Origin of the sequence: Actinoplanes sp. DH11, from assembly GCF_020873875.1 — a bacterium.
GTDB lineage: Bacteria > Actinomycetota > Actinomycetes > Mycobacteriales > Micromonosporaceae > Actinoplanes.
Genome location: NZ_JAHWGU010000045.1, coordinates 1 through 56,290 on the forward strand (window position 1 = coordinate 1; position 56,290 = coordinate 56,290).

At 71.4% G+C, this 56,290-nt stretch carries 57 protein-coding genes (1 of these 57 cut by a window edge); 39 read left to right on the plus strand and 18 right to left on the minus strand.

From position 1 onward, the window contains the following. Positions 1–147: 147 nt before the first annotated feature. Together LPA41_RS38405 and LPA41_RS38410 are read right to left on the minus strand one after the other, a co-directional pair. On the minus strand, positions 148–1,140 hold the full coding sequence (locus tag LPA41_RS38405; protein WP_229076402.1) for a LysR family transcriptional regulator: 993 nt from the start codon (positions 1,138–1,140) through the stop codon (positions 148–150). 126 nt (positions 1,141–1,266) lie between these two features. Continuing rightward, a complete protein-coding gene (locus tag LPA41_RS38410) occupies positions 1,267–1,854 on the minus strand; it encodes a hemerythrin domain-containing protein (RefSeq protein ID WP_308036666.1) in 588 nt (195 codons plus the stop codon). A gap of 94 nt (positions 1,855–1,948) precedes the next feature. Here LPA41_RS38410 and LPA41_RS38415 point away from each other — a divergent pair, with 94 nt between their 5' ends. Together LPA41_RS38415 and LPA41_RS38420 are read left to right on the plus strand one after the other, a co-directional pair. Continuing rightward, positions 1,949–3,256, plus strand: a complete 1,308-nt coding sequence (locus tag LPA41_RS38415) for a M20/M25/M40 family metallo-hydrolase (protein ID WP_229076405.1) — start codon at positions 1,949–1,951, stop codon at positions 3,254–3,256. A 22-nt stretch (positions 3,257–3,278) separates the two neighbouring features. After that, positions 3,279–3,947: a hypothetical protein gene (locus tag LPA41_RS38420; RefSeq protein ID WP_229076408.1), complete on the plus strand. Its 669-nt coding sequence runs from the start codon at positions 3,279–3,281 to the stop codon at positions 3,945–3,947. Between the two features lie 985 nt (positions 3,948–4,932). Here LPA41_RS38420 and LPA41_RS38425 read toward each other — a convergent pair. Both LPA41_RS38425 and LPA41_RS38430 read right to left on the minus strand, forming a co-directional pair. Next, the gene (locus LPA41_RS38425) at positions 4,933–5,124 is read right to left on the minus strand and encodes a DUF5703 family protein (RefSeq protein WP_229076410.1); all 192 of its coding nucleotides are present in this window, start codon (positions 5,122–5,124) and stop codon (positions 4,933–4,935) included. Between the two features lie 33 nt (positions 5,125–5,157). After that, positions 5,158–6,147 (minus strand): aldo/keto reductase, encoded by a 990-nt coding sequence (locus tag LPA41_RS38430; RefSeq protein ID WP_229076412.1) that lies wholly within the window; start codon positions 6,145–6,147, stop codon positions 5,158–5,160. A 114-nt stretch (positions 6,148–6,261) separates the two neighbouring features. Between LPA41_RS38430 and LPA41_RS38435 the strand changes: the two genes are divergently transcribed. The 6 genes from LPA41_RS38435 to LPA41_RS38460 all read left to right on the plus strand — a co-directional run bounded on the left by LPA41_RS38435 (position 6,262) and on the right by LPA41_RS38460 (position 11,433). After that, positions 6,262–7,302 (plus strand): LLM class F420-dependent oxidoreductase, encoded by a 1,041-nt coding sequence (locus tag LPA41_RS38435; RefSeq protein WP_229076467.1) that lies wholly within the window; start codon positions 6,262–6,264, stop codon positions 7,300–7,302. Further along, a complete protein-coding gene (locus tag LPA41_RS38440; protein WP_229076413.1) occupies positions 7,302–7,979 on the plus strand; it encodes a histidine phosphatase family protein in 678 nt (225 codons plus the stop codon). Before LPA41_RS38435 ends, LPA41_RS38440 begins: the two co-directional genes overlap by 1 nt. A 109-nt stretch (positions 7,980–8,088) precedes the next feature. After that, the gene (locus LPA41_RS38445; RefSeq protein ID WP_229076415.1) at positions 8,089–8,688 is read left to right on the plus strand and encodes a DUF3090 domain-containing protein; all 600 of its coding nucleotides are present in this window, start codon (positions 8,089–8,091) and stop codon (positions 8,686–8,688) included. Further along, positions 8,685–9,500: an SCO1664 family protein gene (locus LPA41_RS38450; RefSeq protein WP_229076417.1), complete on the plus strand. Its 816-nt coding sequence runs from the start codon at positions 8,685–8,687 to the stop codon at positions 9,498–9,500. The genes LPA41_RS38445 and LPA41_RS38450 overlap by 4 nt, the downstream gene beginning before the upstream one ends. Before the next feature lie 104 nt (positions 9,501–9,604). After that, positions 9,605–10,849, plus strand: coding sequence for a cysteine--1-D-myo-inosityl 2-amino-2-deoxy-alpha-D-glucopyranoside ligase (gene mshC, locus LPA41_RS38455; protein ID WP_229076418.1), 1,245 nt, complete (start codon positions 9,605–9,607; stop codon positions 10,847–10,849). A gap of 260 nt (positions 10,850–11,109) precedes the next feature. Continuing rightward, positions 11,110–11,433, plus strand: coding sequence for a hypothetical protein (locus LPA41_RS38460; RefSeq protein ID WP_229076420.1), 324 nt, complete (start codon positions 11,110–11,112; stop codon positions 11,431–11,433). A 129-nt stretch (positions 11,434–11,562) separates the two neighbouring features. Here LPA41_RS38460 and LPA41_RS38465 read toward each other — a convergent pair whose 3' ends face one another. Both LPA41_RS38465 and LPA41_RS38470 read right to left on the minus strand, forming a co-directional pair. Continuing rightward, the gene (locus LPA41_RS38465; protein WP_229076422.1) at positions 11,563–12,270 is read right to left on the minus strand and encodes a response regulator transcription factor; all 708 of its coding nucleotides are present in this window, start codon (positions 12,268–12,270) and stop codon (positions 11,563–11,565) included. A 96-nt stretch (positions 12,271–12,366) separates the two neighbouring features. Continuing rightward, positions 12,367–13,515 (minus strand): sensor histidine kinase, encoded by a 1,149-nt coding sequence (locus LPA41_RS38470; RefSeq protein ID WP_229076423.1) that lies wholly within the window; start codon positions 13,513–13,515, stop codon positions 12,367–12,369. A 109-nt stretch (positions 13,516–13,624) separates the two neighbouring features. Between LPA41_RS38470 and LPA41_RS38475 the strand changes: the two genes are divergently transcribed. Then, entirely contained in the window at positions 13,625–14,914 is a 1,290-nt protein-coding gene (locus LPA41_RS38475; RefSeq protein WP_229076425.1) for an alpha/beta fold hydrolase, read from the plus strand. A gap of 23 nt (positions 14,915–14,937) precedes the next feature. On the opposite strand, the gene LPA41_RS38480 is transcribed toward LPA41_RS38475, so the two are convergent. Then, positions 14,938–15,729 carry a GntR family transcriptional regulator gene (locus LPA41_RS38480; RefSeq protein WP_229076426.1) on the minus strand — a complete coding sequence of 264 codons (792 nt, stop codon included), beginning with the start codon at positions 15,727–15,729 and terminating at the stop codon, positions 14,938–14,940. A 320-nt stretch (positions 15,730–16,049) separates the two neighbouring features. Between LPA41_RS38480 and LPA41_RS38485 the strand changes: the two genes are divergently transcribed. The 4 genes from LPA41_RS38485 (at position 16,050) to LPA41_RS38500 (ending at position 18,186) form a co-directional block, all read left to right on the plus strand. Beyond that, positions 16,050–16,496, plus strand: coding sequence for a DUF6232 family protein (locus LPA41_RS38485; protein WP_229076427.1), 447 nt, complete (start codon positions 16,050–16,052; stop codon positions 16,494–16,496). Between the two features lie 130 nt (positions 16,497–16,626). Continuing rightward, positions 16,627–17,523 (plus strand): helix-turn-helix transcriptional regulator, encoded by an 897-nt coding sequence (locus LPA41_RS38490; protein WP_229076428.1) that lies wholly within the window; start codon positions 16,627–16,629, stop codon positions 17,521–17,523. A 202-nt stretch (positions 17,524–17,725) separates the two neighbouring features. Further along, positions 17,726–17,911 carry a DUF397 domain-containing protein gene (locus tag LPA41_RS38495; protein ID WP_229076429.1) on the plus strand — a complete coding sequence of 62 codons (186 nt, stop codon included), beginning with the start codon at positions 17,726–17,728 and terminating at the stop codon, positions 17,909–17,911. Positions 17,912–17,997: 86 nt separating this feature from the next. After that, entirely contained in the window at positions 17,998–18,186 is a 189-nt protein-coding gene (locus LPA41_RS38500; protein ID WP_229076430.1) for a DUF397 domain-containing protein, read from the plus strand. A 4-nt stretch (positions 18,187–18,190) separates the two neighbouring features. Here the strand turns inward: LPA41_RS38500 and LPA41_RS38505 are convergent, their stop codons facing one another. Then, positions 18,191–19,060 (minus strand): PAC2 family protein, encoded by an 870-nt coding sequence (locus LPA41_RS38505; RefSeq protein WP_229076431.1) that lies wholly within the window; start codon positions 19,058–19,060, stop codon positions 18,191–18,193. A gap of 116 nt (positions 19,061–19,176) precedes the next feature. Between LPA41_RS38505 and LPA41_RS38510 the strand changes: the two genes are divergently transcribed. Continuing rightward, positions 19,177–19,731 (plus strand): hypothetical protein, encoded by a 555-nt coding sequence (locus LPA41_RS38510; RefSeq protein WP_229076432.1) that lies wholly within the window; start codon positions 19,177–19,179, stop codon positions 19,729–19,731. Positions 19,732–21,060: 1,329 nt separating this feature from the next. On the opposite strand, the gene LPA41_RS38515 is transcribed toward LPA41_RS38510, so the two are convergent. Both LPA41_RS38515 and LPA41_RS38520 read right to left on the minus strand, forming a co-directional pair. Next, positions 21,061–23,598 (minus strand): ABC transporter permease, encoded by a 2,538-nt coding sequence (locus tag LPA41_RS38515; RefSeq protein ID WP_229076433.1) that lies wholly within the window; start codon positions 23,596–23,598, stop codon positions 21,061–21,063. Beyond that, on the minus strand, positions 23,598–24,365 hold the full coding sequence (locus LPA41_RS38520) for an ABC transporter ATP-binding protein (RefSeq protein WP_229076434.1): 768 nt from the start codon (positions 24,363–24,365) through the stop codon (positions 23,598–23,600). Before LPA41_RS38520 ends, LPA41_RS38515 begins: the two co-directional genes overlap by 1 nt. A gap of 203 nt (positions 24,366–24,568) precedes the next feature. Between LPA41_RS38520 and LPA41_RS38525 the strand changes: the two genes are divergently transcribed. Together LPA41_RS38525 and LPA41_RS38530 are read left to right on the plus strand one after the other, a co-directional pair. After that, positions 24,569–25,255 carry a neutral zinc metallopeptidase gene (locus LPA41_RS38525; RefSeq protein WP_229076435.1) on the plus strand — a complete coding sequence of 229 codons (687 nt, stop codon included), beginning with the start codon at positions 24,569–24,571 and terminating at the stop codon, positions 25,253–25,255. A 68-nt stretch (positions 25,256–25,323) separates the two neighbouring features. Then, complete coding sequence (locus LPA41_RS38530; RefSeq protein ID WP_229076436.1) at positions 25,324–25,971, plus strand: HAD family phosphatase; 648 nt, start codon at positions 25,324–25,326, stop codon at positions 25,969–25,971. A gap of 144 nt (positions 25,972–26,115) precedes the next feature. Here the strand turns inward: LPA41_RS38530 and LPA41_RS38535 are convergent, their stop codons facing one another. Together LPA41_RS38535 and LPA41_RS38540 are read right to left on the minus strand one after the other, a co-directional pair. Next, complete coding sequence (locus LPA41_RS38535; protein WP_229076468.1) at positions 26,116–26,784, minus strand: response regulator transcription factor; 669 nt, start codon at positions 26,782–26,784, stop codon at positions 26,116–26,118. A 211-nt stretch (positions 26,785–26,995) separates the two neighbouring features. Further along, entirely contained in the window at positions 26,996–28,060 is a 1,065-nt protein-coding gene (locus LPA41_RS38540; protein WP_229076437.1) for a PD-(D/E)XK nuclease family protein, read from the minus strand. Between the two features lie 77 nt (positions 28,061–28,137). Here LPA41_RS38540 and LPA41_RS38545 point away from each other — a divergent pair, with 77 nt between their 5' ends. From LPA41_RS38545 to LPA41_RS38555, 3 genes are all read left to right on the plus strand, one after another. Continuing rightward, positions 28,138–29,307 carry a M50 family metallopeptidase gene (locus tag LPA41_RS38545; protein ID WP_229076438.1) on the plus strand — a complete coding sequence of 390 codons (1,170 nt, stop codon included), beginning with the start codon at positions 28,138–28,140 and terminating at the stop codon, positions 29,305–29,307. A 10-nt stretch (positions 29,308–29,317) separates the two neighbouring features. After that, complete coding sequence (locus tag LPA41_RS38550; protein WP_229076439.1) at positions 29,318–30,256, plus strand: tRNA (adenine-N1)-methyltransferase; 939 nt, start codon at positions 29,318–29,320, stop codon at positions 30,254–30,256. Positions 30,257–30,328: 72 nt separating this feature from the next. Continuing rightward, complete coding sequence (locus tag LPA41_RS38555; protein WP_229076440.1) at positions 30,329–30,919, plus strand: hypothetical protein; 591 nt, start codon at positions 30,329–30,331, stop codon at positions 30,917–30,919. Positions 30,920–31,027: 108 nt separating this feature from the next. On the opposite strand, the gene LPA41_RS38560 is transcribed toward LPA41_RS38555, so the two are convergent. Then, on the minus strand, positions 31,028–31,321 hold the full coding sequence (locus tag LPA41_RS38560) for a ferredoxin (protein WP_229076441.1): 294 nt from the start codon (positions 31,319–31,321) through the stop codon (positions 31,028–31,030). A gap of 239 nt (positions 31,322–31,560) precedes the next feature. Between LPA41_RS38560 and arc the strand changes: the two genes are divergently transcribed. From arc to LPA41_RS38610, 10 genes are all read left to right on the plus strand, one after another. Next, the gene (gene arc / locus LPA41_RS38565) at positions 31,561–33,342 is read left to right on the plus strand and encodes a proteasome ATPase (protein WP_229076442.1); all 1,782 of its coding nucleotides are present in this window, start codon (positions 31,561–31,563) and stop codon (positions 33,340–33,342) included. A 60-nt stretch (positions 33,343–33,402) separates the two neighbouring features. Next, positions 33,403–34,593, plus strand: coding sequence for an acyltransferase (locus LPA41_RS38570; protein WP_229076443.1), 1,191 nt, complete (start codon positions 33,403–33,405; stop codon positions 34,591–34,593). A gap of 47 nt (positions 34,594–34,640) precedes the next feature. Then, on the plus strand, positions 34,641–36,158 hold the full coding sequence (gene dop / locus LPA41_RS38575; protein ID WP_374238271.1) for a depupylase/deamidase Dop: 1,518 nt from the start codon (positions 34,641–34,643) through the stop codon (positions 36,156–36,158). Between the two features lie 80 nt (positions 36,159–36,238). Next, entirely contained in the window at positions 36,239–36,454 is a 216-nt protein-coding gene (locus LPA41_RS38580; protein WP_229076444.1) for a ubiquitin-like protein Pup, read from the plus strand. An 83-nt stretch (positions 36,455–36,537) separates the two neighbouring features. Continuing rightward, a complete protein-coding gene (locus LPA41_RS38585; RefSeq protein WP_229076470.1) occupies positions 36,538–36,840 on the plus strand; it encodes an endonuclease VII domain-containing protein in 303 nt (100 codons plus the stop codon). Beyond that, positions 36,759–37,598 (plus strand): proteasome subunit beta, encoded by an 840-nt coding sequence (prcB, locus tag LPA41_RS38590; protein ID WP_229076445.1) that lies wholly within the window; start codon positions 36,759–36,761, stop codon positions 37,596–37,598. The genes LPA41_RS38585 and prcB overlap by 82 nt, the downstream gene beginning before the upstream one ends. Before the next feature lie 45 nt (positions 37,599–37,643). After that, positions 37,644–38,522 carry a proteasome subunit alpha gene (prcA, locus tag LPA41_RS38595; RefSeq protein ID WP_229076446.1) on the plus strand — a complete coding sequence of 293 codons (879 nt, stop codon included), beginning with the start codon at positions 37,644–37,646 and terminating at the stop codon, positions 38,520–38,522. Between the two features lie 178 nt (positions 38,523–38,700). Then, on the plus strand, positions 38,701–40,059 hold the full coding sequence (gene pafA, locus LPA41_RS38600; protein ID WP_229076447.1) for a Pup--protein ligase: 1,359 nt from the start codon (positions 38,701–38,703) through the stop codon (positions 40,057–40,059). Positions 40,060–40,123: 64 nt separating this feature from the next. Next, entirely contained in the window at positions 40,124–40,342 is a 219-nt protein-coding gene (locus LPA41_RS38605; protein WP_229076448.1) for a hypothetical protein, read from the plus strand. 128 nt (positions 40,343–40,470) lie between these two features. Then, positions 40,471–41,937: a GGDEF domain-containing protein gene (locus LPA41_RS38610; protein ID WP_229076449.1), complete on the plus strand. Its 1,467-nt coding sequence runs from the start codon at positions 40,471–40,473 to the stop codon at positions 41,935–41,937. 27 nt (positions 41,938–41,964) lie between these two features. Here the strand turns inward: LPA41_RS38610 and LPA41_RS38615 are convergent, their stop codons facing one another. Both LPA41_RS38615 and LPA41_RS38620 read right to left on the minus strand, forming a co-directional pair. Further along, a complete protein-coding gene (locus LPA41_RS38615; protein WP_229076450.1) occupies positions 41,965–43,047 on the minus strand; it encodes a DUF3866 family protein in 1,083 nt (360 codons plus the stop codon). A 45-nt stretch (positions 43,048–43,092) separates the two neighbouring features. Then, positions 43,093–44,052: a cation diffusion facilitator family transporter gene (locus LPA41_RS38620; protein ID WP_229076451.1), complete on the minus strand. Its 960-nt coding sequence runs from the start codon at positions 44,050–44,052 to the stop codon at positions 43,093–43,095. A 68-nt stretch (positions 44,053–44,120) separates the two neighbouring features. Between LPA41_RS38620 and LPA41_RS38625 the strand changes: the two genes are divergently transcribed. The 7 genes from LPA41_RS38625 (at position 44,121) to LPA41_RS38655 (ending at position 49,885) form a co-directional block, all read left to right on the plus strand. Then, positions 44,121–45,104, plus strand: a complete 984-nt coding sequence (locus tag LPA41_RS38625; RefSeq protein WP_229076452.1) for a YafY family protein — start codon at positions 44,121–44,123, stop codon at positions 45,102–45,104. Next, complete coding sequence (locus LPA41_RS38630) at positions 45,101–46,087, plus strand: YafY family protein (protein WP_229076453.1); 987 nt, start codon at positions 45,101–45,103, stop codon at positions 46,085–46,087. Before LPA41_RS38625 ends, LPA41_RS38630 begins: the two co-directional genes overlap by 4 nt. Positions 46,088–46,102: 15 nt before the next feature. Further along, on the plus strand, positions 46,103–46,345 hold the full coding sequence (locus tag LPA41_RS38635) for a hypothetical protein (protein WP_229076471.1): 243 nt from the start codon (positions 46,103–46,105) through the stop codon (positions 46,343–46,345). Positions 46,346–46,480: 135 nt separating this feature from the next. Continuing rightward, the gene (gene tatA / locus LPA41_RS38640; RefSeq protein WP_229076454.1) at positions 46,481–46,849 is read left to right on the plus strand and encodes a Sec-independent protein translocase subunit TatA; all 369 of its coding nucleotides are present in this window, start codon (positions 46,481–46,483) and stop codon (positions 46,847–46,849) included. Between the two features lie 21 nt (positions 46,850–46,870). Continuing rightward, positions 46,871–47,833, plus strand: a complete 963-nt coding sequence (tatC, locus tag LPA41_RS38645) for a twin-arginine translocase subunit TatC (RefSeq protein WP_374238272.1) — start codon at positions 46,871–46,873, stop codon at positions 47,831–47,833. Between the two features lie 760 nt (positions 47,834–48,593). After that, positions 48,594–49,493, plus strand: coding sequence for a diacylglycerol kinase family protein (locus LPA41_RS38650; protein ID WP_229076455.1), 900 nt, complete (start codon positions 48,594–48,596; stop codon positions 49,491–49,493). A 41-nt stretch (positions 49,494–49,534) separates the two neighbouring features. Beyond that, positions 49,535–49,885, plus strand: coding sequence for a hypothetical protein (locus LPA41_RS38655; RefSeq protein WP_229076456.1), 351 nt, complete (start codon positions 49,535–49,537; stop codon positions 49,883–49,885). Between the two features lie 24 nt (positions 49,886–49,909). Here the strand turns inward: LPA41_RS38655 and LPA41_RS38660 are convergent, their stop codons facing one another. Continuing rightward, complete coding sequence (locus LPA41_RS38660; protein WP_229076457.1) at positions 49,910–50,635, minus strand: HAD family hydrolase; 726 nt, start codon at positions 50,633–50,635, stop codon at positions 49,910–49,912. 86 nt (positions 50,636–50,721) lie between these two features. Here LPA41_RS38660 and LPA41_RS38665 point away from each other — a divergent pair, with 86 nt between their 5' ends. The 3 genes from LPA41_RS38665 (at position 50,722) to LPA41_RS38675 (ending at position 54,942) form a co-directional block, all read left to right on the plus strand. Then, positions 50,722–53,478, plus strand: a complete 2,757-nt coding sequence (locus LPA41_RS38665; RefSeq protein ID WP_229076458.1) for an RNA helicase — start codon at positions 50,722–50,724, stop codon at positions 53,476–53,478. Between the two features lie 301 nt (positions 53,479–53,779). Then, the gene (locus tag LPA41_RS38670) at positions 53,780–54,562 is read left to right on the plus strand and encodes an ATP-binding protein (RefSeq protein WP_229076459.1); all 783 of its coding nucleotides are present in this window, start codon (positions 53,780–53,782) and stop codon (positions 54,560–54,562) included. Further along, the gene (locus LPA41_RS38675; RefSeq protein ID WP_229076460.1) at positions 54,562–54,942 is read left to right on the plus strand and encodes an STAS domain-containing protein; all 381 of its coding nucleotides are present in this window, start codon (positions 54,562–54,564) and stop codon (positions 54,940–54,942) included. Before LPA41_RS38670 ends, LPA41_RS38675 begins: the two co-directional genes overlap by 1 nt. A gap of 27 nt (positions 54,943–54,969) precedes the next feature. On the opposite strand, the gene LPA41_RS38680 is transcribed toward LPA41_RS38675, so the two are convergent. Together LPA41_RS38680 and LPA41_RS38685 are read right to left on the minus strand one after the other, a co-directional pair. Then, positions 54,970–55,350 (minus strand): VOC family protein, encoded by a 381-nt coding sequence (locus tag LPA41_RS38680; protein ID WP_229076461.1) that lies wholly within the window; start codon positions 55,348–55,350, stop codon positions 54,970–54,972. A 10-nt stretch (positions 55,351–55,360) separates the two neighbouring features. Beyond that, positions 55,361–56,290: the 3' portion of a long-chain fatty acid--CoA ligase gene (locus LPA41_RS38685; RefSeq protein ID WP_229076462.1), read on the minus strand. It continues 861 nt past the right edge of the window; only the last 930 of its 1,791 coding nucleotides appear in the window; its start codon lies off the right edge, out of view; the stop codon is at positions 55,361–55,363.

The following is a 56,290-nucleotide window of genomic DNA, read 5'->3' on the forward strand; positions in this document are numbered from 1 at the left end:
CCTCTCGGCCGGCCGCCCTTCCCGCGTCCGCCACCGCGCGCGCCGGTTCGTGCCGCCGGTTCGTGGCCGCTGGTTCGTCCCGCCGGTCTGTGCCGCCGGTCCGCGCCGGTTCGTGCCGCCGGCTCGGACCGGCTCTTGCTGCCGGGGTCAGGCCGCGGCGAGCTGGTCGCCCGCCGCGCCGATGCCGCTGAGGTCCGGGTGGCCGACCAGCCATTTGATGTACGCCTCGTTGCGGGCGATCACGTCCTGATAGGCCTCGATCGCCAGCTGCATGAGCTTCGGCGCGCTGCGGGCGGCCGGCGACTCCGGGTGCCAGCCGACGGCCGTGCGCCAGCGCAGCGGAGCGCCCTTGAGCGGCCGCGACGTCAGGCCCACCGGCGGGCGGAACGTCGGCTGGCAGAGACCGACCGCGAGGCCCAGCTCCACCATGTCGACGCAGGCGCGGACGTCCGTCTCGAGCACCTTCCTCGGGGCGAACCCGGCGCGGGCGCAGGACGCGGCGAAACAGTCGGCGAAGCAGCCGTCGCCGGCACCGGCGACCCACTGCTCGTCGGCCAGGTCGGCCAGGTCGACCTCGAGCTCCTTGGCCTGCGGGTGGTCCTCGGGCAGCAGGGCGCAGACCGCGTCGACCGAGATCGTCTGCCAGACCAGGCCGTACTCCGCCGAGGGCAGGGCGTCACCGCAGACGCCGACCTGGGCGTAGTCCAGCTTGCCGGCCAGGACCATGGTGGCCAGCTCGTCCACGTAGTAGGAGGCGTGCGTGGAGATCTGTGCCTCCGGCTGGGTCGCCGACAGCCGGTGCAGCAGATGGGCGACGACCGGCCCGCCGATGGCGCCGATGCGGTACCGGGTCATCATCATGTCGTCACCGCCCGCCGCCAGCCGGGCCGCCTCGTCCTGGAGGCCCTTCATGGCGGGCAGCAGCACCCGGGCACGGGAGAGCACCAGCTCACCCAGTGCGGTCGGACGCGCGCCGCGGCGGTCCCGGTCGAACAGCGGGCCGCCGAGCGTGCGCTCGATGCGCTGCAGTTGCGCGGTCAGCGCAGGCTGGGCGAGACCCAGCTGCGACGCCGCCTTGGTGACGCTGCCGGTCTCGGCGATGGCGCAGACCACCTTCAGATGCCGCAGCTCGAGGTTCATAGCGTGACGTTAGGACCAGAACGGGATCCAAAGCTAGTCCTGCATACGCCCGAAAGATCGGCAAGCAGTGACAAACATATTAACGAACAGGACAGACGGTACTAACCGCCCGTATCTCGGCTTCGGTTACAGATCGCGCACGTATGTTGTGCGAGCCGTCACCACATCGCGCACCTTGTCCACCACCCCGACGATCGGGTCGACCACCTTGTTCCACGGCGGCGTGGACGGCGTCGCCGGGTGCGGGCGGGTCGGCGCGGCCTCCTCGGCGGTCTCCAGCCGGTTACCGAGCCGGACCAGGTCCTCACCCGGAACCATCTGCTCGAGCAGCGGCAGCAGCTCCTCGGCGTCGGCCGCCACGTGCCGGCGGATCGCCTCCGCCGCGTCGGCCAGATCGGCCCGGTCACCGGACCGCTCCAGCTCGCCCAGCAGCACCATCAGGGCCTGATCCTCGGTCAGCTCACGCTCGGCGAGCTCGTTGCCGCCGGGCACCGCGGTGCGGACCGCGGGATAGAGGTACTGCTCCTCGGCGCACAGGTGACGCGACGCGGTGGCGACCAGCACGGTCGTCAGCTTCCTGTCGTCCGGCGCGGCCTCGAGCCGCTCGGTCAGGGTCAGCAGCTCCCGGTGCTGCTTGTTGACGATGTCGATGATGCTGCGCCCGGGAGTCTCACCGCCGGTCGGCGGCAACGGGGGGAGATTCACTTCAGACACGGCGGCGTTGTTCCCCGAACCGTGATCCCGCCAAACACTCGTCACTCCCTGATCGCACTGACGTCCGGCAACAGCAGGCTGGTATGAAAGGCAGATGAACACCACCGCCGTGGACGAGGTCGTCGGTCTCTGCCGCGACCTGCTGCGTATCGACACCACCAACACCGGTGACCCGCGGACCACCGTGGGTGAACGGGTAGCCGCCGAATACGTCGCCGAGAAACTCGGCGAGGCCGGTGTCGAGGCCACGCTGCTCGAGTCCGCGCCGACCCGGGCCAACCTGGTGGCCCGGATCCCCGGCGCCGACCGGTCCCGCGGCGCCCTGCTCGTGCACGGCCACCTCGACGTGGTGCCGGCGGACGCGGCCGAATGGTCCGTGCACCCCTTCGCCGGCGAGGAGAAGGACGGGTACCTCTGGGGTCGCGGCGCCGTCGACATGAAGGACTTCGACGCCATGGTCCTCGCCGTCGTCCGCGAATGGAACCGGGTCGGATACACCCCTCCGAGGGACATCGTCCTGGCGTACACGGCCGACGAGGAAGCCGGCATGGAGTACGGGTCGCAGTGGCTGGTGCGCAACCACGCCGGTCTGTTCGACGGCGTGACCGAGGCCATCGGCGAAGTCGGCGGGTACTCGTACACCGTCAACGACGACCTCCGGCTCTACCTCGTGCAGACCGCCGAGAAAGGCCTCGACTGGCTGCGCCTGCACGCACACGGACGCCCCGGCCACGGCTCGTTCATCCACGACGACAACGCGGTCACCGCCCTCGCCGAAGCCGTCGCCCGGGTCGGCCGGCATCAATTCCCGACCGTGCTCACCCCGACCGTGCGGCAGTTCCTCGAGCAGGTCAGCGACGCCCTGCAGATCGACCTGAACCCCGACGAGCCGGAACTGGCCATCGCGAAACTCGGCCCGATCGCCAACCTGATCGGCGCCACCGTCCGCAACACCGCGAACCCCACCCGCCTCGAAGCCGGATACAAGGACAACGTGATCCCCGGCAAGGCCACCGCCACGATCGACTGCCGGACGCTGCCCGGCCACGCCGACGCGTTCCTGGCCGAACTGCGCGACATCATCGGGCCCGACGTGGAGATCGAACACGTACACCAGCAGTCCGCCGTCGAGACCGAGTTCGACGGCGCCCTGGTCGACGCGATGGGTGCCGCGCTGCGCGCCGAGGACCCGGGAGCGCGTACCGTGCCGTACCTGATGTCCGGGGGCACCGACGCCAAGGCGTTCGCCACCCTGGGCATCCGCTGCTTCGGCTTCGCGCCGCTGCGGCTGCCACCCGACCTCAACTTCAGTGCCCTGTTCCACGGCATCGACGAGCGGGTACCGACCGAGGGGCTAAAGTTCGGCGTGCGTGTGCTCGACCGACTGCTCCGAAACAGCTGACCTGCGGAAGGAAACCATCTCCATGACCGACCAGAATGCGGAGCTCGACGCTGCCCTCGAGGCTGTCGTCGAGGCGGCGCGGTCGCACCTCGCGGCCGTCAAGGCAGCCGCCGGCCGCATTGACGACGACGACGTCTGGCAGGCGTACGTCAACCTGAACAACGCCTCATACGCGTACGACGAGAAGTTGCTCGACGCGTTCGGCGAAGTGACGCCCTGGGATGTCGAGTCCATCGACCCGGACGAGGCGGACCACCGGTTCGGGCTGGTCGGCGCGGGTGCGGACGGTGCCGGCGACGACCCGCACGAACGGGTGATCTCGGTCCGGCAGCGCCGCGACTACCGGGTGCCCAGCGTCGCCGCGCTGCTCAAGGTCGCCGAGACCGCCCGCCGCGGCTCGGTGCCCGACGACGAGGACGCCGGCCCCGTCGAGTCCGTCGGCGAAGCCGTGCTGGAGCTGCTCCAGGCGGGAGACGGGTCGCTCGCGTCCCTGGACGTCCCGGAGCTGGAGCCGCTCGACGGCCTGCTGACGGTGACCGAGGTTACGGCGCCGCTGGATCTGGAGGCGTTCGACGACGCGGACGGGTCGGGGCCGTTCGCGCCGGCTGAGGACGACCTGCTGGTCGGGCGGCTGGATGAGCACCCGTTCCTGCCTGACGACGAGGACGACCACGCGGGGCACAACCACTGAGGGTCGGGCTTTCGGGTGTTCGGACAGTGGGGGAAGGCTTAGCGGTATCGCGCCTGCTTGCTGTGCTTGCTGGCCTTCGCTGTCGCTCGGCGGGCATTGCGCCCCCTTGAGTCGGTGTCGAGGGCACCGAAATCGACCACGGCTTCGCCTCGCCGATTTCGGCACCCTCGACACCGACGGGCGCAATGCGACTTTGGTTACGGTTAAGGCCCTGGGCTGGGAGGAATGGGGGCCTTCGGGGGCGGCGGCTTCAGAGTTCCGCTGCCAGCCCCGACTTCCGCTGCCGGCGCCCCGACTCCTCCCGCTGACTGCCCGGTTCCCGATGACTGCCCGGTTCTCGCTGTTGGCACGGGCTCTCGCGGCGGCTTCCCGGGTTTCGCTGTCGGCATGGGTTTCGCGGCGGCTTCCCGGGTTTCGCTGTCGGCATGGGTTTCGCGGCGGCTTCCCGGGTTTCGCTGCCGGCATGGGTTTCGCAGCCGGCATCTGGCTCCCGGCGCCCGGCCCGGGCGCTGCACCGGAATCGTCGTCCAGCCGGTGCCGCCCGCGCATCAACCCAGCGTCCCCATACTGGCGCTGGTGGGCTCGATGGGGTGGGGCTGGAGGGATGTTGATCTGCTAGCGATGCGAAATCGCGGTTTTGGGCCCATGATCACAGCGATTTCGTAGCGCTAGCAGATCAACATCGCTGGTCAACGCCGGCGCGGAGCCTGGGGCGGTCGAGGACGGCTGTTCATGCGGGGGCGCGACAGAGGTGGGGGCGAGCACCAGCGCGTCAGATTTGTCTGCCTTGTCCGGTGGGGCTTGGCGTCTGGCGCGCCGGGCTTCGTGCCCGCAACCCTGTTACCGGCACAGATCGGCAGAGCAGGTCGTACTCGCTGGTTGACAGCCGCAGGGGCACCCCGGACTCTCGCTGCCGGCCCCGGCCCCGGCCCCGGCCCCAGCCCCAGCCCCAGCCCCGGCTGCCGGCTTGGGCGCGGGGTGGTGGTCAGTAGCTGAGGCCTGGCTGGGGGGCTGCGGCCAGGCGGCGTCGGAGCATGACTTTGCGGGTGCCGTCGGCGAAGAGTTGCACCCGGGCCAGTTCCCAGCCGGAGAACTCCGCCTGGATGGCCAGCTGTGCCGCAGCGGTCAGCCTGTCGACATTTGAGGGCAGCCTCAGCGGCGCGTATTCGTACTCCATGAGATCTAATATGCCTCCGCCCGGAGGCGTGCCTCAAGCTTCCGGGTAGCCGGTTCCCTCACGTTCCGGGTAGCCGACGTCGATCGCGGACACGTCGTCCAGCGCCAGCGCTATCTCCGCGGGCAGCATCAGCTGCTCGCTGCGCAGGGCGCCCTGCAGCTGCGCGGCGGTGCGGGCGCCGAGGATGGCGGACGCCACACCGGGACGGTCGCGCATCCAGGCCAGCGCCACCTCCAGCGGGGAGACACCCAGCCCGCCGGCCGCGATCACCACCGCCTCGACGATGCTGGAGCTGCGCGGCTCCAGGTAGGTCCGCACGAACGGCGCCATGTGCTCGGAGGCGGCCCGGGAGTCCAGCGGGCGGCCGTTGCGGTATTTCCCGGTGAGCACCCCGCGGCCGAGCGGGGACCAGGCGAGCACCCCGAAACCGAGTGCCGCGGCGGCGGGCAGCATCTCGCGTTCGATGCCGCGTTCCAGCAGCGAGTACTCCATCTGGGCGGCGACGATCGGGGCGCGACCCGGGTACGCCGACTGCCACACCGCCGCCCGCGCGGTCTGCCAGGCCGCGAAGTTGGAGACCCCGACGTAGCGCACCCGGCCGCTGGCGACGGCGTGATCCAAAGCGGACAGGGTTTCCTCGAACGGCGTCTGGGCGTCGTACCCGTGCACCTGCCAGAGGTCGACGTAGTCGGTGCCGAGCCGGCGCAGGGACGCGTCGAGCGAACGCAGCAGGTTGCCCCGGGAGCCGTCGCGGGGCCGCCAGCCGCGCGGGGTGAGGCCGGCCTTGGTGGCGATCACCACCTCGTCGCGGGGCACCAGGTGGTCGAGCAGCGAGCCGATCACCGACTCGGCGTCGCCGTCCCCGTACACGTCGGCGGTGTCGATCAACGTGCCGCCGGCTTCCAGGAAGAGCTTCAGCTGCTCGGCCGCGTCGTCGGGGTCGGTGTCCCGGCCCCAGGTCATGGTGCCGAGGGCGAGCCGCGAAACCGCTAGCCCGCTTCGGCCGAGCGGTCGCTGATGCATGAGTGAACCTTATTCAGACCATGCACTTCGCGAAATGCTCAAGTACCCGCGCGGCGCGTCGGTTACCGGACGGAAATATGCTTTGCGATGACCACCATGATCTCGGGAGGGCACGTGCGGCTCGGACTCAGCCTCGGCTACCAGACGGCGTGGAGCACTCCCGCCGATCATCTCGCGATGGCACAGGAGGCGGACCGGCTCGGTTACGCCGTCGTCTGGGCTGCGGAAGCGTACGGTTCGGACACCGTCAGCATGCTCGCCTGGATGGCCGGGCAGACCGAGCGGATCGACCTCGGCGCGGCGGTGATGCAGATCCCGGCGCGTACCCCGGCGATGACCGCGATGACCGCCGCGACCGTCGACACGCTCTCCGGCGGCCGGTTCCGGCTCGGGCTCGGCGTCTCCGGCCCGCAGGTCTCCGAGGGCTGGCACGGCGTGCGGTTCGCCAAGCCGCTGGGCCGCACCCGGGAGTACGTGGACATCGTCCGGATGGCGCTGGCCCGGGAGCGGGTCTCCTACGACGGCGAGCACTACCAGCTCCCGCTGCCCGGCGGCGCCGGCAAGGCGATCAAGCTGGGGTTCCACCCGCAGCGCTCGGACATCCCGATCTACCTGGCCGCGGTCGGGCCGAAGAACCTGGAGCTGGCCGGCGAGATGGCGGACGGCTGGCTGGCGATCTTCTTCGCGCCGGACGCCGCCGCCGACCACGTCGCGCACATCGCCCGGGGCCGCGGTGACCGCGGGATGGACGGCTTCGACATCGCCCCGACGGTCCCGGTCGCCCTCGGCGACGACGTCTCGGCGTGCGCCGACGTCGTCCGGTGGTACGCGGCCCTCTACATCGGTGGGATGGGCAGCCGGGAGCAGAACTTCTACAACAAGCTCGCGGTCCGGATGGGCTACGAGAAAGAGGCCAGGCTGGTCCAGGACCTCTACCTGAACAAGCAGGTGGCCGAGGCGGCCGCCGCGGTGCCGCAGGAGTTCATCGAGCGCACGTCGATCCTCGGCACGAAGGAGAACGTGACGAGGCGGCTCCAGGAGTACGCGGCCGCCGGTGTCGGCACGCTGTCGATCAGCCCGTACGTCGGCGACCGGGAGTCCGGCATCGCGACGCTGCGGACGGTCGCCGAGGCGTTCGCAGAGTCCGGCGTCTAGTGGCCACCGTACTGCTGCTGCGGCACGGCCGGACCACGGCGAACGCGACGGGCGGGCTGGCCGGCCGGCAGCCCGTGGAACTCGACGAGACCGGGCGCTCGCAGGCCGCCCGGGTCGGTGAGCGGTTGCGGGCGCTGCCCCTGGCGGCGGTCGTGACGAGCCCGCTGATCCGCTGCCGGCAGACCCTGTCGATCGCGCTGCCGGACGTGACCCCGTCGGTGGAGGACGGGCTGATCGAGTGCGGGTACGGGGACTGGGAGGGCCGCCCGCTGGCCGAACTCGCCAAGGACCCGCTCTGGCCGGTCGTCCAGCAGCACCCGAGCGCCGTGGTCTTTCCGAACGGGGAGGCGATGGCCGAGATGTCGGCCCGGGCGGTCGCCGCGATCCGCTCCTGGGACACCCGGATCACCGAGGAGCACGGTCCCGAGGCGGTCTGGGTGGCGTGCAGCCACGGCGATGTGATCAAGGCCATCGCGGCCGACGCTCTGGGTCTGCACCTCGACCAGTTCCAGCGGATCGTGGCGGACCCGGCATCGATCACCGCGATCCGGTACACCGCCACGCGCCCCTTCCTGGTGCGGCTCAACGAGACCGGTGACCTGGGATCCGTCGTGCCGCCGAAGCGGGTGGAGAGCGACGCGGCGGTGGGCGGCGGCGCGGGCGGTGGCAGCGTCTGACAACTCTGCGTGGTTGGACAGTCGTCGCTGTGTAGGGGGCATTGCGCCCTCGGCGAACCGGCCCCGGCGACCCGCGCGGTTGCCCTCGCGGATGGTTAGGGTTGGCGGTATGACCCACCAAGTACATGCCTTCGAGCCGCCCGAGCGGTTCGTCGCCGGGACGGTGGGCGAGCCGGGAGACCGCACGTTCTTCCTCCAGGCGCGCGGCGGCGGTCGGGTTGTCAGCGTTGCGCTGGAGAAGGTTCAGGTGTCGCTGCTCGCCGAGAAACTGGAGGAGCTGCTCCTCGAGGCGAACAAGCGGTTCGGTGTGAGCCTGCCCGAGGGCGTGCTGCCCACCGCGCACGACAACGAGCCGCTGGACACCCCGGTCGACGAGGAGTTCCGCGTCGGCACGCTGGGCCTGGCCTTCGACGTCGACACCGGCACCGTCGTCATCGAGGCGATCGAGGCCGGCGAGGCGGAGGCGGACCTCTCCGGCAGCCCGCTCGACGAGGACGACGACGAGGATGTCGAGGACGACGACGACGAGGACGAGCCCGACGACGACCTCGACCGGCTGCGCGTGCGGCTGACCCCGGAGGCGACCCGGGCGTTCATCGACCGCGCGCGCCGGGTGGTGGCCGCCGGCCGGCCGCCGTGCCCGCTCTGCGGCCAGCCGCTCGACCCGGCCGGTCATCTCTGCCCCCGGCACAACGGTTACCACCGGTGACGGCCGAGCCCGCGGCCGTGCTCGCCGAGGAGGATGCCCTCGAGCTGCTCGGTCACGGGACGATCGAGATCGAGGGGCGTCTGGTCGACGCGTCCAACACCACGCTGCGCGCCGAGATCAGCCTCAACGGGGTGACCCGCCGCTGCGTCTACAAGCCGGTCCGCGGCGAGCGCCCGCTCTGGGACTTCCCGGACGGCACGCTCGCCGGCCGTGAGGTCTCCGCCTACCTGGTGTCCCGCGCCACCGGCTGGGACCTTGTGCCCCCGACGATCCTGCGGGACGGCCCGCTCGGTTCCGGGGCCCTCCAGCTCTGGATCGACGAGCCGGAGGACGCCGAGGGCCTGATCGGGTTCGTCCCCGCCTATGACGTGCCGACCGGCTGGTTCCCGGTGGCCGCGGCGCGCGACGACGACGGCGACGCCTACGCGCTGGCGCACGCCGACGACCCTCGCCTGGCCCGGCTGGCCGTCTTCGACGCGGTCATCAACAACGCCGACCGCAAGGGCGGCCACGTGCTCTACCCGGCCACCGGCGGCATCCACGGGGTCGACCACGGCGTGAGCTTCCACGTGGAGAACAAGCTGCGTACCGTCTTGTGGGGCTGGACCGGCAAGCCGCTGCCCGACGAGGCCGTCGCCACCCTCACCCGCCTGGTCTCCGACCTGAAGGGCCCGCTCGGCGAGGCCCTGGAGGACCACCTCACCCTTTCCGAGGTGCAGCACATCGGCCTGCGGGTCAAGCGCCTGCTGCGGGCCGCCCGCTTCCCCCAGCCGCCCCAGGACTGGCCGGCCATTCCCTGGCCACCCATCTGAGGTCGCGCTGATCACCTGGCTGCCGCGACGCGGGCCCGCCGGCCGGGAGAGGTTTAGGTCACGCGGCTTGCCGGTAAGGTGATCGGCTCATTTAGGCTCCGAGCATGGATGCTTGGATCGGCCACGACGTACCCCGCCTGCCGGAGTCCGCGGATCGACCGCCGCTTCGGCTCTTTGACACGGCGCGTGCTGCGGTCGAGCCGAGTGCGCCGCAGGGCACCGGGACGATGTACGTCTGCGGGATCACGCCGTACGACGCCACGCACCTCGGGCACGCGGCCACGATGATCGCGTTCGACCTGGTGAACCGGATGTGGCGGGACGCCGGGCTCGACGTGAAGTACGTGCAGAACGTCACGGACATCGACGACCCGCTGCTGGAGCGCGCGCAGCGCGACGGCGAGGACTGGGTCGTGCTGGCGATGCGGGAGACGGCGCTGTTCCGGGAGGACATGGAGGCGCTGCGGATCATTCCGCCGGCGCACTACGTGGGCGCCGTCGAGTCCATCCCGAAGATCGTCGGGCATGTCGTCGAACTGGTCGGCAAGAACGCCGCCTACCGCCTCGAGGACGGAACCGGCGACGTCTATTTCGACATCACCGCGGCGCCGGACTGGGGGTACGAGTCGCACCTGTCCCGCGAGGAGATGACCGTGCTCTCCGCTGAGCGGGGCGGCGACCCGGAGCGGGCCGGCAAGCGCGACCCGCTGGACCCGCTGCTGTGGCGTGGCGCCCGCGAGGGTGAGCCGGTGTGGGACGGTGGCGAGCTCGGCCCGGGCCGGCCCGGCTGGCACATCGAGTGCGCCACGATCGCGCTCGGGCTGCTCGGTGACACGATCGACGTGCAGGGCGGCGGCAGCGACCTGCTCTACCCGCATCACGAGTGCTCGGCCGCGCACGCCGAGGTGCTGACCGGCGCGGCGCCGTTCGCCCGGCACTACGCGCACGCCGGCATGATCGGGCTCGCCGGCGAGAAGATGTCGAAGTCCAAGGGCAACCTGGTCTTCGTGTCCCGGCTGCGCGGCGACGGCGTCGACCCGATGGCGGTCCGGCTGGGTCTGCTGGCCGGGCACTACCGCAGCGACCGGGAGTGGACCGACGAGGTGCTCAAGGCCGGCCTGCAGCGGCTGGCCCGCTGGCGTGAGGCGGCGGCGGCCCCGTCCGGCCCGTCCGGTGCCGGACTGCTCGGCGCGGTCCGGGAGGCGCTCGCCGACGACCTGGACGCCCCGGCCGCGCTGGCTGTGGTGGACGCGTGGGCGGACGCGGCGCTGGCCGGTGCCGGTGACGACGCGGCGGCGCCCGCACTGATGGCCCGTACGGTCGACGCGCTCCTCGGTATCCACCTGTAAGAAACGCATTGTCGAAAGGCCCCCGCATCAGTGGGGGTCTTTTGGCCTGTATGGGACAGAATTGCGGCCGGTTGGCACTCCGGGGCCGGAAACGGCGTCGCGCAGAGAGCACCCCGCGCGACCCTAGACGCCACTGACCTGCACCGAAGTAAAACGGCGAAAAATTGCCCTATTGCTTGTTTATACGCGGAATACAACGCAATACGGATACGGAGGCGACAGACTGGATCGCGGTCAACCCATCTCTGAAGGGAAAAATCATGCGTCGTACGGCTCTGTTCCTCGGCGGTCTCTTCCTGGCCACCGGCGCGAGCCTCGCGCTGGCCGGCCCGGCCCAGGCTACCGAGGGCATCGACACCAAGGACCGCGGCGGATACTCGAATTCCGTCGCCTCGGTCGGCAAGGATGACGACCGCGACATTCTCATCGTGAACAACGATCGTGGTGGTTACGACAACTACCACCGTGGCCACCACTACGGCGGCTACAACGCCGGCTACTACCTGGGCCTGGGCTTCAACTTCCAGCTCGGCGTCGGCGGCAGCTACTACCCGGGCTACGGCTACGGGTACTGGGGCTGGTAATCCCGGCGTCCCCAGCGAGCCACAGTCTGACCCGGGGTGCCGCCGCGCTCCGGGTCCGACCCGTTTCTCCCGGCCGTTCCGTGCGTCCACGCCGACGGCCGTCGCTGTTCCTCGTAGTGACCGCCGGGATCAGCCGGCCGGGCCCCCAGGTGGCGTGAGCCCGGCGTCGTGCACGAGCATCGCGATCTGGACCCGGTTGTTCAGGTCCAGCTTGGTCAGCAGGCGGGAGACGTGCCCCTTCACTGTCGGCAGGCTCATCCCGAGCGCGGCACCGGCCTCGGCGTTCGACCGGCCGTGGCCCACCAGCACCGCGACCTCCCGTTCCCGGTCGGTCAGCGCGGCCAGCCGGGCGCGGGCGCGGGCCCGCCGGTCCGCGGCGGCCGGGTCGGCCACGTGATCGATCAGGCGCCGGACGGCGGTGGGTGACAGGGTCGCCGCCCCGGCGGCCACGGTGCGCACGGCGGCCAGGATCTCCCGCGGCGGGGTGTCCTTGAGCAGGAAACCACTCGCGCCGCCGCGCAGCGCCTCCAGCACGTACTCGTCCGCGTCGAACGTGGTCAGCACGATCACCTGCGGCGCACCCGGCCGGGCCCGTATCCGGCGGGTGGCGATCAGGCCGTCCACCCGGGGCATCCGGATGTCCATCAGCATCACGTCCGGCCAGTGCGCCTCGGCGGCGGTCACGGCCTGCGCGCCGTCGCCCGCCTCGGCCACCACCTCGATGTCGTCCGACCCGCCCACCAGGATGCGCAGACCCGCCCGGACCAGCGGATCGTCATCGACGATGGCCAGCCGGATCGGCCGGCCACCCGGCCCACCGAACGACGGCTCAGCCACGGCGACCCCCGCCCCGGCGTACGAGGCCGCAGCGCCCCCCGCCCGGGCGTGCGAGGCCGCGGCGTGCCGGGTCCCGGGATGCGAGGCCGCGATGGGTCAGGCCGGCCATGGCAGCTCCGCCTCGAGACGGAATTCGCCCTGCTCGGGGCCGTACCGCACGGTCCCGCCGGCGAGCGCCACCCGTTCGGCGATGCCGACCAGGCCGAGGCCGCCCGGGGAAGCCGCTTCGCCCGTACCCCGCAGCGGGTTGACGATCGTGATCCGCAGACCGTGCCCGGCGGCACCGCGCAGGCGCACCGCCGCCGCCGGGCCCGCGCCGTGCCGGTGCGCGTTGGTGAGGCCTTCCTGAACGATGCGGTACGCGGCGCGGCTCAGCACCAGCGGAGGCGCGTCCGCCGGCACCGCGCTGGCGAAGTCGACGGCCATCCCGGCACCCCGCACGCCGTCGACCAGGTCCGGCAGGTCACCGAGGCCGGGCTGCGGCGGCTCCGGCCGGCCGCGCGGCACCCCCACCACCGCGCGCAGCTCCTCGAGCGCCTCGTGCGCACCGGCCCGGATCGCCCCGGCCGCCGTCGACAGCTCCTCCGGCGCCACCGTGCCGCGCACCTCCAGCGCGCCCGCGTGCAGGCTGATCAGTGACATCCGATGCGCGAGCACATCGTGCATCTCCCGGGCGATCCGCGCCCGTTCGGTGAGTCTCGCCTGGTCGGCGCGGAGGTGCTGCTCGGCCTCGAGGCGGGCGGCGTGCTCACGCAGGGAGGCGGTGAGCCGCCGGTACGCCTGAGTGAACAAGCCCCAGCCGAGCGCCACCGCGGCCGTCAGACCGCGCATCACGACGTCCACCCAGATGTCCCAGGCCGGGTTGTCGTGCAGCAGGAAGTAGACGCCGGCGGTGCCGACGTCGGCGGCACCGAGCGCCAGCAGGACCGGCGGGCGCAGCCGGATCGCCGCGGTGAAGAGCGCCACCAGGATCGCGCCGGTCGCCATCACCGAGACCGCGCCGAACGGGAGCAGCGCGACGGTCAGCGCCAGCGGGTGCCGGCGGCGCACCAGCAGCGCGGCCGCGCAGGCCAGGCCGATCGCGACGTCGGCTGGCCAGGGGAGCAGCGCGCCCGGGTCGGTGGCGTCACCGAGCCGCACCATCACCGCGCCGTAGGCGACGGCGAGGACGATCGCGAGGCCGTCGGCGACCCGGTCCCGGCCGCCCCGGTCGCCGGCTGGCGGAACCAGCAGGGCGAAGAGCATGACCGCAGCCTAGGTGCCGGGAGCGGCTCCGCACAGCTACCAAAGTAGGGCCCGGACCCGTGCCGCCGGCCGGTGCGGGCGCTGCGCCCGGAGACTCATTGTCGGCGGCATGATTCCCGTCGTGATCTGGGGCGTGCTGTCCGGCTGGTGTACGCCGCGCGGCCCGCTGACCGCCACCGGGGCGATCGTGACGATCGTCGTGAGCGTCGCCGCGGGCGTGCTCGCCGCCCGTACCCGCCGGCCGTACCTCGTCCTCCCGCTGCTGTTCGTGGTGGCCGCCGAACTCGGCCGCCTCCCCGCCTCCGGGCCGTCCGTCGACACACCGCGGCTCACCGCGTTCGGCATGATCGCGCTGGTCACGGTGCGCGGCGTGCACTGGCTGACGGCGCTCGTACCGCTGCTGCTCGGGGTGGTCGCCGCCCGCTCGTTCCGCGCCCGCACCTGGCACCGCTGGCCCGCCCTGGCACTGCTCGCCGCGCTGCTCGTGGCGTTCGCCGTGCCGGCGCGCACCACGCCGGTGCCGGGCGGTGTCGCCGCGATGGCCCGCGTGGACGGGCTGACCGTGATGATCCGCGGCGCCCGGCCGGACCTGCCGGTGCTGCTCTTCGTGCCCGGCACACCCGGCGGCTCCGAGACCGGCGCCGTGCGCGAGCACCTGGCCGGGCTGGAGCGGCACTTCATCGTGGCGACCATGGACCGGCGCGCCTTCCCCGGCCCGTCGGTGAGCCTGGACTCCGAGGTGGCGGACGTGCTGGCGGTCACCGCCCACCTGCGGTCCCGGTTCGGCCGGCACCGGATCCACCTGCTCGGCTTCTCCGGCGGTTCCCTGGTGGGCGCGGTCGCGGCGGCGCGGTCGCCGGCCCAGTTCCACGCCTACGTCGGCACCGGGCAGGCGGTGGACCTGCGGGCCAGCGACGAGATCTTCTACGCGGACATCCTGGCCTGGGCGCGGGCCACCGGGCGTACGGAGGTCGCCGACGGCCTGGCGGCGCAGGGGCCGCCGCCCTATCCGGGTTTCCGGGAGTACGAGCTGTTCCTGCTGCACGAGACCGAGGCGTACGGGCAGGGGACCCCGCCGGTCGGCGTGGGCGGGCCGGAGCGCACCCTGCTGGCGAAGGCACACACGCTGACCGCGATCATGGACACCTGGGACGCCCTCTACCCGAAACTGCAGTCCGTCGACCTGCGCCGGGACGTGCCACGTCTCGCGGTGCCGGCCTGGTTCGTGCAGGGCTCGGAGGAGATGCGCGGGCTCGAGGAGCTGTTCACACCCTGGTACGAGCAGTTGCAGGCGCCGGCGAAACGGCTCTTCGTCGTTCCCGGCGCGGGGCACCGGGCGATGTTCGAGCAGCCGGACCGGTTCGTCGCGATCATGGCGGAGATCGCCGCCGCGACCTGAGCGTCCTCCGGGTCGGGCCTTTCTCAGGCCAGGGTCAGGCCGGGGTCCGGGTCGGGGTCGGGTGTCGGCGCCGGGATGCGGTACTCCTCGGTCAGCGTCGTCATCGGCCCCGGCCACGTGGCCGTCGCGACCTCGATCGGCTTCCGGGTCTCGTCGAACGCGACGTGCAGCAGGTGCAGCACCGGCGTGTCCGGCCGGATCTGCAGGATCTCCGCCTCGTCGCGGCTGGGCTGCCGGGCGCTTATCGTGTCGGTGGCCTGAGCGTACCGGCGGCCGATCGCCTCCTCCGCCTCCTGGTAGAGGGGACGGCCGAACGCTTCCAGCCGCTCCAGCGAGGTGCCGCCCGCGTCGGTGATCCGGAACCACGACGCGCCGACCTCGACCGTCGCCTCCTCGGTGCGGACCACGTGCCGCCGGACCACGAGCTCGGTGCCGTCACGCACCCCGAACGCGTCCGCGACCTCCGGCGGCGCGGGTTCGCGGCCGACGCGGACGAGTTGCTGGCGGTACCGGGCGGCCAGGTCGGCGTGGTACCCGCGGTGCACGCCGTACCGGCCACGGGACAGCCGGTTCAGGCGGCGGCGGGTGCCGCGGACGTACGTACCCGATCCGGGTTTGGTGATCAGGATGCCCTCGACCCGCAGCTGGTCGATGGCGCGCTGCACCGTCTGCTTCGCCACACCGAACAGCTCGGCCAGGGCGGGAATGGACGGGAGGCGCTCACCCGGCTGCCATTCGCCGCGCCGGACGCGGTCCTTGAGCTGATTGGAGATCTGCCGGTGCGGGAACTCCGCTGCTCCCGGATTGATCGTCATCTGCCCTCCCCGAGCTTGCGGCTCAGCTTGCACGCTAGGTTCCTAGGATGCCTCAGACGCGGTGTTCGGTCCGGTACGACACGCGGAGAGCGGTAACGGCTGTGCAGCAGATAGACGTATAGCGATCATGCGGCTGCGGGCTACATACTTCTGTTACGGAGAGTGGACCGCTCGTTACGAACAGGGTTCGTACGACAAAGACGGCGGCACCCAGCTGCAACTGGATGCCGCCCGGGTCCGCTCTCCGTAGGAGGGGACTCACTCATGGTTCATCCTCACGCACCTCCCCTCCTTCGGCAAGCCCCACCTGGGGGGAGGAGATGGAGTTGTCGGTTTTCTATCGAGGGCCACGCGTCCTGATCACCGAGGAGTACTTCGAGGTGGCGACGGGTGTGGCGGGGGTGGCAGGGCCGATGGGAGTGCGGCGGTACCCGGTACGGGCGCTGCGCGGTGTCCATATCGTCCGGCATGACACCACCGGCCATGCGCTGCACCAGGCCATGGGCCTCTCCGCGCTGGCCGCCGCTGTCGTGGCGATCCCATTGGTGGGGCGGCTGTCGATGATTCTCGGCGGCCTCACCGTGGCGGTGCTGCTGGTGCAGGCGGCGATCTCGCTGAGCCGCCGGCCGCCGGCCAGCTGGGAGCTGGTGGCGGCCTGCGACGGCCGGTACGCGGTTCTGTTCAGCTCCGTCAAGCAGCGCGAGTTCGAGCAGGTCTGCCGCGGGTTGCAGCGTTGCCTCGAGCATCATGCCGGCGGAATGCGCTAGGCGGCGTCTGTGCACCATCAGAGCGCGTACAGCGGAGAGGGGTCGCCTCGTCACTCAGAGTGCTAGCTTTCTTCTGACATGTAGCTGATCGATGTACGGCTTTCAGCCGGGACGGGATGGCATGGTTGCCATGCAGGGCGAACCCCCCGCCGTCGCCAGGCGGCGGGTCCGCTTGGCCCTGATCGGTTATCGGCAGGCCAAGGGGTTGAATCAGACCGAGGTGTCGCACCTGCTGGGGTGGTCCCTCTCCAAGGTCCAGCGGATCGAGGCCGGCGACGTCGGTGTGTCGGTCACCGATCTGCGGGCGCTCCTGCAGCTGTACGGCGTCGACGACCCCGTCGAGGTGGAGAGGCTGACCGAGGACGCACGGGTGTCGCGCCGCCAGCGGTGGTACGAGGCGCCCGAGTACCGCCGGCACCTCACCAAGAGCATGCGGCAGCTCCTGCAGTTCGAGGCCGAGGCAACCGAGATCCGGGTGTACCAGCCGAGCCTGGTGCCCGGCGTGCTCCAGACGCCGGCCGTGGCCGAGGCGGTGTTCGATTGGTGGACGCACGGGTTGACGCCCCGGCTGACCGCGGAGGACCGTCGGGTTCGTTACGACGTGCGGATGCTGCGCAAGCGGCAGATCCTGGACCGGCAGAACGGGCCGGACTACTACCTGATCCTGGATGAATCGGTCCTGCTGCGGAAGGTCGGCGGCGCCAAGGCGATGGCCGAGCAACTGGAGTCGCTGGAGCAGACGTCGCACCTGCCGCGAATCCACATCCGGATGATCCCGCTGGACAAGGGCGGCGAGAGCGGGATCCTCGGGCCCTTCCAGATTGTCAGCCTGAGCGAGTCGGGCTACCAGGACGCCGTCCTCTACCAGGAATTCTACGGGCGGGACCGGGTCGTCTCGGAGTCCACCGAGCTCGATTTCCACAGCCAGTTCTTCGAGCGCCTCTGGTCGCTGGCGGCGGACGAGCACCTGACACGCATCGCCATTCTCGCCGAGGCGTACCGCTTGCGGCGTTCCCTGGACGAGTGACCCGATCTCCCGCAAATCGGGCCGGAATGCGCAAATTGCGGCAAATAATCAGCTAAGCTCTCCTGCGGCCCTTTGACGAGGGCGGCCCTCGCTGTGCCTTGCCGCGAGGGCCCCTGGGGGGAGGGCCGTGGCGCGGCAGTGACCCTCCACAATGTAGGGTTCGCTCCGTTCGTCGCGGCCCGCGAGAGGGAGGAGCCGGCGGATGCTGGCATGGACCCGTAGCAGTTCTTGCGCTGATCATGCGTGCGTCGAAGTGGCGCCCGTCGATGCGGAGTTCGTCGCGGTGCGCGACTCCAAGAATCCGGAGCAGCCATTCCTGACGTTCACGCGCGAGGCCTGGTCGCAGTTCCAGGATGACGTTGTCGCAGGTCGAGTGGACCTTCGCTGACCGCCATCCGTTCATAGTCATCAATGACACCCGGTGGCGCGGGACGTACTCTGAGTGAGTCCAGCGCCCATCGGAGGTTACGGCGTATGTCCAAGTCGATCAATTGGCGACGCAGCAGTCGCTGTGCGGACAACAGCTGTCTGGAGATCGCGCTTCGGGATGACGAAGTCCTGATCCGCAACAACAGGCGGCCCGACCGGATCGTGGTCGCGACGCGCGAGGAGTGGCGAGCCCTTGTCGCCGGCATCAGTGATGCCGGCGACTTCCGCGTCTAGACCCCTACCAGGAGCCGGCGGTGGGACCCGCCGACCCACCCCGGCGCCGTAGGTACTTCTCGAACTCGCTGGCGATCTCGTCGCCGGTCAGCGGCTGGATCCCGGCGTCACCGACGCGCTCCTCCAGCTCTCGCACGTACTCCCCGAGCTCCGCGTCCTGCTCGGCGGCCGCGCGGACCCGCTTCTCCCACTCGTCGGCCTGCTCGGCCAGGTCGGCCATCGGCACCGGCAGGTCGAGCACGTCCTCGATCCGGCTCAGCAGGGCGAGGGTGGCCTTCGGGCAGGGCGGGTTGTTCGCGTAGTGGGGCACGTGCACCCAGAACGACAGCGCGTCCAGCTCGGCGCGGGAGGACGCCTCCTGCAGTACGCCGACGATGCCGGTCGGGCCGTCGTAGCGAGTCGGCACCACCTTGTACTTCTCGGCGATCTGCGGGTCCGACGCGCTGCCGCTGATCGGCAGGGGCCGCGTGTAGGGCACGTCGGCCAGCAGTGCGCCGAGCAGCACGATCCGGTTGACCTCGAGGCTGTGGCAGATCTCCAGCACGGACTCGCAGAACGTGCGCCACCGCATGCTCGGCTCGATGCCGCGGATCAGGACCACGTCGCGGTCGCTGCCGGGCGGACTGGCCACGGTGAACCGGGTTGTCGGCCACTCGATCTTGCGCGTCTCACCTTCGGCCATGGTGATGGTGGGACGGCTGACCTGGAAGTCGTAGAAGTCCTCCGGGTCGATGGTGGTGATCTCCTTGGCCTGCCACACCTGATCGAGGTGCTCCACGGCCGCGGTGGAAGCGTCCGCGGCGTCGTTCCAGCCCTCGAAGGCAGCGATCGCCACGGGGGAGCGGAGCAGCGGGAGGCCGTCGAACTCAGTCATGGGACACAGCCTACGTGCGGCCTGCGGAAGCCACCCGGCGGCCGCGCCGGGACGGCGGTCCGACGGAGTCCGCCATCTATCGGATCAACCGGGAGATATACGCGCATAATCACACCATGACCGACCATGTGGATCAGGTACTCGGGCCGACCGACGACACGGTGATCTTCATCCAGGCGCGTGGCATGTTCTTCGTGACGGCGCTCTGGGTCCTCGCCGCCACCTGGGTGCCGATGCTCGGCGTGTACCTGCTCATCAAGGTCGCGGCGGGGCATCGGCCGGACCCGGCGGACATCGTCGTCTACATCGAGGCGGCTTTGGTCGTGCCGGCGGTCTCCGCGGCCGTGGTGATGCTGGCCGTCTGGCGCCGGCTGGGCTGGCTGCACACCTCCGTGCACGGCATCGACTTCGCCGCCACCGGCCGCCGCCCGGTGCACATCCCCTGGTCCGGCATCGCCTCGGTGGCCCTGCACGGCCGCGGCCCGTTCACCGAGCTGGTGGTGACGCCGGTGGCCGAGGACTACGCGACCGAGCTCGACGGTGCGGGCGGCCACCCGCGAGTACGGCGCCGGGGCACCGAGATCGCCTACGTGGTCGACGTCGGCCTGATGTCACCGGGCCCCGAGGTTCTCCTCGCCGAGCTGCACCGCCGGGTACCCAGCAAGGTTTGACAGCGGCCGGAGGCGCGGTCAGGTTCTTAACTCACTCGTTAATTAACCGAGGTGTTAAGTGGCCGACCGGCTCAGTGTGATCTTCGCGGCGCTCGCCGACCCGACGCGCCGGGGGGGCCGGGGCCAGGGCGCCGGCCCGTTCCGGCCGCTTCCGCAGAGGGCGTGACATCTGACTGCCCGCGAGGCTGGCCGGTGTCCGCCTCGCGGTCCGTTTCACGGCTGCCGGCCATTGGGTGGTGTCCGCCTCGCGGTCCGTGCCACGGTTGTCGGCCATTGCTCGCGGCCGGTGCCACTGTCGTCGGCCATTGACCGGTGTCCGCCTCGTGGTCCGCTGCGCGGTTGCCGACCACTTGAACGAGGAGCGCCTTGTGCGGGATCGCTCGCTCGTTGTGCTTCGCGGAGTGGTGCGACGGGTGGCGATGCCGCTCCGGAGTCGGCTCCGACCCCGCCCGGACCGATTCGCCTTCATCGTCCACCGCGTATGCGGGCACACAGGGCGCCTTCACACAGCCCTGGGCGCGGCGCACCCCGATCGCCGCCCAGCCGATACCGCCCATGTGCCTTTCCTGACCTGGGACACCGGACGGCCGTCAACGCGAGAAGTTGATCTGCTAGCGCTACGAAATCGCTGTGATCATGGACCTGAAACCGCGATCTCGTATCGCTAGCAGATCAACTTCTCGGCATGGGCAGCGCGTCCGGCGTCACCCGGGCCGGAAAGGGCACGGGGAACGGATTATCCGCGTGTGCGTGTTCGGCCTCGCGTAGGCCTGGCCCGTCCGACTTGCTGCAGGCGGCCGGGCAGTTTCGGCCTTGCGCGCGGGCTCAGATGCGGGCCGGCCCGAATACGTCGCGACTTTCTGGGGCCGGCCGGGCAGGTTCGGCCTTGCGCCTGGGCCGGTTGCGCCCGAATTTCTGCAAGCAGCCGGGCGGCCAGGCAGCCGGGCGGCCAGGCAGCCGGGCAGGCGGCCGAGCGGCTGCGGCGTCGCGTGCGGGCCGGATGTGCTGACCGTCCGTGTGCGTTCGGGTGGGTCCGACCTTGCGTGCAGGCCTCGACGGAACCGGCCTTCTGCGCACGCCTGGCTTTCGCCGGACGGCTTGGGGATACGCCTGGCTTTCGCCGGATGACTTGGGCGCAGGTCTGGCTTTCGCCGGTCGGCTTGGGCGCAGGTCTGGCTTTCGCCGGTCGGCTTGGGCGTACGCCTGGCTTTCGCCCCGACTGCCCGGGCGCCCGGCCGCAGAACCGGTGCGGCCGGGCGCTTGCTCGGGGGAGGGTGATGTTCGGTGTGGCGGGAGTGAAGCGGTGGCGTCGTTGTCGTTCGGTGGGTGTCAGTCGTGGGCGATGGCGTTCAGGACGTTGAGCCGGGCCGCGCGGATGGCGGGGGCTACTGCTGCTATGACGCCTACCAGGGCGGCCAGGGCCAGGTAGGTGGCCATGCGTTCCCAGGGGAGCACGATCTGGGTGATGCCGTCGTTGGCCAGGGCGCGGGCGACGGCGCTGCCCATGCCGGCGCCGACGGTGACGCCGAGGAGGGCGCCGAAGACCGAGATCACCACGGCCTCGACGGTGATCATGCGCATGGTCTGTGCGCGGCCCAGGCCCACCGCGCGGAGCAGGCCCAGTTCGCGGGTCCGTTCCAGCACGGACAGGGCCAGGGTGTTCACCACGCCGAGGACGGCGATCAGGATGGCCAGGCCCAGCAGGATCTGGATCATCGTGATGATCTGGTCGAACGCGGCGGCCTGGTCGTTGACGAACGTCTCCTGGTCCGTGGCGGAGACCTCGGGACTGTCCGCCACCAGGGCCTTGACCTGCGGCAGAACGGCCGAGACGGGCACGCCGTCGTCGAGCCGGACGAATCCGAGGACCGGCTGGGTGATGCCGAAGTCCTTGATCGCGGCGGACGGCAGGATGATGCTGCCGGGTAGGGTGTCCTCGGTGAAGACGGCGGCGACCGTGTAGGTGCGTTCCTCGCCCCGGGACGTCTGGATCGTCACCGGCGAACCGGTCTGCCAGCCCTTCTCGGTGGCCTTCGGCGCGCTCACCGCGATCTGGTCGGCCCGCAGCGTGACCGCTGTCGTCCCGTACGCCTGACCCAGGGTGGCCAGGTCCTCGGTGGCGGCCACGTACTCCCGGTCGCCGCCGATGACCACCATGTCGTTGTAGAGGCCGGCGGCGGCCTGGACACCGGGGATCGCCGCGGCCCGGTCCACGACGCCCGAGTCGTACGTCGGTGGCCGTGGCCCGTTCTGATCACCGCTGATCATGATCTGGGCCTTGAGGATGCTCGCGGCCTCGGCCTTGAGGCTGCTCTTCGCCGAGTCCATCACCACGGTGACGCCGGTGACCAGGGCGATGCCGACCATCAGGGCGGCCGCGGTGATCGCGGTGCGCCGCGGGTTGCGGCCGGAGTTGAGCCGGCCCAGCCGGCCCGGCAGCGACCACGAGAAGAGGCGGCCGAGCAGCGACACCACCGGCCGGCTGATCGCCGGGGTGAGCAGGGCGACGCCGATGAACGTGACGAGCACGCCGCCGAAGAGCAGCCACAGGTCGGCGGCGCCGGCGTCGGCGAACAGGCCGATCCCGAGGGCGGCCGCGCCGATGGCGGTGACCGCGGCACCGCTGACGGTGATCGCGGTGAGCGGGCGGTCCGGGATGGCGACGTCCTGCATCGCGGCGACCGGGGCGATCCGGGACGCGCGCAGCGCCGGCAGCACCGCTGCGACCACGGTCACCAGGACACCGACCACGAACGAGCTGATGATGGCGGCCGGTGGCACGCCGACCGGGGCGAGGTCGAGCCCACCGCCGCCCATGCTGCTGAACAGGTAGCCCAGGCCGGCGCCCGCGCCGACCCCGGCCGCCAGGCCGAGCACCGAGGCGATCAGGCCGACCACCACGGCCTCCACGAGCACCGAGTTGATCACCTGGCGGCGGCCGGCGCCGAGCGCGCGCAGCAGGGCCAGTTCACGGGTGCGCTGCGCCACCACGATCGAGAACGTGTTGAGGACCAGGAAGATGCCGACGAACAGCGCGATGCCGGCGAAGCCCAGCAGGATCTGACCGAAGAAGCCCATGCCCTCCTTGAGGCTCGCGGCGTTCTCCTCGGCCAGCTCGTCGCCGGTCTTCACCACGAAGCCGGCACCGAGGGCCGGGGCCAGCCGGTCCCGCAGCTCGGCCGGGGCGACACCGTCGGCGGCGCGGACCGTCACCGAGGTGAACACGTTCTTCTCGCCGAGCATCAGCTCCTGCGCGACGGGCGTGGTGAACGCGACCTCCTGCACGCCGCCCAGACTGGCCCGGTCACCGGTGTAACCCCAGACGCCGACCAGCGTGAACTCGCGCTTGGGCTGCTGGGTGAGCACCGGCACCCGGTCGCCGATGCGGTAACCGGAGAGCTCGGCGGTGGTCGCGTTCATGGCGATCTCGCCGGGCGCCACCGGGCCGCGACCCTCGCGCAGTTGCATGATCTCGTCGGTGCCGGTCCAGTTGGAGCCGATCCGGGGCGGGCCCATCGAGGTGAGCACCTTGCCGTCGGACCCGATCACGCGGGCGCCGTCGGCGTCGACACGGCCCACTGCCTCCCGTACACCCGCCTGGGTCTTGATCTTGTCCACCGTCGCGGCCGGCAGCGGCGCGGCGACCTGCTCCCCCTCGAACTCGCTCAGCTCGACCTTGGGTTTGGCGGTGACCGAGACGTCGGTCGCCGCATAGGCGTCCGAGAAGATCGAGTCGAAGGTGCGGTTCAGCGTGTCGGTGAGCACGAAGGCGCCGGACACGAACATCACGCCCAGCAGCACGGCCAGGCCGGAGAGGACCAGGCGCAGCTTGCGGGCGAGCAGGCTCTTGAGCGTCGCGCGCAACATCAGAGCGTCACCGGCTCGGCATGCGTGTCGAGGCGTTTCATGGTGTCCAGCACGGTCTCGGCCGTCGGGTCCGCGAGCTCGTCGACGATGGCGCCGTCGGCGAGGAAGACCACCCGGTCGGCGTAGCTCGCGGCCGCCGGGTCGTGGGTGACCATCACGATCGTCTGGTCGTGCTCGCGCACACTGGCCCGCAGGAACGTGAGGATCTCGGCGCCGGCCCGCGAGTCCAGGTTGCCGGTCGGCTCGTCCGCGAAGATCACGTCGGGGCGGCCGACCAGGGCCCGGGCGCACGCGACCCGCTGCTGCTGGCCGCCGGAGAGCTGGCTGGGCCGGTGCCCGAGCCGATCGCGCAGCCCGACCGTGCCGATCACCGTGTCCCACCAGGCCGGGTCGGCCTTGCGGCCGGCGATGTCCAGCGGCAGCCTGATGTTCTCCGCCGCACTGAGCGTGGGCAGCAGGTTGAACTGCTGGAAGATGAAACCGATCCGATCACGCCGCAATCGGGTCAGCGCCTTGTCGCCCAGGCCGCTGATCTCGGTGCCACCGATGTGGACGGTGCCCTCGTCGACCGTGTCGAGCCCGGCGAGGCAGTGCATCAGCGTCGACTTGCCGCTGCCCGACGGCCCCATGATCGCCGTGAATCGGCCCCGGCCGAACTCGACACTCACCTGTCGCAGAGCCACCACCCGGGCCTCGCCCGAACCGTAGACCTTGCCGATCCCGTCCGCGCGCGCCGCCACCGCCCCGCCGGCATTCGTCGCTGCCACTGTCTCGTCCCCCTGAGGTCCGTCGCTGCCCGAGCACCCGCCCGGCCAGCCCAGTGTGTCGGTGCCGGCGCTCGCAGTCGTCCCACCTGTGGGGGAGCGGAGGGCGGAGATTTCGGTGGGGGAGTCACGTAGGTAGGTCTCAGGGACGACCCTTAGTCCGGTCGTACCGAGCGCATCCGCGGAGCCCCGTCTACGGTGGATCCATGCGCGTTCGAGTGGCTCTCGTCGTCGTCTCACTGACCGGCCTGCTCGCCGGCTGCGGGCTCGAACCGGTTCCCCCGGCCGACGAACCCGCCGCCACGGCGATCACCGCCGACCAGGACGGCACCGACTCGCCCGAGGAGTTCACCGCCGACATCGAGGCCGCCCGGGAGATCGCCGCGGAATACTGGGGTGAGCGGCTCGGCGCCGGCTTCGAGCCGATCAAGGACCTCATCGCGTACGAGCAAGAGGGCGACGTGGCCTGCGCAGGCCAGCCGCTGCCTCGCAACAACGCGGTCTACTGCTCCGCCGGTGACTTCATCGCCTACGACGTCAACTGGGCGTACGCGGCGTTCCAGCAGGTCGGCGACGCGTTCCTGTTCTATCTGCTGGGCCACGAGTACGCGCACGGCATCCAGGCCCGGCTCGGCATCCAGAAACAGTTCACCATCGAGCAGGAGCTCCAGGCGGACTGCATGGCCGGCGCCTTCATCGGCGACAAGGTGCGCGACGACCGGCTGCGGATGCAGGACAACGACACGCAGGAACTGGCCGACGGGCTGGAAGCGGTCGGCGACCAGCCGGGGCAGCCCTGGTTCGCCGAAGGGTCGCACGGGACGGCCGAGCAGCGGATGCAGTCGTTCGCCAGCGGGTACGAGAAGTCGCTGGCCGCCTGCGGGCTCTCCTGAACCACCGGCCTGTCAGGGTGGTCACATCCGCTCGGTGCTGACGCCCGCGGCACCGCAGAATGGCGGCGATGGACGCCGTACTCTTCGACATGGACGGCACGCTGGTCGACAGCGAGCGACTCTGGGGCATCGCGCTCGCCGAACTGGCCGTGCACGCCGGGGGCACCCTCTCCGAGACCGCCCGGCTCGCCATGGTCGGCACCAGCATGAGCCGCAGCATGCAGATCTTCCGCGACGACCTGGGCCAGCCCGGCCGCCCGGAAGCCGCCGACGTGACCTGGCTGACCGACCGCGTCTGCGAACTCTTCGCCGACGGGCTCGTCTGGCGGCCCGGCGCGATGGACCTGCTGCTCGCCGTCCGCGCAGCCGGGATCCGGACCGCCCTGGTCACCTCGACCGGGCGGCGGCTCGTCGAGGTCGCCCTCAAGACGATCGGGGCCGAGAACTTCGACGCCGTCGTCTGCGGTGACGAGGTGGCGATGCCGAAACCGGACCCGGAGCCGTACCGGACCGCCGCCGCCCTGCTCGGCGTCCCGATCGGCCGCTGCGTGGCGATCGAGGACTCACCCAGCGGCGTCGCGAGCGCCCTGGCCGCCGGCGCCGCGGTCCTGGCCGTCCCCGCCGAGCTGGAGCTTCCCCCGGTCGACGGGGTTCACCTCAGGTCGTCCCTGGTCGGTGTCGACCCGGCTTTCCTGGCCGCCCTGATCCGCCGCTGACGGGACCGGCTTTGTCGCGTCTCTGGCGGCATCCGCCGGGGTTGTCGCTGACGGGACTCGCCTTGTCGTGGCGCTGACGGCACCCGCCGGGGTCTGGCGCCGACGGTCTCCGCCTGGTTGAGGCGCCGACGGTCTCCGCCGGGATCAGGTGCCGGGCTTCACCAGGCCCGTCTCGTAGGCGAGCACCACCGCCTGGGTGCGGTCGCGCAGGCGGAGTTTGGCGAGCATGTGACCCACGTGCGTCTTCACGGTGGTCTCGCTGACCTGGAGCAGGTCGGCGATCTCGGTGTTGGTTCGGCCGCGGGCCACGTGGGTGAGCACCTCGCGCTCGCGGGCGGTGAGGGCCGCCAGTTTCGCGGCCCGGTCGACGGCGGTGACGGGCACCGACTCGGCGAGCCGGGCGAGGATCCGGGCCAGCAGCTGTGGGGTGATCACGGCGCCGCCGGCGGCGACCGCGCGGACGGCGGCGATGAGTTCGGCCTCGGGCGCGTCCTTGCGGAGGTAGCCCTTGGCGCCCGCGGCGAGCGCGGCGACGACCCGGTCGTCGGCGTCCTCGTCGGCGACGATCAGCACCTGCACCGGCAGGCGCGCCTCGGTGATCGCCCGGGTCACGGTGAGGCCGTCGGTGCGGGGCAGCGCGAGTTCCATGACGAGGACGTCCGGCAGCAGCCGGCGGGCCAGGTCGAGCGCCTCCGTGCCGTCGTCCACCTCGCCGACGACGACGATCTCCGCCCCGGCCGGCGGCGGCGTGGTCAGCAGGATGCGCAGCCCGGCGCGCTGCAGCGGAGCCGGGTCGGCCAGCAGCACCCGCAGCGGCGGGACGCGGTGGTGCGCCGGTTCCCGGGGCGGCCGGGCAGGGCCGTGCGGTCGCGCGTCAACCGCGCCGGTCGTTTCGCGGCCGGGCACAGGGAAGGTCGGCGCGGAGGCCGGCGCGGGCGCCGGTGGGGGTGCGGGGGTGGCCGGCGGCGGTGCCGGGGTGGGTGGTGGTGGAAGGCGGGGGCGGGACGGCCACGGTGCGGGGTGGTCAGTCAACGGGGTCGTCCCGCAGGCGGGGGCCGACGGGGGCGGGCTCGGAGCTGAGCACGGTGACGGGGAGCTCGGGGAAGGGGGGTGGGGTGCCGCCGAACTCGGGGCAGAGCTGCTGGTGGCGGCACCAGCCGCAGAGGCGGCTGGGCTTGGGGCGGAAGTCGCGGTCGCGCTTGGCCCGTTCGATGGCGGCGGAGAGGGCGGTCAGGGTGCGCTCGAAACGCTCCAGCTCGCCGGCCTCGGGGCTGTAGTCGAGGACCTCGGCGTCCTTGAGGTAGAGCAGGCGCAGGACCCGGGGCACGACGCCGCGGGTGCGCCACAGGACCAGGGCGTAGAACTTGAGCTGGAACAGGGCGCGGCCCTCGAAGGCCTCGCGCGGGGCGCCGCCGGTCTTGTAGTCGACGACCCGCAGGTCGCCGGCCGGGGAGACGTCGAGGCGGTCGATGTAGCCGCGCAGGAGCAGGTCGTCGCCGACGAGGGTGGAGATCAGGGTCTCCCGCTCGGCGGGTTGCAGGCGCTGCGGGTCCTCCACCGCGAAGTAGCCGTCGAGCAGGGCGCTCGCGCTGGACAGGAACGCGGCGAGGCGGGCCGCCTCGGCCTCGCCGGGCGGCAGGTCGAGCAGCGCGGCCTGGCCGGTGGCGTCGGCCTCGGCGGCGACGGCGGCCGGGTCCGGCACGGCCGGGCCGGCGGACACACCGGGCGGGACCGGGTCGGTGGTGAAGATCTCGGACACGGACGGGTCCTGGGCGACCAGCTTGGCCCACTCGGGGGCGACGAGCGCCGCCGCGGCCTCGGGGGTGCGGTCGGCCGCGGGCAGGTCGAACAAGCGCTCCAGGACGGCGTGCACCAGGGTGCCGCGGATCTGGTCGGCGGAGGGCAGCTCGGGCAGCTTGTCGATGGTCCGGAAGCGGAACAGCAGCGGGCACGTCTTGAAGTCGGCGGCCCGGGACGGCGAGAGCGAGGGGCCGGCCGGGGCCTCCGGGCGGCGCCCGCGCGGGGCGGGTGCGGGGCCGCCGGCGGGGGCGGGGACCTCGGATGCCGTCAGGGATGGGTGCGCCGTCATGTCACAGAGGCTAGGGCAGGGGTACGACCAAAACGCCGGGGTGGGTCGCCGGGCGGCGTGTCCGTAGCATCGATCGCGTGGAGGAACAGGCGCGCGCATCCCGGAACCCGCCGTCGCGGACGGGCCGGCCGGTCGGGCACGTGCTCGGCATCCCGGTCCATGCGAGCGCCTCGATGCTGCTCCTGGCCGTGCTGGTCACCGTGGTCTACGGCAACTACGCGCAGGCCGAGCTGGATCTGGCGCCGCCGTGGTCGTACGCCATCGGTCTGGGTTTCGTGGTCTGCCTGCTCGGGTCGGTGCTGCTGCACGAGCTGGGTCATGCGGTGACCGCCCGCCGGCACGGGATCGGCGTGCGGCGGATCACGCTGGAGCTGCTCAGCGGCTGGACCGAGATGGAGCGGGACGCGCCGACGCCGAAGGTGGACGCACTGGTCTCGCTGGCCGGGCCGCTGGTCTCGCTGCTGCTGGGCGGGGTCGCCACGGCGGCGGCGCTGCTGCTGCCGGCGGACACCGTGCCCGGTCAGATCGCGTTCCAGCTGGCGGTGAGCAACATCCTGGTGGCGGTCTTCAACGTGCTGCCGGGGCTGCCGCTGGACGGCGGGCGGGCGCTGCGGGCCGCCGTCTGGGCGGTGCTCAAGGACCGCAACCGGGCGACCGTGGTGGCCGGCTGGGCGGGCCGGGTCCTGGCGCTGCTCACCGTGGTCGTGGTGGTGGCGTTGTACCGGTTCGGCTTCCTGACCGTGTTCGGACTGGTCTTCGTGCTGCTCGTGGTGCTCACCCTGTGGCAGGGTGCCGGGCAGTCGATCCGGCTGGGCCGGATGACCGGCCGGTTCCCGCTCGTCGACCTGGGTGCGCTGGCCCGGCCGCTGCTGGCGGTGCCGGCGGGCACGCCGCTCGGCGAGGCCCAGCGCCGGCGCGCCGAGGACCCGCGGCCGGACGTGGTGCTCGCGGTGTCCGACGCGGCGGGCAGTCTCACCGCGGTGGTCGACCCGGTCGCCGCCGAACGGGTGCCGGTCGACCGGCGGCCCTGGGTGAGCGTGGAGAGCGTGGCCCGGTCGCGGGACGCGCTGACCGCGCTGCCGCTCGGGCTCAGCGGTGAGCAGGTGGTCCGGGCGCTGCAGGCTCACCCGGGTGCGCAGTACCTGGTGACGGCAGGGGAGGATGTCGTCGGCGTCCTGCGGGTCGCCGACGTCGCCGCGGTGCTGGAACCGCGGCGCACGGTCCCGAGCCCGAGAAAAGACAGCTGAGAGAAGACCTGTGACCACGACCCCGACCACCGCCGCCGACGAGCAGGTGCCCGCGCACCGCGGACCGTTCCGGGTGGGCGACCGCGTGCAGCTCACCGACCCGAAAGGGCGGATGCACACCATCGTGCTGGAACCCGGCAAGGCGTTCCACACCCACCGCGGCGCGCTCGAGCACGACGCGCTGATCGGGCTCCCGGACGGCAGTGTGATCACCGCCACCAGCGGTACGGCCTACCTGGCGCTGCGGCCGCTGCTGAGCGACTACGTGCTCTCCATGCCGCGCGGCGCGCAGGTGATCTACCCGAAGGACGCGGCGCAGATCGTCGCGATGGGTGACGTCTTCCCGGGCGCCAAGGTGCTCGAGGCCGGCGCCGGCTCGGGCGCGCTGACCTGCTCGCTGCTGCGGGCCGCCGGCAGCACCGGCGAGGTGCACAGCTACGAGGTGCGCGAGGACTTCGCGGCGATCGCCCGCAAGAACGTGGAGGCCTTCTTCGGCGGCCCGCACCCGGCGTGGCACCTGCACAACGGTGACGTCGCGGGCAACGAGATCGGCGGCTTCGACCGGATCATCCTGGACATGCTGACCCCGTGGGAGGCCCTCGACATGGTCGAGCGCTCGCTGATCCCGGGCGGCGTGTTCGTCGGTTACGTGGCCACCACCCCGCAGCTCTCCGAGCTCGTCGAGGCGCTGCGCGAGCGCGGTGGCTGGACCGAGCCGCGCGCCTGGGAGTCGCTGGTCCGGGACTGGCACGCCGACGGCCTCGCGGTCCGGCCGGACCACCGGATGATCGCGCACACCGCGTTCCTGGTGTCGGCGCGCAAGCTGGCGCCCGGTGTCACCGCGCCGCCGCGCCGCCGCAAGCCGAGCAAGGGCGCCGAGGCGTACGCGTTGCGCAAGGCCACCCAGGCCGCACTGCAGGCCCAGAAGGAGGACCCCACCGGGGAGTGACCGTCATCGTCGCGTCGGGTAGGTTCCGTTCGAGCGTCCAGGGGAGGGCGCCAGGGGAGGTGCACGGTCAGCATGAGCTCTCCGCCGTTCGGTGGCAGCAACGAGATGCCGGCGGTCTTCCCCGACTGGTCGCCCTATCCGGATCTGGATTCGGCGGCCCGGGCCTACCTGCGCGACCCCGACGTTGCCCTGGACGCGCTGTTCGGCGTGCTGCGCGGCGCCTCGGTGCTCTGCTTCACCCTGGAGCGGTTCGTCAACGAGGTGAACGGCGTCTGGCAGGAGGTCGTGGTCTGCGACGGCAGCCGCCTCGTGCTCTGGCACGGTGAGGACGTGGCGCCCGGCGACGGGCCGGCCGGCTCGATGACCTCGTCGTTGCGGGTGGTGCCGCTCTCCACGGTCACCGAGGTGGGCTGCCGGCGGCGGCTCACCCGCACCTCGAACGGGCAGGCCCGGGTCGACAGCATCGACGTCTACCTGCTGCTCAGCTCGGTCGACGACGCGGTGCCGCCGCCCGGTGTCGGCGAGGAGGAGGGCCGGGCGCCGCTGCGGCACGACGCGCTGCGGTTCGGCAAGACGATCGACGACGGCGGGCCGGGTCAGATCGCCCGCCTGGAGGAGTTCTCCCGGGTGGTCGCGTCCCTGGTGGGCCGGCCGACCCTCTAGCGCCGGCGGCGGATCAGCACCCGGCTGGCGCCGGCGGCGGATCAGCACCGGCTGGCGCCGGCGGCCAATCGGCACCGGCTGCGGCGGGCCGGGCGGGCCGCCGGCGTGTCAGTCCGGCGCGTCGGGCCCGGCGACCGGGGCGCCGTCGGCCTGGCGCACGACGTGGATGCAGTCGCCGGGGCACTCCTTGGCGGAGTCGATCACCTCTAGCAGAAGGCGGCGCGGCACGCCCGCGCGCACGCCCGGGTCCTGCAGAAGGTCACCCGTGGCATTCTTCACGTAGGCAAGCCCGTCGATGTCCAGTTCGAAGACCTCCGGCGCGTACTGCGCGCAGAGGCCGTCGCCGGTGCACAGATCCTGATCGATCCAGACCTGCAGGTCGTCCGCGGTCTCCGCCGGCACCTTACCTCCCACAACACGGCCTCTCAGCTCCCGCGACGGGTCCGCGCGCCGGCCCGGACAGGCAGGCGTCCGCCCCGTGGCGAGACGGCACCGACGGTACCCGAAGATCCGATTGACCGATCGGCCGCGGGTTGATCAATCGATCAAGAGTCGGTGACGAGGGTGTTGCAGGGCTCGAAAACCGCCTCGCAACGGCTAGTGTTGACCCAAGACGTTCGAGCCCCCCGGGGAGGTGGGACGTGGCACGTAGCGACGAAGCGGACTCCCGCGCCGCACGATGGGAGAAAGAGGCCAACGATCTCTCCAGTCAGGTCGCGTTTCTGCAAGAGGAACTCGCCCTGGTCAGGCGGAAGTTGACCGAAAGCCCCCGACACGTCCGGCAGCTTGAGGAACGGCTCGCGGCAACGCAGGCGCAGCTGGCCCGAGTGACCGAGAACAACGAGCGGCTCGTGGCGACCCTCAAGGAAGCCCGGACCCAGATCGTCACTCTCAAGGAAGAGATTGACCGGCTCGCCCAGCCGCCCAGCGGCTACGGCGTTTTCCTGTCCGCTCACGAGGACGGCACGGTGGACGTGTTCACCGGCGGCCGCAAGCTGCGGGTGGCGGTCTCGCCGTCGCTCGCCGCCGACGAGTTGCAGCGGGGCCAGGAGGTCCTGCTCAACGACGCGCTCAACGTGGTGGACGCGTTCGGTTTCGAGCGCACCGGCGAGGTGGTCCTGCTCAAGGAGGTCCTGGACAACCCGTCCGGCGGCCCCCGTGACCGGGCCCTGGTCGTCTCGCACGCCGACGAGGAGCGCATCGTCTTCCTCGCCGACTCGCTGGAGATCAGCAAGCTCCGCGCCGGCGACTCGCTGATGATCGAACCCCGTTCGGCGTACGCCTACGAGCGGATCCCCAAGAGCGAGGTCGAGGAGCTCGTCCTCGAGGAGGTCCCCGACGTCGACTACACCGACATCGGTGGCCTGCACTCGCAGATCGAGCAGATCCGGGACGCGGTGGAGCTGCCGTTCCTGCACGCCGACCTGTTCCGGGAGCACCAGCTGCGCCCGCCGAAGGGCATTCTGCTCTACGGCCCGCCCGGCTGTGGCAAGACCCTGATCGCCAAGGCGGTCGCCAACTCGCTGGCGAAGAAGATCGCCGAGCGGCGCGGCGAGGAGAAGCACACCAGCTACTTCCTCAACATCAAGGGTCCGGAGCTGCTCAACAAGTACGTGGGTGAGACCGAGCGGCACATCCGCCTGGTCTTCCAGCGGGCGCGGGAGAAGGCCGGCGAGGGCACGCCGGTGATCGTGTTCTTCGACGAGATGGACTCGATCTTCCGGACCCGTGGCTCCGGTGTCTCCAGCGACGTGGAGAACACCATCGTTCCCCAGTTGCTCAGCGAGATCGACGGCGTCGAGGGCCTGGAGAACGTGATCGTCATCGGCGCCTCCAACCGGGAAGACATGATCGACCCGGCGATCCTGCGCCCCGGCCGCCTCGACGTGAAGATCAAGATCGAGCGGCCGGACGCCGAGGCGGCGAAGGACATCTTCGCCAAGTACATCCTTTCCGACCTGCCGCTGAGCTCGGACGACCTGACCGAGCACGGTGGCAACCGGGACGCCACGGTCGCCGCGATGATCGAGGCGGTCGTGCTCCGGATGTACACGGAGACCGAGGAGAACCGCTTCCTCGAGGTCACCTACGCCAACGGTGACAAGGAAGTCCTGTACTTCAAGGACTTCAACTCCGGCGCCATGATCCAGAACATCGTGGATCGCGGCAAGAAGATGGCGATCAAGGAGTTCCTCACCTCCGGCAAGAAGGGGCTGCGGCTGCAGCACCTGCTCGACAGCTGCGTCGACGAGTTCCGGGAGAACGAGGACCTGCCGAACACGACGAACCCCGACGACTGGGCCCGGATCTCCGGCAAGAAGGGCGAGCGGATCGTCTACATCCGCACGCTCGTCTCCGGCGGCAAGGGCGCGGAAGCCGGCCGGTCCATCGAGACGGCCAGCAACACCGGTCAGTACCTGTAACGACGCGCGCAGCCGGGGCCGCGGGGACAACCCCGCGGCCCCGGCCTCGTTCAACCCCGTGTGACCACCGCACCCCGACTCGCGTGGCTCGACGCACTCCGCGGTTACGCGGCCGTCGTGGTCGCCCTGTTCCACCTGAGCCCGGTCGTCCTCGGGGCCGAGACGCACCTGCGGATCTACCGGGAGTTCGACTTCGGCAAATACGCCGTGCTGCTGTTCTTCCTGGTCAGCGGATACGTCATCCTGATGTCGCTGGAACGGCACGGCTCACTGCGCCGGTTCTGGGTGGGGCGGCTGTGCCGGATCTACCCGGCCTACCTGGTCACCGTCCTGCTCGCGGCCGGTCTCGCGGCGGCCGGCCTGCACCGCCTGCCGGATCAGGTGCGCACCGAGACCACCGCGAGCGTGCTGGCGCACGCCACGATGCTGCAGGACCTGCTGGGCGTACGGGGAGTGGTGCGGCCGTTCTGGACGCTCAGCTTCGAGATGGTCTTCTACTTCCTGGTGGCGGGACTGTTCGTGTGGCGGGTGCACCGGTTCAGCGCGTGGTGGGCGGCCGGGCTCACGGTGGTGGCGCTGGCGGGCGGGACGGGCCTGCCGGACGCCCTGGGCGGGGTATTCCGCGATGCCCGCTGGGCGAGCGCGGCCGGTGCCCTCCTCCTGGTGGCGTGCATGCTTGGCGCGTACCTCCGGAATTTCCGGATCCGCGTCGCGGGGGCCGCCTCGCTCGCCCTGATCGTGCTGCCGCTCGCGAACGGGCATGCCAGCAAGTGGGTGACGAGCGGTTCGTCGGCGCAGGCCCTGGTGATGCTGGCGGTGATGTTCGCCGGGACGGTGGTCTATCGCGCGCAACACCGACAAATACGGCGTTTCTCGGCACTGGTCAGTCTCGTCGTGGTGCTCGCCGGAGTGACAGCGCAGTTCGGCGGTCCCGTCGCCGTCGCGGTGACCGGGACGTTCGGCGTCGCCTTCGCCCTGCGGCACCGGGCCGTCCCCGGCGTGCTGACCTGGCTGGGAACCGTCAGCTACTCGCTCTACCTGCTGCACCTGCTGGTCCTCGGTGTGCTCGCCCGGCTCGTCGAGAACCGGCTGCTCGTGCTGCTCGGCTTCGTGGCCGGGACGATGGTCGCCGCCTGGGCCTGCCACCGATGGGTGGAACAGCCCGGCCAGCGCCTCGCAAGGTCGCTTGTCGCCACGGAAGGTGAAACGCCGCGCACGGGCAGCTTCGGCAAGCACCGCGAGAGCGTCTAGGCTCGATGCATGAGCACGTACGGCTTCGTGGCGGACAGGGTGGTCGCATGAGCGTTCGACGGATTATGGGCACCGAGGTCGAATACGGCATCTCCGTGCCCGGTCAGCCCGGCGCCAACCCGATGGTGACCTCGTCGCAGGTGGTCAACGCCTACGGCGCGCGGCCCGAGCTCAACCGCGGCGGCCGGGCCCGCTGGGACTACGAGGAGGAGTCGCCACTGCGCGACGCGCGCGGCTTCACCTACTCCGGCGCCGCCTACGACCCCGCCGAAGCCCTCGCCGACGAGGACCTCGGCCTGGCCAACGTGATACTGACCAACGGCGCCCGGCTCTACGTGGACCACGCGCACCCGGAATACAGCACACCCGAGTGCACCAACCCGCTCGACGTCGTGAAATGGGACAAGGCCGGCGAACGCGTGATGGCCGAGGCCAGCCGCCGCGCCGCCACCATCCCCGGCACCCACCGGATCCAGCTCTACAAGAACAACACCGACAACAAGGGCGCGTCGTACGGGTCGCACGAGAACTACCTGATGCGGCGGCAGACCCCGTTCGCCGACATCGTCGCCCACCTCACGCCCTTCTTCGTCACCCGGCAGATCTTCACCGGCGTCGGGCGCGTCGGCATCGGGCAGGACGGCACCGGCTCCGGCTTCCAGATCTCCTCGCGTGCCGACTTCTTCGAGGTCGAGGTGGGTCTGGAGACGACACTCAAACGGCCGATCATCAACACCCGCGACGAGCCGCACGCCGACGCCGACAAGTACCGCCGGCTGCACGTGATCATCGGCGACGCCAACCTCTCCGAGATCGCCTCCTACCTCAAGATGGGCACCACCTCCCTGGTGCTCAACATGATCGAGGAGAAGGTGTTCACCGGCGAACTCGGCATCGCCGACCCGGTCAGCGAACTCAAGGCAGTGAGCCACGACCCGTCGCTCAAGCACCTGATGCGGCTGCGCGACGGCCGCCGGCTCACCGCGCTCGACCTCCAATGGGCCTACTACGAGCGGGCTCGCGCCTTCGTCGACGAGCGGTACGGCGCCGACGCCGACGAACAGACCACCGACATCCTGGACCGGTGGGAGGACACCCTCGACAAGCTCGGCCGCGACCCGATGGAACTCTCCGACTCGCTCGACTGGGTCGCCAAACTGCGGCTCCTCGAGGGATACCGGGAACGCGAGAACCTCGGCTGGAACTCGCCGAAACTCCAGCTCGTCGACCTGCAGTACGCCGACGTGCGCCCGGAGAAAGGCCTCTACCACCGGCTGGTCGCCCGCGGGTCGATGAAGACCCTGCTCGACCCGGACGACACGCAGCGCGCCATGTACGAGCCGCCGGCGGACACCCGGGCCTACTTCCGCGGCCGGTGCCTCGCCCAGTACGCCTCCGAAGTGGTCGCCGCCAGCTGGGACTCGGTCATCTTCGACGTCGGCCGGGAGTCGCTCGTGCGGGTGCCGATGATGGAACCCGAGCGGGGCACCAAGAAGCACGTCGGCGCGCTGTTCGACACGTGCGAGAGCGCCAAGGACCTGCTCGAGGTGATCACCAGCCGGTGATGCGTTTCGTCACAGGCGCGAGGTAGGTTTTTCCCAACCCGATGTTGCAGGACTTCGGGTGGCTGAGAAGGGGGACATCCATGGCAACCCGAGACACAGGTGGTCAGTCGCAGAGCGGGAAGGGCCGCAGCGATCAGGAGACCGAGGACGTCACCGTCGAGGCCAATCCCGAGGTCGCCGAGCGGCATGCGGAGATCACCGAGGACGTCGACGATCTGCTGGACGAAATCGACTCGGTTTTGGAAGAAAACGCCGAGGAATTCGTGCGTGGATACGTGCAAAAAGGTGGTCAGTAAGTCATAGCCGGGTAAAACGGACATGCCTCAGGTCTGTTCCGGGCGGACATCGCGATTGCTCTGACTGCGGGGAGACGAAGCCGCTGGCCGACTTTCCCCGCAGTCGCCACGACAGCGGAGGGCACGGCAGATACTGCAAGCCCTGTGCGGTTTGTGGCGCGGACGACCCGCAACACGTAGACCACGATCATCGCACCGGATGGGTGCGCGGGATATTGTGCTTCAACTGCAACGGCGGTCTGGGGCAGTTCCGGGACGACCCGGTTCTCCTCGCCAATGCGATCACGTACCTGAAAGGAACCACGTGGCGACGGGCTTTGATCCATCCGGGCGTCTACCGGATTTCTTCACCAGCACGGGGACGTCCTCCTTCACGCAGTTCCTGAGTCAGGCCGCGCCGGAGATGCTTCCGGGCCGGCGGCCGCTTCCGCCGGGGCTCACCGGCGACGTCGCCCCGCACGGCACCACGATCGTCGCGATCGCGACGGCCGACGGTGTGGTGATGGCGGGTGACCGGCGCGCGACCATGGGGAACCTGATCGCGAGCCGCGACATCAGGAAGGTCCACCCCGCCGACTCGTACTCGCTGATCGGCATCGCCGGCACGGCCGGGATCGGCATCGAGCTGATCCGGCTGTTCCAGGTGGAGCTGGAGCACTACGAGAAGATCGAGGGAGCGATGCTCTCCCTCGACGGTAAGGCGAACCGGCTGGCCGCGATGGTCCGCGGCAACCTGGGCGCGGCGATGCAGGGCCTCGCCGTTGTCCCGCTCTTCGCCGGCTTCGACCTGTCGCCGGTGGACCCGGCGCGCGCCGGGCGGATCTTCAGCTTCGACGTGGCCGGCGGGCTCTACGAGGAGACCGGCTACGAGGCGATCGGCTCGGGCTCGCTGTTCGCGAAGTCGGCGCTGAAGAAGAGGTACCGGGCGGGAGTGAGCACCGACGACGCGATCCGGCTCGCGGTGGAGGCGCTCTACGACGCCGCCGACGACGACACGGCGACCGGCGGGCCGGACGTGACCCGCAAGATCTACCCGGTGGTGATGACGGCGACGGCGAACGGCACGCAGCGGCTCAGCGACGAGGAGATCACCGCGGTGGCCGAGCAGGTCGTCCAGGGACGCATGGAGAACCCGGGCGGTTGATCCAGCCCCCTGACCGGACGACCAGCGAGACAAGGAGCAGCCACCGTGGCCATGCAGTTCTACGCATCACCGGAGCAGGTCCAGCGGGACCGCTCGGAGTACGCCCGTAAGGGCATCGCCCGCGGCCGGTCGGCCGTGGTGCTCACCTACGAGGGCGGCATCCTGCTGGTCGCCGAGAACATCACCACGCTGCGGAAGATCAGCGAGATCTACGACAAGATCGCGTTCGCGGCGGTCGGGCGGTACAACGAGTTCGAGAGCCTGCGCCGGGCCGGTGTGCGGATGGCCGACATGCTCGGCCTCAGCTACGACCGGCGGGACGTGACGGGGCGGGCGCTGGCGAACGCGTACACCCAGACCCTCGGTGCGATCTTCTCGGAGACGCAGAAGCCGTACGAGGTGGAGATCTGTGTCGCGCAGGTCGGCGCCACGCCCGAGGACGACGAGCTGTACCGGGTGACCTACGACGGGTCCGTCATGGACGAGCCCGGTTTCATGGCGATGGGCGGCCAGGCCGAGGCGATCTCCAACGTGCTGCGCGAGCGGCACGACACCGCCGCCGACCTGCAGACCGCGCTGGCGCTCGCCGCGGAGGCGCTGGGCAGCGTGGGCGGGGAGAACGGCCAGACCCGCACCCTGGACGCGAAGCAGCTCGAGGTCGCGGTCCTGGACCGGCGCCGGCAGGGCCGGGCGTTCCGCCGGCTCACCGGTGCGTCGCTGACGACGCTGCTCGGGCACGAGTCGGTGCCGGAGGCCGACCTGGGCGATGTGGACGCGGCGCCGCCCGCCCCGGCCGAGGCGAAGCCGACGATCTCGGCGGCCTCGTCGGACACCGAGAAGGCAGCGTCCGACCCGGGCAAGGCGTCGGGCACGGACAAGAGCACGGACAAGGGCACGGGTACGGCGCCGGAGGCCGACTCCTGAGCTGAGCCGGGCCGGCGGCCGGGCGACGGGAAACTGTCCGCCCGGCCGCCGCCGTGCGTTCACGCGTACCCCGGACGGAGCCGTCACCGGCGTGCCTGCAATGCCCGTCGCGGGGTGTGTGCGGGAAAGAGCGAGTTGTGACTGCCGCTGAACCGTTTCTTGCGGCTAGTGTTTCGTCATGGAACGGCGAATTTTCGGCCTCGAGACCGAGTACGGAGTCACGTGCACCTATCGGGGGCAGCGGCGGCTGTCTCCGGACGAGGTGGCCCGCTACCTGTTCCGCCGAGTGGTTTCCTGGGGACGCAGCAGCAACGTGTTCCTCCGCAACGGCGCCCGCCTTTACCTCGATGTCGGTTCCCACCCTGAGTACGCGACCCCCGAATGCGACTCCGTCACCGATCTGGTCGCCCACGACCGGGCCGGGGAGCGCATCCTCGAAGGGCTCCTCGTCGACGCGGAGAAGCGTCTGCACGACGAGGGCATCGCCGGGGAGATCTACCTCTTCAAGAACAACACCGATTCGGCCGGCAACTCCTACGGCTGCCACGAGAACTACCTCGTCAGCCGGCACGGCGAGTTCGGCCGGCTCGCCGACGTCCTCATCCCGTTCCTGGTCACCCGCCAGCTGATCTGTGGCGCGGGCAAGGTGCTCCAGACGCCGCGCGGCGCGGTCTTCTGCCTGTCGCAGCGGGCCGAGCACATCTGGGAGGGCGTCTCCAGCGCGACCACGCGCAGCCGTCCGATCATCAACACCCGCGACGAGCCGCACGCCGATGCCGAGCGCTACCGGCGCCTGCACGTGATCGTCGGCGACTCCAACATGAACGAGGTGACGACGCTGCTCAAGGTGGGCAGCGCCGACATCGTGCTCCGCATGATCGAGGCGGGCGTGGTGATGCGCGACCTGACCCTGGAGAACCCGATCCGGGCGATCCGCGAGGTCAGCCACGACATCACCGGCCGCCGCAAGATCCGCCTGGCGAACAACAAGGAGGTCTCCGCGCTGGAGATCCAGCAGGAGTACCTGGCGAAGGCCACCGAGTTCGTCGAGCGCCGCGGCGGTGACCCGGTCGCCAAGCGGGTCGTCGAGCTCTGGGGTCGCGTGCTCAACGCGATCGAGAGCGAGAACCTCGACCCGGTCGCGCGGGAGATCGACTGGGTCTCGAAGTACAAGCTGATCGAGCGCTACCAGGCCAAGCACGAGATCCCGATGTCGCACCCGCGGATCGCGCAGCTCGACCTGGCGTACCACGACGTGCGCCGGGGCCGCGGCCTCTACGCGCTGATGGAGAAGCGCAACCAGGTCGACCGGATCGCCAACGACCTGCAGATCTACGAAGCGAAGGAGACGCCGCCGCAGACCACCCGGGCCCGGCTGCGCGGCGAGTTCATCAAGCACGCGCAGGAGAAGCGGCGCGACTTCACCGTCGACTGGGTGCACCTGAAGCTCAACGACCAGGCGCAGCGGACGGTCCTGTGCAAGGACCCGTTCCGGGCCTACGACGAGCGAGTGGAGCGCCTGATCGCCAGCATGTAGCGGCTGCCACAGGACGTCGGTGGAGCGGAACCGGGCCGGCCGGTTCCGCTAGGCTGGCCGGGTTATGACGATGCCTGGCCGGCCCGGCCTCCCCGACCAGCCCGACCCAGCGGAGCGTTCCGAGCAGGACGTCCGGCTGGGCCGGGCCGAGCGCCGCCGTGAGCGCGTCTACCAGCAGATCAAGAAGGATCGGGCCGGCAACCACAAGATCCCGACCTGGGTGTACGCGACGATCCTCGGTCTCGTGCTGGCCGGCTGGCTGTACCTGATCATCACGTCCTGAGGCCTGTCGCCTGGTTCTGAGGCTGATAGTCACGTCCCGGGACCGGATCGCCTGGTTCTGAGGCCGCGCAACCCGTTCGCCACCGCACCGGCACCGGCGGCCCACCCCGGATGCCGTTGTCTGAGACGGTGTCGAGTGAGCGTGGAGCGGGGCGGGTCTTCGCGGTGGTCGCCGTGCTGGCGGTCGCCGGGTACCAGCTGCTGCCCGAGAACGTCTGGGCCCGCACGGCCTGGCAGGTGGCGGCCGGTTACGCCGGCACCGCCGCGATCCTGATCGGGGCGCACCGGCTGTCCCGCGACGACCGCCTGCCGTGGTGGTGCTTCGCGGCCGGGGTCTTCCTGAACACCACCGGCATCGGGGTCGCGGTCGTCGGGGAACGGTACTTCGGGTTCCTCGACCTGCCGACACCGGCGGACCCGTTCTTCCTCGCCCTCTACCCGGCCTGCGCGCTCGGCCTGGGTGTGCTGGTGTGGCGCCGGGACCGGCGGCGGGACTGGACCGCGCTCGTCGACGCCGCCACGATCACCACCGGTTTCGGGCTGCTGGCCTGGGTGTACGTCATCGAGCCGGCGGCGCTGGGCGACCGGATGAACCGGTGGGCGCACGCGACGCAGGTCGCGTACCCGATCGGTGATCTTCTGCTGCTCGGCATGATGGCCCGGCTGCTGCGCAGCGGTGGCAGCCGGGGCGCCTCCTTCTGGTGGATCACGGGGGCGCTCGCCGCGTTCCTGATCGGTGACAGTACGTGGGTGGTGCTCGGCAACCTGGGCGACACCGGGATCCTGCTGGAGAACGCCCGCTGGTTCCGCCGGCCGCTGGAGTCGGTGTTCCTGATCGGGTTCCTGCTCTTCGGAGTGGCCGCGCTGCACGCCGACGCCCGGCACGTGGCGACCGCCGCGGACCGCCCGCCGGCCCGGCTCGGCCGTGGCCTGCTGACGCTGCTCACCGTCGCGTCGCTCATCGCGCCGGTGCTGCTCGGTGTGCAGGTGCACCACGGCAGGGTGGTCAGCGGCTGGGCGTTCGTGTTCGGTTCGGCCACGCTGTTCCTCCTGGTCGTGGCCCGGATGGCGCTGCTCGTCCGGGAGCTGGAGTGCCAGGCCGCACAGGTGCGGGACCTGGCCCGCTCGGACGAACTGACCGGCCTGCCGAACCGGCGCGCCTGGAACGACGAACTGCCCCGGGCGCTGGAACGGGCCCGCCGCGACCGGAGCCCGGTGACCGTGGCGATCCTCGACCTGGACCGGTTCAAGACGTTCAACGACACGCACGGGCACCCGGCGGGGGACCGGCTGCTCAAGGCGGCCGCCGCGGCCTGGCACTCGGCGCTGCGCGACGTCGACCTGATCGCCCGGCACGGTGGCGAGGAGTTCGTGGTGCTGCTGCCCGGCGCCGGTCCAGCCGAGGCCCGGCAGGTGCTGGCCCGGGCCCTGGCGGTGACGCCGCTGGGGCAGACGTTCTCGGCGGGCGTCGCGGTCTGGGATCGGACGGAGACCTCGGACGAGCTGCTGGCGCGGGCGGACGCGGCGCTCTACGCGGCGAAGGCGGGCGGCCGCAACCGGATCACCCAGTCCGGGGAGCTGACGGCCGCGGGCTGACCGGGCGCGTCGCCGGATGCCGGACGGTTATGGGAGCAGCCCGGCCGCGTGCCGGCCGGCCGCCGCGGCCGCCAGGAAATAGCCGTGGTCCTGGTCCAGCTTGCGGCCCATCGTGGACAGCGGCACCGGGCACGCCCGCAACGCCTCGTCGAGCCCGGCGCAGGGGACGCGGACCAGGTGGTGACGACCGGTAAGGGGGGCGAGCGCGGCGTCGACCCGGGCGGCCAGGGACGGTTCCAGGCCGTCCGGCACCGGCAGGTCGGCGCGGGCGAGAGCGACTTTCCCGTACGCGGTGAGGCTGTGATGCGACACGCCCCGGTGCCGGTCCCGGCCGTCGCCGTCGGAGATCCGCAGCGAGCCCACCGGGCGGCCGCCGAGCACCGCGACCGCGTTGACCGCCTCGCCGAGCGCGACCCCGGAGAATCCCCAGGTGGTGCCGGTGCCGAGGTTGCCGGGTCCCTGCGCGACGATCGCGATGTCGGCGCCGAGCACGTGCCGGGCGGCGAGCAGCCCGGTGTGCACGGTGCTCGCCTCGAGGTCGCCGCCGAAGGACTGGCCGGTGGTGACCGTGCCGGTGAGGTGGCCGCGCAGGCCGTCGAGGGTGCGGGAGAACCAGGCCGGCAGCGCGCCGCCGTCGGTCATCACGTAGGCCACCCGGGTGCCGGGGCGGTCGGCGGTGATGCCGGCCAGGATCGCCGGCAGCGCCGAGTGCAGGTCGGCGGTGACCACCGGCATGCCGTCGATCGAGGTGGCCTCGGCCATGACCTCGCGGTGCGGTGACGCCTCCTCGTCGACGCCGAGCAGGATCGGTTGCAGCGGGGTGTAGCGGGCCTTGACGAGGTGGCCGCTGTCGCGGGTGCTGCCGTCGGCGGGCGGGTCGGGGGGCAGCCGGTCGGGCAGGGCGACGACCAGGGCGTACCCCCCGGTGCCGAGGCCCATCACCAGCGCGCCCACGTTGAGCAGCACCCGGTCGCCGGGTTCGGGGGTGCCGACCAGGTGCGGGTAGGCCAGCGCGCGCAGCGGGCCGTCGCCCGTCTCGACGTCCAGTTCGGCGGCGCCGCGCCAGGAACGCCGCACCGCGAGCACCGTGCCGGACCGCCATCGCACCATGGCCGCGACCTTACAAGCCGGTCGCGGCGCCCCGGTGCGGCGGGTTCACCCGCCGACCCCGCCGTCGAGGTGGGTGCGGCCGGCGGCGCCGCGGGTGGGGTCGAGGAAGACGTAGCGGATCTCCGGGTACCGGGCGCGCAGCCGGTTCTCGGCGTCGTCGGAGGCCGCCTCGATCTGGGCGCCGGTCACCTCGTCGGCGAAGTCGACCTTGGCGGCGACCAGGATGTCGCCGGGGCCGATCTGCATGGTGAACAGGGTGGGCACGCCGGTGACGACCGGGATCGCGGCGATGTCGTTCGCGATCTCGTTGTGCAGCCGGCGCGGCACCGCGCGACCCACCAGCAGGGACACGTTGCTGGCGGCGAGCACCACCGCGACGGCGAACAGCAGCAGGCCGATCAGGATCGAGGCGACACCGTCCCACAGCGGCGAGCCGGTGACCTCGGCCAGACCGAGACCGGCGGCGGCCAGCACCAGGCCGATCAGGGCGGCCGCGTCCTCGAAGAAGACCGCCTTGACGGTGGTGTCCGAGGTGAGCCGCAGGAACCGGCGCGGCGTGGTCCGCCAGCGGCGCGACTCGTTGCGGACCTGGCGGCGGGCCTTCAGGAAGGACACGCCCTCGGCCACGAACGAGACGGCCAGCACGATGTAGGCCGCCAGGTAGGGCCCGCTCTCCTCGCCCTCCACGATCGTCTCGATGCCGTGGTAGATCGAGAAGCCGGCGCCGGCGACGAAGGTGAACAGGGCGGCGATGAACGCCCACACCCAGCTCTCCTTGCCGTACCCGAACGGGTGTTCTTCGTCGGCCGCCTTGGTGCCGCGGCGCAGCGCCACGAAGAGGAACACCTCGGTCACGGTGTCGGCGAACGAGTGCGCCGCCTCGGAGAGCATCGCGGCGGATCCGGAGACGACGCCGGCCACCACTTTCGCGACCGCGATCGCCAGGTTCGCGGCGCCGGCCAGGACGACCGTGCCGACGCTCTCGGACTCTTTCGGTTCTGTCACGGCAGGCACCTTCCCCGGTGGCCGCGCGAATAACCGTCCGTGTGACGAGGCTGCTAGCGTTGCGTCTCGTGTCGCGCACTCGCACCGAGCGCCTGGTTAATCTGGTCATCTGCCTCCTGTCGACGCGCCGGTTCCTGACCGCCGCGCAGATCGCCGCGACCGTGCCCGGTTACGAGCACGACCCCTCCGATCCGCGGGACCACGAGGCGTTCCAGCGCAAGTTCGAGCGGGACAAGGCGGAGCTGCGCGAGCTGGGCGTGCCGCTGGAGACGGGCACGGCAAGCATCTTCGACCAGGAGCCCGGTTACCGCATCGCCCAGCGGGAGTACGCGCTCCCCGACATCCTGCTGCAACCCGACGAGGCCGCCGCCGTGGGCATCGCGGCCCGGCTGTGGCAGCATGCCGGCCTGGCCGCCGCCGCGTCGTCCGGGCTGGCCAAGCTCCGCGCCGCGGGTGTCGAGGTGGACCCGCAGGCCACCCTGGGCGTGGAGCCGGTGGTGACGGTCGACCCGGCGTTCGGCCCGCTGACCGCCGCCGCCCGGCAGCGCCGCGCGGTGACCTTCAAGTACCGGGTGCCCGAGCTGGACGAGCCGAGCACGCGCCGTCTCGAACCGTGGGGTGTGGTCTGCTGGCGCGGCCGGTGGTACGTGGTGGGCCACGACCGGGACCGCGACGCCACCCGCTGCTTCCGGCTGTCCCGGATCGTCGGCGACGTGAAGGCGACCGGCCGCCCCGAGGCGTTCGTCCGCCCCGAGAACACCGATCTGATCAGTCACGTGGCGCGCTCGACCGGCCCGATCGCGCGCAACGGGCGGGGCATCGTCACGGTGCGGCCGGGCCGCGCGGCCGGGCTGCGGCGGATGGCGAGCGCGTCGGTCACCCTCCCCGAGGGCGATCGGCTGACCATTCCGTACGGGGATGCCGAGTGGCTGGCCGCCCGGATCGCCGGGTACGGGCCCGACGTGAAGGCCGAGGGGCCGCCGGAGCTGCGCGACGCGGTGATCCAGAATCTGAAGGAGCTGGCCGCCCGGCACGAGCAGGTGGCGTTGTGACCGGCCCGCGGACGTCCGCCGACCGGCTGGGCCGGTTGCTGAACCTGGTGCCGTACCTGCTGGCCCGGCCCGGGATCCTGATCGCCGAGGCGGCCGGTGACCTGGGTGTCACCGAGAAGCAGCTGCGCGAGGACTTGGAGCTGCTCTGGGTGTGCGGGCTGCCCGGTTACGGCCCGGGTGATCTGATCGACATGGCGTTCGACGGCGACCGGGTGACGATCAGCCACGACGCCGGCATCGACAAGCCGCTGCGCCTCAACCAGGACGAGGCGCTGGCGCTGGTGGTGGCGCTGCGGATGCTCGCGGAGACGCCCGGCATCGGCACCCGGGACGCGATCGAGCGGGCCCTCGCCAAGATCGAGAGCGCGGCCGGTGACCTGGCGGACGCCCCGGTCACCGTCCGGCTGCCGGCGAACCAGAAGAAGCTGGAGGCGATCCGGTCCGCCGTCGACTCCGGTCACGCGCTGCGCATCACCTACTACACGGCCGCGCGCGACGAGACCACCGAGCGGGTCGTCGACCCGATGCGGATGCTGATGGTCAGCGGCTTCGCCTACCTGGAGGCCTGGTGCCGGCGGGCCGAGGGCACCCGGATGTTCCGGGTCGACCGGATCGACGCGTTCGCCGAGCTGCCCGAGCCGTCCGCGCCACCGGTCGACGCGGTGCCGCACGACGTCAGCGAGGGCGTCTTCCGGCCCGGCCCGGAGCTGCCGCTCGTGACGTTGCGGGTGGGCCGCGGTGGCCGGTGGATCACCGAGTACTACCCGGTCGAGGAGGTGCAGCGCGACGCCGCCGAGTGGCTGGTCACGATGCGGGTCACCGATCTGGGCTGGGCGCAGCGCTTCCTGGCCGGGCTGAGCCGCGACGTCACCGTGCTCGGCCCGCCGGAGCTGCTCGACCGGATCCGCGCGCAGGCCGCCACCGCCCTCGACCAGTACGCCGCGCCGCACACGCTCGAACCCGGCACGCCGGCCGGCCGGTAGGGTGACGGCGTGCTGATGTGGGTCTGGATCGCCGTCGTGGCGATCGCGCTGATCGTCCTGGTTTCGGCTGCCGCGCGCCTTCTGGGCCGGTTGCCGGACCTTCGCCGCGCCGCGGTCCGGCTGCAACGCCGGCAGGAGGAGGCGATGAAGCTCCAGGCCGCCGGCGAGCTGTTGGAGCGCACCGTGCTCACCCTGCAGCAGCGCGCGGAGCTGGCACAGGACGCGGTCACCCAGATCAAGGCGAACCTGGGGCGCTGACCCCGGGGTGTTACCACCCCGTTGTCCGAGACTTAGCAAGATCTTGGGAATCCCGGACCATCCGGCAAGCAACATCTGCGGAATCCACACGTACGATGGACCCCGCAACCTGATCCGACCGACTGGAGTCATTCCATGGGCGCCCTCAAGCCATGGCACATCATCGTTCTCGTCGTCGTGCTCGTGCTGCTGTTCGGTGCGAAGCGGCTGCCGGACGCCGCGCGTTCGCTCGGGCGTTCCCTGCGGATCATCAAGGCCGAGACCAAGGGCCTCGTCGATGACGACAACAACGTCGGGGAGAAGGCGGAGCCGCAGCACAGCCGCACCCCGCTGCAGGGCGAGGTCCAGCAGCCCTACCAGCCGCAGCCGGGTTACCAGCAGGCGCCGCCGCCGGGTTACCAGCAGCAGCCGCAGGGTTACCAGCAGACCCCGCCGCCGGCCGGTTACCAGCAGCCGCCCGCCCAGCCCTATGTCGACCCGGTGCAGCGCACCAACGACCGCTGACCTGAGCCGATGGCACTGAGCCTGAGCCTGCGCCGGAAGCCCAAGAAGCCGACCAAGTTCCAGCAGGCGGCCGACGGCTCGATGACCCTCATCGAGCATGTCCGGGAGCTGCGGAACCGGCTGTTCTGGGCCTCGCTCGGCATCGTCGTCGGCCTGATCGTCGGGTTCATCCTGGCGAACTCGGTGTTCGAGCTGCTCAGCGGGCCGTACTGCAAGCTCGACAGCTCCTGGGTGCTGAACGCCGACGGTGTCCGCGAGTGTCGTTATCTGACGCTCGGTGCCACCGACGGCCTGATCCTCAAGCTGAAGATCGCGCTCTGGGTCGGCCTGATCGTGGGCGCGCCGGTCTGGCTCTACCAGCTCTGGGCGTTCATCGCCCCCGGTCTGCACCGGCACGAGCGCAAGTGGGCCTACGTCTTCGTCGCGATCGCCGCGCCACTCTTCGCCGGTGGCGCCGTGCTGGCCTACTTCGTGGTCGAGCACAGCCTGCACTTCATCATGGAGGCAGGCGTCCTGCAGGACTCCCAGCAGCTCGAGGTCACGGCCTACATCGGGTTCGTCACCACGATGATCATGCTGTTCGGGGTGGCGTTCGAGTTCCCGCTCGTACTGCTGATGCTCAACTTCACCGGCGTGGTCTCCGCCCGGCGGTTGCTGAGCTGGTGGCGGGCCGTGGTGTTCCTGTCGTTCGCGTTCGCCGCGATCGCCACCCCCGACCCGGGCCCGTTCGGCATGACCCTGCTCGCGGCGTGCATGTCGCTGCTGTACTTCATCGCGGTCGGCGTCGCGTTCCTCAACGACAAGCGCAAGGGCCGCGGCAAGGAGATCTACGCGGGCCTCGACGACGACGCGATCTCGCCGCTCGCCGAGGAGCGGGTGCCGGTCGGTGCCTCCGACCCGATCGAGGCGCCGGTCGCCGTCGACGCCCCGGCCCCGGTGGAGAGGCCGGCGCCGCTGGAGCGCCGCTACGACGACATGACCTGAGTTCCGCCACCCCACCGGCTGTCGGTGGGGTGCCCGGGACGCCAGCATCCGGCCACCTTCGGGCACCTTCGTCAGGTCTCCGCGCGAACGCGACTGCCGGCGACCCGACGCATGGGCGCCCGCCTCGCCGAGCAGATCCGTCAACCCTGACCGTGGCCGTTCCCGGCGCCACCGCGGCCGACGCCATCCTGCTGCGGCCGGGGCCATCTCGCCGTGGCGGAGGCCATCTTGCCGTGGCGGAGGCCATCTTGCCGAAGCTGACGGACAGCCTGCGTGACCTGCTGAAGCATCGCGACGGAATCGGCGGCCACGCGAAGGAGATGCCTGCCGCAACGGACCCGGGGACGAAACACCACGCCGCTCTCGGGTCCCGGTGGCGCCGGACGGCCCCATGGCGAGATGTTGATCTGCTAGCGACGCGAAATCGCGGTTTCGACCCCATGATCACAGCGATTTCGTAGCGCTAGCAGATCAACTTCGCCGCGCGGACGCCGAGCAGCCGACCGCGACCGCTCGTTCGGCGACCGCAACAGAGGTGGGGGCAAGCAACACCCGGCCGCACTCGTCTGCCTTGCCCGCCGCCGCGTCGACATCCTGCGCGCCACATCCTCCGCGCGCGAACCTTGCTACCAGCACAAACCGGCATAGGCGCATGCACTCCCTGCTCGACATAGCCATAGAGACACCCCGGGGCCGGGGCGGGGCGGGAGGCCGGGTGCCCTGCGCCGGGGTGGGGCGCCGGGGTATACGGTCCTCGGCTGTGACGAGCGACTTCATCGCGGTGCTGGCCAACCCCTCGGCGGGGCGCGGCCGGTACCGCGGTCTGCTGCCGGGGGTGGTGCAGGCCCTCGGCGTCGCCGGGCGGCCGGTGCGGCTGCTCACCGCGGCCGACGGTGCGCAGGCGGAGACGGCTTGCCATGACGCGGTCGGCGAGGGTGCGGCGGCGGTGGTCGCGGTCGGCGGGGACGGCACGGTGCACCGGGCGTTGCAGGCGGTCGCCGGTACCGCGACCGGGTTCGGCGTGGTGCCGGCGGGCACCGGGAACGACTTCGCGAGCGCGGTGGGCGTACCCCTGGCGCCGTTGCGGGCCGCGGAGGCGATCGGGCTGGCGCTGCGCGACGGGCGCGCCCACCGCGTCGATCTGGCCCGGACTGAGAATGATCAGGGTGGATCACGCTGGTTCTGCGCCGTCCTGGCCGCCGGGTTCGACGCCCTGGTCAACGAGCGCGCCAACCGGATGCGGCTGCCGCGCGGCCCCCGCCGCTACGACCTGGCGATCCTGCTGGAGTTGGCCCGGCTGCGGGCGCGGGAGTACGTGCTGCACGCCGACGGCGTCGAACATCGGTTCGCTGCCGAGATCGTCGCGGTGGGCAACTGCCCGAGCTACGGCGGAGGGATGCGGATACTGCCCGGCGCCGACCCCACCGACGGCCTCCTCGACGTGATCTTCGCGGCGCCGCTGGGGCGGGCGCACCTCACCCGGCTCAAGCCGCGGCTGCGCCACGGCACGCACGTGAGCGATGCCCGGGTCACCGTGCTGCGGGCGCGGCGGGTGCGGATCCAGGCCGAAGGGATCATCGGGTACGCGGACGGCGAGCGACTCGGCGCGCTACCCCTCGAGGTCGCTTGCGTTCCGGGTGCGGTCCGGTTGCTGCGGTGATCCCGGGGTCAGTTTCCGCCGGACCGGCCGAACTGACGGGCATGACGAACTCGATCGCCACCAAGACGTCCCCGTTCGGCAACGCTGCCTCCGGTGTCGCTGCCCCCGGCAACGGCGGGCCCGGCAGGACGGCGCCCGGTGACGGCGGGTCGGGCACGGTGGCGCGGGGTGACGGCGGGTCGGGCACCGTGACCCGGGGTGAGGGCGGGTCGGGCAAGGCGGCGTCCGGTGACGGCAAGGCCGGGTTCGGTGGCGGGGTGCTCGGCAGCGCGAAGCAGGCGCTCAAGGCGATGGCCGAGGCCGCGACCGCCACCTCGCCGGAGCCCGCGGCGGCCGCCGAGGCCGCGAAGGCCAAGGGCCGCCGGGGCACGGTCCTCGACGCCTACGCCTGAAAGCGTGCGGTCCGGTCCGACCGGTCAGGCGCAGCCGGCCAGGGCCAGCGTCGCGCTCAGCCCGTTGGCGTGGCCCGCCTCCGCCGCCGGTAGCACCAGCGCCGCGCAGCCGGCCTTGACCGCGCCCGCGTCGGCAGGGGTGTCACCGACCATCAGTGTCCGTTCCGGATCAACGCCGAGCATCCCGCACGCGCGCAGGAAGATCGCCGGGTCGGGTTTGGTGCGCCCGATCTCGTAGCTCAGGGCGAACGCCCCGACGAGCGACTCCAGCCCCCAGGACGCGAAGTGCGGGCGGATGTCGAAACCGACGTTGCTGACCACGGCGATGCGTACCCCGGCATCGTGCAGTTTGCGCAGTGTCGGTTCGGTGTCCGGATAAGGCAGCCAGCCGTCCGGGGTGAGCAGCCGGTCGTAGAGCGCGTCGGCGAGGCCCTCGACGTCGGTGTGCACGGTCGACGCCAGGCCGGTGTAGGCAGCCCGGTGGCTGTGCTCGTAGAGATCACGATCGGCCCAGTGCTCGGCCAGGTGCGGCGGCACCCGGTGCGGCGGCGGCCCGCCGGCCCGGCCCGCGGTGAGCAGCCGGTCGGCCAGGATCGTCGCCTTGCCGCGCTCCAGCTCGTGCCCGCAGGCGGCGGCTGCCGCGGACACCCAGGTCAGGGGATCCTCCACCTGGGCGAGCGTGCCGTGGAAGTCGAACAGGACGGCCTCGACCGGGCGCGCGGTAGGTAAAGAGTGGTTGGCTTCCGGCACGTGTGCACGATACCGATGCCCTGCGACGCTGCCGACGGCCACCACCGTGCTGCGTTTTGTCACAGGTAGGAACTAGCCTTGTGGTCATGACTAGTCCCGCCGAACGGTATGCGGCTGCGAAGAGGCGGGCGGCGCGGGTCGCCGAGTTCCCGGCGCTCGAGGACTTCATGGTCGACGTCGGCTTCGACCTGGATGATTTCCAGCGCGACGCCTGTCAGGTCCTGGAGCGCGGCAACGGCGTGCTGGTCTGCGCGCCGACCGGTGCCGGTAAGACCGTCGTCGGCGAGTTCGCGGTGCATCTGGCGCTGCGCTCGGGCGAGCGGAAATGCTTCTACACCACGCCGATCAAGGCTCTTTCCAATCAGAAGTACAACGATCTGGTGCAGCGGTACGGTGCGGACAAGGTCGGACTGCTCACCGGTGACAACGCGATAAACGGGGACGCCCCGGTGGTGGTGATGACCACCGAGGTGCTGCGCAACATGCTCTACTCCGGCTCCGACCAGCTGCGCAACCTGGCCTATGTGGTGATGGACGAGGTGCACTACCTCGCCGACCGGTTCCGGGGCGCGGTCTGGGAGGAGGTGATCATCCACCTGCCGGCGTCGGTGACCCTGGTCTCGCTGTCGGCCACCGTGAGCAACTACGAGGAGTTCGCCGACTGGCTGGTCACCGTCCGCGGCGAGACCGAGGTGGTCGTCAGTGAGCACCGGCCGGTGCCGCTCTGGCAGCACATGCTCGTCGGCCGGCGGATGTTCGACCTGTTCCACGACGCCGACGCGGCCCGCAAGCACGACGTGCACCCGGAGCTGCTGCGCTACACGCGGGAGATGGAGCGCCGCCTCGAGCTGACCGACCGGGCCGGCGCCGGGTGGTCCGGTCGCGGTGGCCGGTCCCGGCGCTGGCAACCGCCACCGCGCGCGGAGGTGATCGACAGGCTGGAGCGGTCCGGGCTGCTGCCGGCGATCCTGTTCATCTTCAGCCGGGCCGCCTGTGACGCCGCGGTGCAGCAGTGCCTCGCCGCGGGGCTGCGGCTCACCGACGCCGACGAGCGGGCCGAGATCCGGACCATCGCCCAGGCCAAGGTGGCGAACATCCCCGCCGAGGACCTGTCGGTGCTGGGCTACTGGGAGTGGCTCGACGGCCTCGAGCGCGGGGTCGCCGCCCACCACGCCGGCATGCTCCCCGCCTTCAAGGAGGCGGTCGAGGAGTGCTTCGTGCGCGGCCTGGTCAAGGCGGTCTTCGCGACCGAGACGCTCGCGCTGGGCATCAACATGCCGGCCCGGTGCGTGGTGCTGGAGCGGCTCGTCAAGTTCAACGGCGAGGCGCACGTCGACCTGACCCCGGGGGAGTACACACAGCTCACCGGCCGGGCCGGCCGCCGCGGCATCGACGTGGAGGGTCACGCCGTGGTGCTGTGGAGCCCCGACGTCGACCCGCGGCACGTGGCAGGTCTCGCCTCCACCCGCACCTACCCGCTGCGCTCGTCGTTCCGCCCGTCGTACAACATGGCCGTCAACCTGGTCGGCACGGTCGGCGCGGACAAGTCGCGGGCCCTGCTGGAGTCGTCGTTCGCCCAGTTCCAGGCGGACCGCTCAGTCGTCGGCCTGGCCCGGCAGGTGCAGCGCAACGTGGACACCATGCAGACCTACGCGGAGGACGCGGCCTGCCACCACGGCGACTTCGAGGAGTACTTCGGGATCCGGGTCGCGATCGCCGACCGGGAGAAGTCGCTGTCCCGCCAAGGTGTGCAGCAGCGCCGCTCGGCGGCCGTGGCCGGGCTGGAGAAACTGCGGGTCGGTGACGTGATCCGGGTGCCGCAGGGCCGGCGGGCCGGTCTCGCGGTGGTGCTGGAGCCGGCGACCGCCGGGTTCGGCGAGCCGCGGCCGATGGTGCTCACCCAGGACCGGTGGGCGGGCCGGGTCAGCCCCGGCGACTTCGGCGGCGCGGTCGAGGTGCTGACCCGGGTCCGGGTGCCCCGCAACTTCAACCACCGCTCGCCGGCGGCCCGCCGCGACCTGGCCGCCCAGGTGAGCGCGACCGGGCTGGACCGCCACCCCGACCGCCGCCGCCGCGGGCGCGCCAACCCCGGTGAGGACGCCGAGGTCGCCCTGCTCAAGGTGCGGTTGCGGCAGCACCCCTGCCATGCCTGCCCGGAGCGGGAGGAGCACGCCCGCTGGGCCGAGCGGCGGCACCGGTTGCAGCGTGACACCGAGGCGCTGCGCGACAAGGTGGCCGGGCGCACCGGTTCCCTGGCACGCACCTTCGACCAGGTCTGCGCGGTGCTGACGGCCCGCGGTTACCTGTCGGCCGACGGCGAGGTGACCGGGGCCGGCCGGATGCTGGGCCGGATCTGGTCCGAGGCCGACCTGCTGGTCGCCGAGTGCCTGCGGCAGGGCGTCTGGGACGGTCTCGCCCCCGACGAGCTGGCCGCGGCGGTCTCGATGGTGCTCTACGAGTCGCGCCGCGAGGGCGAGGACCGGACGTCCGTGCCGAAGGGCCCGATCACCGCGGCCGTCGACGCCTGCGCCAAGCTGTGGGGCGAGATCGCCGCCGACGAGGCCGAGCACGGGCTCACGCTCACCCGCGAGCCCGACGCCGGGTTCGTCTGGCCGATGTTCCGGTGGGCCCGCGGCGAACCGCTGGCGCGGGTGCTGGCCAGCGGCAATCAGTACGACGCCGAGATGCCGGCGGGTGACTTCGTGCGCTGGGCGCGGCAGGTGCTCGACCTGCTCGGCCAGATCAAGGAGGCCGAGGCCGCCTCGCCGAGCGTCAAGGAGACCGCCCGCAAGGCGATCACCGCGGTGAACCGGGGGGTGCTGGCGCTGCAGCGCGGTCTTTGATCTCGTGGTGTGGGCCGGGGTCTGACGGGTACAGCGAGATCAAGACCGTGCAACGGTCGGATCGGTCAGGCGGCCGGGCGCACTGCGGTGCGGCCGGCCGCCGTCCGCGCCGGGTTGCACCCGGCCGCCGGTCCGGTCCGATCGCCGGGGCTCGTCGTCGCGCATGGTGAATCTCCGTTGACGCTGTCTTGCCGGTATACCAAGAATTGCGGCGGCAGTATTGACACAGCTGATTGCATTTGCCGGGAGAAGGCACATGGCCGCGGGCTCACCGCATCTGATCGGTTGGTCCGGTGACGCCTTGACCGATTCGGTGCTGGCGGTGATCGACGCCGACACCGCCGTCATCGAGTTCTCCGTCTGGGGGGAGTGGGACCGGGCACTGTCCACCCAGGCGCGCACGGTCCTGGACAAGTGTCTCGCCGAGCACCCCACCGGGATGATCATCGATCTGCATCAGCTCGACGACCCGCACGCGGTCAGTTCGCTCCTGTGGCTGACCGCGTGCGTGCAGGGCGCCGCGATGGAACCGCCGGTCGCCGTGGCGGTCTGCGTCTCGGCCGGTGCGCCGCTCGCGCGCCGGCTGCGGCGTCTCGGCGCCCGGGACTGGCTGGTGCTCTACGCGACGGTGTCCCAGGCCCGCGATGCGCTCGCCGGCCGGCACCCGCTGCCGGACCGGATGCACCTGGCCCTGCCGGCCGCCCCGGCCGCCGCCGTCCTGGCCCGGTCACTGATCAACGACGCCTGCCGGAACTGGGACATGCCGCAGCTGTGCCAGCGGGCCCGCCTGGTCATCTCCGAACTGGTGGTGAACGCCGCCGAGCACGCCGGCACCGACATCGAGGTGATCGTCTCGAAGCGCGGCTCGGGGGCGGCGGCCGCGCTGCACCTGGCCGTCTACGACGGCGACCCGATCCTGCCCCAGATCCGGGACCCGGTGCCGGGGCTGCTCGGGCCGTCCCTGGTGGACCGGGGTCTTGGTCTGCGGATCGTCGGCGCCGCGGCGTCGGCGTGGGGTGCCCTGCCGGCTCGCGGAGGCAAGCTGGTGTGGGCGATCGTGCGAGCCCGGCCCGAGGAGCACTGATGAGCCGTTACGACGGTCCCGGCCCGACCGGCCCGAGCGGCCCGACCGGGACCCGGATTGCCGGGGAGCGCGACGGCGACCGGTTGCTGATCACGCTCCAGGGCAGCCTCGACGCGATGTCGGCCACCGCGTTGCAGACCCAGCTCTACGACCTCACCCAGGTCCACGAGCTGATCGGGCTCGGTGCCCCGGTCCGGCACATCCACATCGACCTTGCCGGGGTGGACTTCTGCGACGCCGCCGGCCTGCGGATGCTGGTGGCGGCCCGCCGGGTGGCCGAGGCCCGGCACGCGACGTGCCACTTGCACGCGCCGCAGCCGCACCTGCGGTGGCTGCTGCGCGCCACGAAGGCAGCCGACCTGTTCCACCTGCACGCCTGACGAGGGCGGCGGTGCGGGCGGCCGGGATCAGGGCCAGGTGCGCGCCGTACGGTCGAAGAGGTCGCCCTCGCTCTGCACCGGCACCACGCAGAACAGGTGGCCGCCGGGCGCCCGCAGCGTCCGGTGGCCGCCGTTGTCGACCTCGACCACCGCGCCCAGCGCTGTCAGCCGGGCCGCCTCGGCCGCGACGTCGTCGGTCTCGATGTCGACGTGGTAGCGGGGTGTGTCGTCGACGGCCTGCACGTCGACGGCGAGGCCCGGGAACGCGTCCCGCAGGGCGATGAACTCCTCCTCGCCGGGGACCGGTGTCGCGGTGGTGCCGAGCGCCGCCGACCAGAAGGCGGCGGCGGCGCCGGCCTCGCCCTGCGGGGTGTCGATGAAGATGCCGAAGAGGCGACTGCGATGCATACCCGCCAACTTACGTGTACAGATCGTCCAATTGCGACTGATAGCGGTTCTCGATCGCCCGGCGGCGCAGCTTCAGGGAGGGTGTGAGGTCTCCACCTTCGACAGCCAGGTTCTCCTCCAGCACCGCGAACTTCTTGATCGACTCCCAGGAGTTGAGGGTGGCGTTGAGCGCGTCGACGCAGCGGGAGACCTCGGCGCGCAGCGCCTCGGACCGGGCGATCTCGGCGTGGCCGGCGTCGCCCAGCCCGTGCTCGGCGGCCCAGGTCCGGGCCGCGTCGGGGTCGAGGTCGATCAGGGCGGTGACGTACTTGCGGTTCTCGCCGTGCACCACGATCTGACCGGCGAGCGGGCAGATCGCCTTGAAGCGGGCCTCGATCGCCTGCGGTGCCACGTACTTCCCGTTCGATGTCTTGATCAGGTCTTTCTTGCGGTCGGTGATCCGCAGCGAGCCGCGGGCCGTGATCTCGCCGATGTCGCCGGTGTGCAGCCAGCTGTCGACCAGGGTGGCCGCCGTCTCCGCCGGCATGCCCTGGTAGCCCTGCATCAGGCCGGGGCCCTTGAGCAGGATCTCGCCGTCCTCGCCGAGCCGCACGCGGGTGCCGGGCAGCGGAAGGCCGACGGTGCCGTACTCGGGGCGGTCCGGCCGGTTGAAGATCGTGGTGGCGCAGGACTCGGTGAGGCCGTACCCCTCGGCGACCGGCAGGCCGATCGCGTCGAACCATTCGGCGATCTCCGGGGCCAGGGCGGAGGCGCCGGAGATGAAGAACCGCATCCGGCCGCCGAACCGGTCGCGGACCCGGGCCAGCACGAGCCGGTCGGCGACCGGGCGCAGCACGCCGCCGCGTTTCGCCACGCCGATCGCCCAGTCGTAGAGCCGGGCCTTGACGCCGCCCTCGCGCCGCACGGTGGTGGTGACGGCGGCGTACACCTTCTCGAAGAT

Coding starts and splice junctions, on each gene's coding strand:
- LPA41_RS38475 (WP_229076425.1), top strand. CDS start 13,625: ATGATTCCCGTCGTGATCTGGGGCGTGCTGTCCGGCTGGTGTACGCCG.
- LPA41_RS38635 (WP_229076471.1), top strand. CDS start 46,103: ATGTGGGTCTGGATCGCCGTCGTGGCGATCGCGCTGATCGTCCTGGTT.
- pafA (WP_229076447.1), top strand. CDS start 38,701: ATGGAACGGCGAATTTTCGGCCTCGAGACCGAGTACGGAGTCACGTGC.
- LPA41_RS38490 (WP_229076428.1), top strand. CDS start 16,627: ATGCAGGGCGAACCCCCCGCCGTCGCCAGGCGGCGGGTCCGCTTGGCC.
- LPA41_RS38555 (WP_229076440.1), top strand. CDS start 30,329: ATGAGCTCTCCGCCGTTCGGTGGCAGCAACGAGATGCCGGCGGTCTTC.
- LPA41_RS38405 (WP_229076402.1), bottom strand. CDS start 1,140: ATGAACCTCGAGCTGCGGCATCTGAAGGTGGTCTGCGCCATCGCCGAG.
- LPA41_RS38500 (WP_229076430.1), top strand. CDS start 17,998: ATGTCCAAGTCGATCAATTGGCGACGCAGCAGTCGCTGTGCGGACAAC.
- LPA41_RS38510 (WP_229076432.1), top strand. CDS start 19,177: ATGACCGACCATGTGGATCAGGTACTCGGGCCGACCGACGACACGGTG.
- LPA41_RS38680 (WP_229076461.1), bottom strand. CDS start 55,350: ATGCATCGCAGTCGCCTCTTCGGCATCTTCATCGACACCCCGCAGGGC.
- LPA41_RS38420 (WP_229076408.1), top strand. CDS start 3,279: ATGACCGACCAGAATGCGGAGCTCGACGCTGCCCTCGAGGCTGTCGTC.
- tatA (WP_229076454.1), top strand. CDS start 46,481: ATGGGCGCCCTCAAGCCATGGCACATCATCGTTCTCGTCGTCGTGCTC.
- LPA41_RS38540 (WP_229076437.1), bottom strand. CDS start 28,060: ATGACGGCGCACCCATCCCTGACGGCATCCGAGGTCCCCGCCCCCGCC.
- LPA41_RS38530 (WP_229076436.1), top strand. CDS start 25,324: ATGGACGCCGTACTCTTCGACATGGACGGCACGCTGGTCGACAGCGAG.
- LPA41_RS38445 (WP_229076415.1), top strand. CDS start 8,089: ATGACCCACCAAGTACATGCCTTCGAGCCGCCCGAGCGGTTCGTCGCC.
- LPA41_RS38615 (WP_229076450.1), bottom strand. CDS start 43,047: ATGGTGCGATGGCGGTCCGGCACGGTGCTCGCGGTGCGGCGTTCCTGG.
- LPA41_RS38430 (WP_229076412.1), bottom strand. CDS start 6,147: ATGCATCAGCGACCGCTCGGCCGAAGCGGGCTAGCGGTTTCGCGGCTC.
- LPA41_RS38505 (WP_229076431.1), bottom strand. CDS start 19,060: ATGACTGAGTTCGACGGCCTCCCGCTGCTCCGCTCCCCCGTGGCGATC.
- LPA41_RS38515 (WP_229076433.1), bottom strand. CDS start 23,598: ATGTTGCGCGCGACGCTCAAGAGCCTGCTCGCCCGCAAGCTGCGCCTG.
- LPA41_RS38655 (WP_229076456.1), top strand. CDS start 49,535: ATGACGAACTCGATCGCCACCAAGACGTCCCCGTTCGGCAACGCTGCC.
- dop (WP_374238271.1), top strand. CDS start 34,641: ATGAGCGTTCGACGGATTATGGGCACCGAGGTCGAATACGGCATCTCC.
- LPA41_RS38425 (WP_229076410.1), bottom strand. CDS start 5,124: ATGGAGTACGAATACGCGCCGCTGAGGCTGCCCTCAAATGTCGACAGG.
- LPA41_RS38605 (WP_229076448.1), top strand. CDS start 40,124: ATGACGATGCCTGGCCGGCCCGGCCTCCCCGACCAGCCCGACCCAGCG.
- LPA41_RS38460 (WP_229076420.1), top strand. CDS start 11,110: ATGCGTCGTACGGCTCTGTTCCTCGGCGGTCTCTTCCTGGCCACCGGC.
- LPA41_RS38470 (WP_229076423.1), bottom strand. CDS start 13,515: ATGCTCTTCGCCCTGCTGGTTCCGCCAGCCGGCGACCGGGGCGGCCGG.
- LPA41_RS38480 (WP_229076426.1), bottom strand. CDS start 15,729: ATGACGATCAATCCGGGAGCAGCGGAGTTCCCGCACCGGCAGATCTCC.
- LPA41_RS38495 (WP_229076429.1), top strand. CDS start 17,726: ATGCTGGCATGGACCCGTAGCAGTTCTTGCGCTGATCATGCGTGCGTC.
- LPA41_RS38415 (WP_229076405.1), top strand. CDS start 1,949: ATGAACACCACCGCCGTGGACGAGGTCGTCGGTCTCTGCCGCGACCTG.
- LPA41_RS38525 (WP_229076435.1), top strand. CDS start 24,569: ATGCGCGTTCGAGTGGCTCTCGTCGTCGTCTCACTGACCGGCCTGCTC.
- mshC (WP_229076418.1), top strand. CDS start 9,605: ATGGATGCTTGGATCGGCCACGACGTACCCCGCCTGCCGGAGTCCGCG.
- LPA41_RS38580 (WP_229076444.1), top strand. CDS start 36,239: ATGGCAACCCGAGACACAGGTGGTCAGTCGCAGAGCGGGAAGGGCCGC.
- LPA41_RS38675 (WP_229076460.1), top strand. CDS start 54,562: ATGAGCCGTTACGACGGTCCCGGCCCGACCGGCCCGAGCGGCCCGACC.
- LPA41_RS38665 (WP_229076458.1), top strand. CDS start 50,722: ATGACTAGTCCCGCCGAACGGTATGCGGCTGCGAAGAGGCGGGCGGCG.
- LPA41_RS38485 (WP_229076427.1), top strand. CDS start 16,050: ATGGAGTTGTCGGTTTTCTATCGAGGGCCACGCGTCCTGATCACCGAG.